At 50.4% G+C, this 57671-nt stretch carries 37 protein-coding genes and 1 tRNA gene (1 of these 38 running past the window's edge); 22 read left to right on the forward strand and 16 right to left on the reverse strand.

Features of this window, described 5'->3' with window-relative positions; all coding sequences use genetic code 11:
- Positions 1-388 precede the first annotated feature (388 nt).
- Together ACU52_RS08535 and ACU52_RS08540 are read right to left on the reverse strand one after the other, a co-directional pair.
- Complete coding sequence (locus tag ACU52_RS08535) at positions 389-1207, reverse strand: MBL fold metallo-hydrolase (protein WP_053398490.1); 819 nt, start codon at positions 1205-1207, stop codon at positions 389-391.
- A gap of 92 nt (positions 1208-1299) precedes the next feature.
- Positions 1300-1373, reverse strand: a tRNA-Asn gene (locus tag ACU52_RS08540).
- Between the two features lie 398 nt (positions 1374-1771).
- Between ACU52_RS08540 and ACU52_RS08545 the strand changes: the two genes are divergently transcribed.
- The 3 genes from ACU52_RS08545 (at position 1772) to ACU52_RS08560 (ending at position 5894) form a co-directional block, all read left to right on the forward strand.
- The gene (locus ACU52_RS08545; protein ID WP_053398491.1) at positions 1772-3454 is read left to right on the forward strand and encodes a S41 family peptidase; all 1683 of its coding nucleotides are present in this window, start codon (positions 1772-1774) and stop codon (positions 3452-3454) included.
- A gap of 986 nt (positions 3455-4440) precedes the next feature.
- On the forward strand, positions 4441-5031 hold the full coding sequence (locus ACU52_RS08555) for a hypothetical protein (protein ID WP_053398493.1): 591 nt from the start codon (positions 4441-4443) through the stop codon (positions 5029-5031).
- A gap of 5 nt (positions 5032-5036) precedes the next feature.
- On the forward strand, positions 5037-5894 hold the full coding sequence (locus ACU52_RS08560) for an agmatine deiminase family protein (protein ID WP_239684899.1): 858 nt from the start codon (positions 5037-5039) through the stop codon (positions 5892-5894).
- A gap of 184 nt (positions 5895-6078) precedes the next feature.
- Here ACU52_RS08560 and ACU52_RS08565 read toward each other — a convergent pair whose 3' ends face one another.
- Complete coding sequence (locus ACU52_RS08565; RefSeq protein WP_053398495.1) at positions 6079-9759, reverse strand: pectinesterase family protein; 3681 nt, start codon at positions 9757-9759, stop codon at positions 6079-6081.
- 293 nt (positions 9760-10052) lie between these two features.
- Positions 10053-11000 carry a hypothetical protein gene (locus tag ACU52_RS08570; RefSeq protein ID WP_053398496.1) on the reverse strand — a complete coding sequence of 316 codons (948 nt, stop codon included), beginning with the start codon at positions 10998-11000 and terminating at the stop codon, positions 10053-10055.
- 223 nt (positions 11001-11223) lie between these two features.
- On the opposite strand from ACU52_RS08570, the gene ACU52_RS08575 reads away from it, so the two are divergent.
- The 3 genes from ACU52_RS08575 (at position 11224) to phnW (ending at position 14579) form a co-directional block, all read left to right on the forward strand.
- Positions 11224-12570: a DUF5690 family protein gene (locus ACU52_RS08575; RefSeq protein WP_053398497.1), complete on the forward strand. Its 1347-nt coding sequence runs from the start codon at positions 11224-11226 to the stop codon at positions 12568-12570.
- A 48-nt stretch (positions 12571-12618) separates the two neighbouring features.
- The gene (gene phnX, locus ACU52_RS08580) at positions 12619-13410 is read left to right on the forward strand and encodes a phosphonoacetaldehyde hydrolase (protein ID WP_053398498.1); all 792 of its coding nucleotides are present in this window, start codon (positions 12619-12621) and stop codon (positions 13408-13410) included.
- Positions 13411-13490: 80 nt separating this feature from the next.
- A complete protein-coding gene (gene phnW, locus ACU52_RS08585; RefSeq protein WP_053398499.1) occupies positions 13491-14579 on the forward strand; it encodes a 2-aminoethylphosphonate--pyruvate transaminase in 1089 nt (362 codons plus the stop codon).
- Positions 14580-14899: 320 nt separating this feature from the next.
- Here phnW and ACU52_RS08590 read toward each other — a convergent pair whose 3' ends face one another.
- From ACU52_RS08590 to ACU52_RS08595, 3 genes are all read right to left on the reverse strand, one after another.
- On the reverse strand, positions 14900-16633 hold the full coding sequence (locus ACU52_RS08590; protein WP_053398500.1) for a helix-turn-helix domain-containing protein: 1734 nt from the start codon (positions 16631-16633) through the stop codon (positions 14900-14902).
- A 635-nt stretch (positions 16634-17268) separates the two neighbouring features.
- Positions 17269-17427: a helix-turn-helix domain-containing protein gene (locus tag ACU52_RS15435; RefSeq protein WP_193391578.1), complete on the reverse strand. Its 159-nt coding sequence runs from the start codon at positions 17425-17427 to the stop codon at positions 17269-17271.
- Positions 17412-18215, reverse strand: coding sequence for a helix-turn-helix domain-containing protein (locus ACU52_RS08595; RefSeq protein WP_193391579.1), 804 nt, complete (start codon positions 18213-18215; stop codon positions 17412-17414). Before ACU52_RS08595 ends, ACU52_RS15435 begins: the two co-directional genes overlap by 16 nt.
- 172 nt (positions 18216-18387) lie before the next feature.
- On the opposite strand from ACU52_RS08595, the gene ACU52_RS08600 reads away from it, so the two are divergent.
- Positions 18388-19515, forward strand: coding sequence for an aldo/keto reductase (locus ACU52_RS08600; protein WP_053398501.1), 1128 nt, complete (start codon positions 18388-18390; stop codon positions 19513-19515).
- 221 nt (positions 19516-19736) lie between these two features.
- Here ACU52_RS08600 and ACU52_RS08605 read toward each other — a convergent pair whose 3' ends face one another.
- The 4 genes from ACU52_RS08605 to ACU52_RS08620 form a co-directional block, all read right to left on the reverse strand.
- Complete coding sequence (locus ACU52_RS08605; RefSeq protein WP_053398502.1) at positions 19737-23636, reverse strand: pectinesterase family protein; 3900 nt, start codon at positions 23634-23636, stop codon at positions 19737-19739.
- A 140-nt stretch (positions 23637-23776) separates the two neighbouring features.
- On the reverse strand, positions 23777-24652 hold the full coding sequence (locus ACU52_RS08610) for a hypothetical protein (protein ID WP_125105396.1): 876 nt from the start codon (positions 24650-24652) through the stop codon (positions 23777-23779).
- A 76-nt stretch (positions 24653-24728) separates the two neighbouring features.
- Positions 24729-26594 (reverse strand): RagB/SusD family nutrient uptake outer membrane protein, encoded by a 1866-nt coding sequence (locus ACU52_RS08615; protein WP_053398504.1) that lies wholly within the window; start codon positions 26592-26594, stop codon positions 24729-24731.
- 12 nt (positions 26595-26606) lie between these two features.
- Positions 26607-29750, reverse strand: coding sequence for a SusC/RagA family TonB-linked outer membrane protein (locus ACU52_RS08620; protein WP_053398505.1), 3144 nt, complete (start codon positions 29748-29750; stop codon positions 26607-26609).
- Positions 29751-30385: 635 nt separating this feature from the next.
- On the opposite strand from ACU52_RS08620, the gene ACU52_RS08625 reads away from it, so the two are divergent.
- The 8 genes from ACU52_RS08625 to ACU52_RS08660 all read left to right on the forward strand — a co-directional run bounded on the left by ACU52_RS08625 (position 30386) and on the right by ACU52_RS08660 (position 43184).
- The gene (locus ACU52_RS08625) at positions 30386-32488 is read left to right on the forward strand and encodes a pectate lyase family protein (RefSeq protein ID WP_082335221.1); all 2103 of its coding nucleotides are present in this window, start codon (positions 30386-30388) and stop codon (positions 32486-32488) included.
- Between the two features lie 879 nt (positions 32489-33367).
- Positions 33368-33835: a ribosome assembly cofactor RimP gene (gene rimP, locus ACU52_RS08630; RefSeq protein WP_021855958.1), complete on the forward strand. Its 468-nt coding sequence runs from the start codon at positions 33368-33370 to the stop codon at positions 33833-33835.
- A 97-nt stretch (positions 33836-33932) separates the two neighbouring features.
- The gene (gene nusA / locus ACU52_RS08635; RefSeq protein WP_021855957.1) at positions 33933-35201 is read left to right on the forward strand and encodes a transcription termination factor NusA; all 1269 of its coding nucleotides are present in this window, start codon (positions 33933-33935) and stop codon (positions 35199-35201) included.
- A gap of 202 nt (positions 35202-35403) precedes the next feature.
- On the forward strand, positions 35404-38283 hold the full coding sequence (infB, locus tag ACU52_RS08640; protein WP_021855956.1) for a translation initiation factor IF-2: 2880 nt from the start codon (positions 35404-35406) through the stop codon (positions 38281-38283).
- A gap of 183 nt (positions 38284-38466) precedes the next feature.
- Positions 38467-39492: a porin gene (locus ACU52_RS08645; RefSeq protein WP_021855955.1), complete on the forward strand. Its 1026-nt coding sequence runs from the start codon at positions 38467-38469 to the stop codon at positions 39490-39492.
- Between the two features lie 110 nt (positions 39493-39602).
- Positions 39603-40745 (forward strand): CD0519/CD1768 family membrane protein, encoded by a 1143-nt coding sequence (locus ACU52_RS08650; RefSeq protein WP_193391580.1) that lies wholly within the window; start codon positions 39603-39605, stop codon positions 40743-40745.
- Positions 40746-41466: 721 nt separating this feature from the next.
- On the forward strand, positions 41467-41937 hold the full coding sequence (locus tag ACU52_RS08655; RefSeq protein ID WP_147630820.1) for a hypothetical protein: 471 nt from the start codon (positions 41467-41469) through the stop codon (positions 41935-41937).
- Positions 41938-41942: 5 nt separating this feature from the next.
- A complete protein-coding gene (locus ACU52_RS08660) occupies positions 41943-43184 on the forward strand; it encodes a leucine-rich repeat domain-containing protein (protein ID WP_147630821.1) in 1242 nt (413 codons plus the stop codon).
- Between the two features lie 155 nt (positions 43185-43339).
- Here ACU52_RS08660 and ACU52_RS08665 read toward each other — a convergent pair whose 3' ends face one another.
- The 3 genes from ACU52_RS08665 to ACU52_RS08675 form a co-directional block, all read right to left on the reverse strand.
- Positions 43340-44104, reverse strand: a complete 765-nt coding sequence (locus ACU52_RS08665; protein WP_053398509.1) for a LytR/AlgR family response regulator transcription factor — start codon at positions 44102-44104, stop codon at positions 43340-43342.
- A 34-nt stretch (positions 44105-44138) separates the two neighbouring features.
- Positions 44139-45167 (reverse strand): sensor histidine kinase, encoded by a 1029-nt coding sequence (locus ACU52_RS08670; RefSeq protein ID WP_053398510.1) that lies wholly within the window; start codon positions 45165-45167, stop codon positions 44139-44141.
- 175 nt (positions 45168-45342) lie between these two features.
- Entirely contained in the window at positions 45343-46659 is a 1317-nt protein-coding gene (locus ACU52_RS08675; protein ID WP_147630822.1) for a hypothetical protein, read from the reverse strand.
- Between the two features lie 295 nt (positions 46660-46954).
- On the opposite strand from ACU52_RS08675, the gene ACU52_RS08680 reads away from it, so the two are divergent.
- The 5 genes from ACU52_RS08680 (at position 46955) to ACU52_RS08700 (ending at position 52261) form a co-directional block, all read left to right on the forward strand.
- On the forward strand, positions 46955-47467 hold the full coding sequence (locus tag ACU52_RS08680; protein ID WP_053398512.1) for a lipocalin family protein: 513 nt from the start codon (positions 46955-46957) through the stop codon (positions 47465-47467).
- Positions 47468-47797: 330 nt separating this feature from the next.
- The gene (locus ACU52_RS08685; RefSeq protein WP_053398513.1) at positions 47798-48247 is read left to right on the forward strand and encodes a MarR family winged helix-turn-helix transcriptional regulator; all 450 of its coding nucleotides are present in this window, start codon (positions 47798-47800) and stop codon (positions 48245-48247) included.
- Positions 48228-49550: a TolC family protein gene (locus tag ACU52_RS08690; RefSeq protein ID WP_053398514.1), complete on the forward strand. Its 1323-nt coding sequence runs from the start codon at positions 48228-48230 to the stop codon at positions 49548-49550. Before ACU52_RS08685 ends, ACU52_RS08690 begins: the two co-directional genes overlap by 20 nt.
- A 39-nt stretch (positions 49551-49589) precedes the next feature.
- Complete coding sequence (locus tag ACU52_RS08695) at positions 49590-50660, forward strand: HlyD family secretion protein (protein WP_021855945.1); 1071 nt, start codon at positions 49590-49592, stop codon at positions 50658-50660.
- Complete coding sequence (locus ACU52_RS08700) at positions 50657-52261, forward strand: MFS transporter (protein ID WP_053398515.1); 1605 nt, start codon at positions 50657-50659, stop codon at positions 52259-52261. Before ACU52_RS08695 ends, ACU52_RS08700 begins: the two co-directional genes overlap by 4 nt.
- Before the next feature lie 643 nt (positions 52262-52904).
- Here ACU52_RS08700 and ACU52_RS08705 read toward each other — a convergent pair.
- Both ACU52_RS08705 and ACU52_RS08710 read right to left on the reverse strand, forming a co-directional pair.
- Complete coding sequence (locus tag ACU52_RS08705; RefSeq protein ID WP_147630823.1) at positions 52905-53921, reverse strand: helix-turn-helix transcriptional regulator; 1017 nt, start codon at positions 53919-53921, stop codon at positions 52905-52907.
- Positions 53922-53974: 53 nt separating this feature from the next.
- A complete protein-coding gene (locus ACU52_RS08710) occupies positions 53975-54310 on the reverse strand; it encodes a hypothetical protein (RefSeq protein WP_053398517.1) in 336 nt (111 codons plus the stop codon).
- Between the two features lie 218 nt (positions 54311-54528).
- Between ACU52_RS08710 and ACU52_RS08715 the strand changes: the two genes are divergently transcribed.
- Positions 54529-56940, forward strand: coding sequence for a T9SS type A sorting domain-containing protein (locus ACU52_RS08715; protein WP_082335222.1), 2412 nt, complete (start codon positions 54529-54531; stop codon positions 56938-56940).
- Positions 56941-57024: 84 nt separating this feature from the next.
- A protein-coding gene (locus tag ACU52_RS08720) for a hypothetical protein (RefSeq protein WP_147630824.1) crosses the window boundary here: on the forward strand, positions 57025-57671 show its 5' portion. The gene runs 496 nt beyond the window's last position; only the first 647 of its 1143 coding nucleotides appear in the window; the start codon lies at positions 57025-57027; the stop codon falls past the right edge of the window.

Genomic DNA, 57671 nt, shown 5'->3' on the forward strand with positions numbered 1-57671 from the left:
TTTTATATTATGTGATGACTGATTTTTACCCAAATCAGTCATTAGTATTCGGTCTGTATTTTTGCTTTATATTGAGCGGATTTTGGTTAGATTTTTCGCAGGTATAGCGGGCTATGTCAAGAATAATCTGACAAAAGGACGCCAATAGAAACAAAAAGACCGGCTGAAAGCATCAATGCACAAAATTGATAAAGTAATATGCGGTCTAATTACCGATTGGGGTTTAATTGCCGTCAGACCTCATTCTGCAGCCTGTATTGATATGTTTTGCCGACGGTGGCATAGTTGATAGCCGGTCAGTTTTGTGCTCTTTATATCGATTTTTTCAAAGTTCAGGCTGTGTTACATGGGCTATATTGTCTTCACACGCATTATTACGCATCCCGGTTCAGTCGATGTCTATAGTTTCGAGGTCGTCAGGTACAAAGATGTTGCCCTTGAAGCTCTGCGCCGCCTCGCGGGCATATTCGGTCCTGCGTGTGGCCAGCGTCTTGTCTTCGGTGTGGTATAGCAGCAGATTCTTCACGCCCAGCTCGGCTGCCACGGCTCCGGCGTCCCTGGCCGTGCTGTGAAACTTCTCGTAGGGCTTGAACACGTCGCGGTCCTTATATAGACAGAAGGCCTCGCACATAAGCCAGTCGGCACCGCGCGCAATAGGGTAGTTGGCCCTGTTGCACGGCTCGTCGCCCATGCACACCAGCGTGGCTCCTCCAGGCATTATGGCACGGAAGCCAAACTGCTTTTCCTTGTCCGACAGCACGTCGAAGCACTGCATGCTGATGTCGCCGGCCTGAAATTCGTCGCCGCTCAGCTTCTCGCACAGCATGATGCGGCTGCCGAACAGCGCGTTATAGTTCTTGTGCAGCGTCATGAGGCATATCTGCTTTAGCGTGCTTATCACTTTGTCGTTGCCGTATACGTTCAGGTTGCCCTTATATTCGCCGCCGAGAATCCTGTGCATAATCATTCTCACCACCCACACGGCGCCCAGTATGTGGTCGGTGTGAGCGTGCGTTATGAACATGTGGTGTATGTCCGTAAGGTTTATGCTCGCCTTTTCTATCTGCGACATTATGCCGTTGCCGCCTCCTGCGTCCACGAGCAGCGATGTGTCGGCTGTCTTCAGGAAGAAGCATGTGTTATAGCATCTTGTAACTCCTGCGCTGCCTGTGCCCAGCATTATTATCTTGTTGTGGCTGTTGTTCATGTGGTGTATTGTCTGCAAGGTGTAGCCGTTGCGGCTAAAAGTGATGAATTATACAAAAACAAAAAAGGAGTTACCGAAGCAACTCCTTTTTGCGCTTCAAGATGGGCTTGAACCAACGACCCCCTGATTAACAGTCAGGTGCTCTAACCAACTGAGCTATTGAAGCATGTGATGCATTTCCTTTCAAATGCGATGCAAAGGTAAGAAGATTTTTTGAAACCTCCAAACTTTTTTGGCAAAAAATTCAATTTTAGACTAAAATAAAATAATTTTTCCCCGAAAAGTGGTGTTTTCACCATATATATATGTAACTTTGCATAAGTCAATACGGCTGCTGAGACCATGCCTTAGGCTCATGCTTTTTGGCCTGTGGACGGTCGGCTGCCGGTGAGTCTGCGTGTGCTGCTTCTGCCGCTTAGGGCACGTGCGCATGCTTTTGCTGCCGGTGGAGGCGGCTGTGGGCATTGCCGGCAACAGGGCTGAGGCCTCTCGCGTTGACGCTTTGCGGCCGTATGAGGCATGAATTTGCTTTGCAACAAGAAAAAGAAACAATAAGAACATAAGATGAGAATAAGACTATTTCAGCTTGCGGTGCTGCTCATGCTGCCTTTCATGGCGGCGTCGGCCCAGGAAAGCAAGAGCCACAACTTCGACGTGGCCAAGAACATGCAGGTGTTCAACGAGATTTACAGCTATCTCGACCTGATGTATGTAGACACGCTCAACGCCGACGAGGTGGTGGGCACGGCCATCAACTCGATGCTGCGCTCGCTCGACCCCTACACCGTCTACTATCCCGAGGACAAGGTGAACGACCTTAAGACGATGATAACCGGCCGCTATGTGGGCATAGGAGCCGTGATACGCTACAACCAGAAGCTGAAGCGCGTGGTCATCGACGAGCCTTATGCAGGCAACCCGGCTGCCGAGGTGGGCCTGAAAAAGGGCGACATCATCCTGAGCATCGACGACTCTGTGATGACCGACAAGGACGTGAGCTACGTAAGTTCGCATCTGCGCGGCGACGCCGGCACGACGTTCGTGCTGAAGGTGAAGCGCCCCAGCACGGGCAAGAACATGGAGTTCAGAATAACGCGCCGCTCTGTCAACATGCCTTCAATTCCTTACTACGGCCTGCGCCCCGACAGCATAGGCTATCTCAATCTGAGCAGCTTCACCGAAGACTGCTCAAAGGATGTGCGCAAGGCGTTCATCGAGATGAAAAAGCAGGGCATGAAGGGCCTTGTGCTCGACCTGCGCGGCAACGGCGGCGGCTCTCTCTCAGAGGCTGTCAACATTGTCAACATGTTTGTGCCGAAGGACATCACGTTGGTGAAGACGCGCGGCAAGCTGAAGCGTGCCAACTATGACTATAAGACCACCGTTGAGCCTATCGACACGGTTATGCCCGTTGTGGTGCTCGTCAACGGCGAGTCGGCCAGCGCCAGCGAGATTACCAGCGGAAGCCTGCAGGACCTCGACCGCGCCGTAATCATGGGCACGCGCACCTACGGCAAGGGTCTCGTGCAGTTGCCTGTTGACATATCATACAACGGACAGCTGAAGCTGACTACAAGCAAATACTACATTCCGAGCGGACGCTGCATACAGGCAATAAACTATAAGCACGCGCGCGGCGGATATACCGAGCACATACCCGACAGTCTGACCAAGGTGTTCTATACGGCAGGCGGACGCGAGGTGCGCGACGGCGGAGGCATTAAGCCCGACATAGAGGTGCGCCCCGACTCGCTGCCCAACATTGCCTACTATCTCACCGTGAGCGGACTCGACTCTACCGAGGTGCTGCTCGACTATGAGGTCGACTATATAGCGTCTCACCCCACGATAGCCAAGCCTTCTGAGTTTGAGCTTTCTGACGCCGACTATGAGGACTTCAAGCAGAGAGTGATAAAGAGCGGATTCACCTATGACCCTGAGAGCGAGAAACTGCTCAAGTCGCTAAAAAAGGTTGTTGAGTTTGAGGGCTATTATGACGACGCCAAGGCCGAATTTGAAAATCTGGAGAAGAAGCTGAAGCACAACATAGCTAAAGACCTCGACTATCACAAGGACGTGCTAAAGCAGATAATATCCAACGACATCATTGCTGCCTACTATTATCAGGTTGGAAGCATGGAGAACAGTCTGCGCTACGACAAGCAGATGAAGGAGGCATGTCGCCTGCTCAACAGTCCTGACGAGTATAAGGCTGTATTAGTAAAAGGTGCAGTGAAGAAGAAATAAAAGTTGAGAGAATATATTTTTTCGGGAGAGGTAAAGGCCGCATGGCTTTTGCCTCTCCTTTTTTATGGAGTCTCATTAGGAGTTAAAGTAGTTAAAGTCAAATGCTTTTCTTTTTAGGCCGTTAAATTTAAATATCTTGTGTTTTTCTCGCTATTGTTCTCTTGTTGCAGCGATGTTAAGAAACTGCAAGACTAATGTTCTGCCGGATGTGCCATCCGGCAGCATTGAATATAAGGATCTGCGATCCGCAACATATACCTTTTGGTGTTCAAAATATAATAACACCCCTGACTGACAGCTCAGATGTTTTATGCCATAAGATAAAAGCCTTAAAGTAGTTAATGTCAAATGCTTTTCTTTTTAGACAGTAAAATTCAAATACCTTGTGTTTTTTCTCGCTATTCGTTTTTTTTGCAGCGATGTTAAGAAACAGCAGGGCTAATGTTCTGCCGGATGTGTCATCCGGCAGCATTGAATATAAGGATCTTTGATCCGCAACATATACCTTTTGGTATTCAAAATAAAATAACACTCCTGACAGACAGTTCAGATGTTTTATTCCACAAAACAAAAAGCCGTAATAGGTTAAGTTGTCGAATGTGAAAAATAACAGGGCCGTTTGCGTATAAAAAGTGGCCGGTTTTTGACTCGTAAACGGCCCATTAACGACTCGTAAACCGGCCACTAACAGTCTGAAACTATTACGGCTTAATTTGCTTAAAGAAAATGTTTTTAAATAGCGCTGTATAACATAACCGTAACATAATTAAAAGAAAAAGTTACGGATTTTTGGGCGTTTTCACCATGCAGATGGATTTTCGCTTTGTAAGCACGTGATTTTCCGTATATAGATGAATTCTTTTTTGAGATACGAAAGTGTTAAATGCAGTCTTAAATTTGAAACATACATCATATTTCCTTACTTTTGTTTCCTGCTTAAGAATGGAAACAGAAGAGAATAATATACTTATTTAAAAAGAATTAATATGAAAACACCACAAAAATTAAAAGAAGTTCTAGAACAGTTCACGCCAGTATACACTATAGATGGACTTACAAGACAGTTTGAAGACATTGCTCAGGTTGTTTTTAATGGGCATTTTGTTGTCAATGGTGAATATGAAATTTACCCGATAGATATTGAATTTTATTTCCATGATGAAGAAAATGGCATTATTGTTGAACCGCAGATGTATCATAAAGGAGATCTTCCGTATTTTCCTGTAGGATCTATTTATCCTCATAGTTCGGGTGTTGACATGACGTTTGAGCGTGAAGGAAAATACCGTGCTTCATTTTTGATGAGAGGATATACGTATAAATCTGTTTCCGGCGAGAAAGAGGAATATACAAATAAAACCAATAATAAGAAAAGTCCATTCAGATCCCAGTATCTGTGGGAAGATTTGTTGGGCAGTGCGTCAGTCTTCGGCAAGGGGTTGAATATTGTATGGGTAGACAACGCAGAGTTTAAAAAAGTAAATATTGCATCTTCGGCGAGGGTTAATATTAACAAAATAAGTGGTGAGAATGGAGACCGTATGTGGCATTTTACCAACCTTGATATGATAAAATAATGCAAGTGGCTTTACAACAGCAGGATTATGTGCTATTTTCTGAGGAATTAAAAAAATATTATCCACAAATATATAATGAGTTGTCGGAAATATTGTCACATCATAATGTCAGGCATGGAGTGTTAAAAGGGACAGCCGACTATTGGTGCAGGGATTATATGCCGATACAGGTAGATTATGATAAATTTGTTCAGTTTCGTTATCATCCGGATTATTTGAAGGGATATCGTGATTATGAGACGCCGACAGAAGTTTCTCTTGAATTGGCTAAAGAACTTACTTCCGCTTCAATAGAAACATCCCCAATTATTGCAGATGGTGGCAATTTTACTTTTGCAAGTATCAAGAGGGGACGAGGGTATACTCCTGTTGTTGTGATGACAGAAAAGGTGTTTTTTGAAAACTCCGAAGTGGCAGGGGAAAATCTTGTTTATCAGTTGGAAAAGTTGTTTCCAAAGCATAAGTTATTGTTTCTTCCGTGGGATAGAGGTGATGCATGCGGACATACAGACGGAATTCTACATGCCGTAGGACCAAATAAATTGCTGGTGAACCTTAAAGTTTATCCGGATAAGATAGCTGCAAGGATGCGTGAGATTCTGGAGTCATGTTTTAAGGTTATAGACTTGGAATTAAGTGACTATCATGAATATAGTTGGGCGTATATTAACATGATTCATACTAAGGATGTTATCATCGTTCCCGGTCTGGGGCGGGCTACTGATGCAGAAGCCCTTAATCATATAAAGAAATTATTTCCTCAGTATGAAGGTAGAATTTATCAAGTGCAGATTCCTTCAATTGTCAAAAAATATGGAGGGGCATTGAATTGTCTTTCTTGGTCTTTTTATAAATATTTATGATGAATCGTTTTGCCGGCTATTGTTGCAGTTCATGCTTTTATTCTTTTTGACAAAAGCGTCAAGATACAGAAAAGGCGGAAACCTTCAGCCGGATGTTGTTTACAAGCCGGCTCGGGTTTCCACCTTCTTCTGCGCTTATGAATGTTGTTTTTACTTTGTTGCTTTCAGGCAGGCGCGCCACGCCTTATTTAGCCTGTTTGCCGTGTGAAGTGGCGGTGCTGCTGAATTTGCAGCTCAGCTTTTCGCCCATCAGGCTGTTCAGATAAACCTCAAGGGCGGTGTAGCCGTCGGGGTTTGTCAGGTTGCGGTCGTCGGCATTGTCAGGGTTCAGACCGTGTTTCTTCTCCCATTTGTCCGGCATTCCGTCGCCGTCGGTGTCAGCCGGTGCTGCCTCCTGCTTGTGGCTTAGGCCGAAGCCTTCAGCATCGTTCACAGAGTCGATAATGCCGCGTTTGCCTGTCTTCGAGCCGCTGAACTTCGGGTTGCCGCTCTTCACGTCGTTTATCACGCGCTTTTCCGTGGCGTCGCGGTTTATCGTTCCCGCCTTCTTCAGCACCGTCTTATATGCCTCGCCGGCCGTCTGTATGTCGGTCAGCATGTAGCGCGACGGGCGGTATTTGCCTATGGCGCCTTCTGTTTCGTCGAGCTTATAGTAAGGCATTTCGGGCACGATGCGCTCATTCACCCTTATCTGGTCTGTTGTATATTTCTCGGCGCTCATGGCCTGCCAGTTGTCGGCTGTGGCAGCGTCGTTGCCCTCCATGATGTTTCCGCTTACATACCAGCGCGCCGGGCCCCACGACGTGGCACCCTTGCGGGCGTGGCTTGCCATGACAAACACCGAGTTGGCAGGCGACTCAGGGCCGGGCTTGTAGTAGTTGTTCATGAAGTTGCACTCATGAGCCGAGTTGCGTCCGTTATATTCTGTTATGTCGGCCGAGTTCTCGCCGCCGTAGCAAGAGTTCCAGCGTCCCCAGTTGAAGTTCACGTTGTTCACATATTCCATAAACACCACATAGTCTTCACCCCTGGCGCCGTTGAAACGCGGACTGCGCGAGTCGTTGCCTGCCAGCAGGTTGTGGTGGTAAGTGGCCGGCGAGCCGCCCCACTGCGAGCCGTATCCGCGCTTGCCCTTCTTGTGGCCGGCATCGTTGAGGCCCTCGTGCACTATGCAGTACTGAACGGTGAGATAGTGGCTGTCGGCTGTGTTCATGTTTTCCTCCATCGACCATCCGAACACGCAGTGGTCGAATATAAAGTTGGTGCAGTTCTCCGTTCCGCAGGCCTGGTCCTGCTTGCCGTCGCCGGCGCGGAAGCGTATGTTGCGCACGATGAAGTTTTCCGAACTGCCGAAGTTCACCTTGTCGCCCACGATGCTTATGCCGTCGCCCGGGGCCGTCTGTCCTGCCAGCGTCCAGTTGGCACGCTTCACGCGCAGGTTGCTGTTGAGGCGTATCTCGCCGTTCACCGCAAACACGATGGTTAGCGGCTCGCCCGGATACTGGCTGAAGGCCCATCGCAGCGTGCCTTCGTCCTCGGTGTCGGCCAGCGACGTAACCGTAACCACCTTTCCGCCGCGTCCGCCAGTGGCATATTTGCCGAAGCCTTCGGCCGTGGGGAAGGCCACGGGCGTTACGCGCATGGTCACAGCCTCTGACGTGGCACCCTGGCGCGAAACGGTCTTAACGCTGTATTCGTCTGCATTGCCGTCTGATATGGTGTATTCAGGCTCGGCCACAAAAGCCTCGAAGCGCCCGTTGCGGTATATCAGGTAGCCGGCAGCCAGTCGGTCGCTGTTCCACTCGAACGTGTTGCCGCTGCGCGTGAATACCGACGGGGCAGGGGCGCCCTGAAGTATGGCGTTGAAGTCGAAGGGCACGTCAGACGCCTTCTTGAACAGGAAGTCTGCGTTTATGTATGCCTCCACCTCGTCCTTGGTGGCCTGGCGGCCGAAGCCTACGCGCCGGCTTGTGTCAGCAGGCTGCCCGTTTTCGTCGGTGCTGTTGTATTCAAGATATGATGCCGTGTTGCCTCGTCCGCTCCAGTCGAGCCATCCTGCCTTGTTTATGTGGCTGCCCAGCGTGCAGTTTATGAACATCGTGCCGCAGTTCTCCTTCCACGGGCGTCCCAGATAGTAGGCGCCGTCGGCCACGCCCTGCTCGGCGGTTAGTCGGCAGCGGTTGAAGAACAGACCCGCATACAGGCGGCTCTGGCTCAGTTTGGGATACATGGCACGTGTCAGCGGCAGCTCAGATGTGGCGGCAGCCGTGATGTAGCCCTTGCCCCTGACGCAGCGTATCTCGCAGTCGTCAAACCACTCGAGGCCCGCGTCATAAATAAAGTCGGTGGCACCCTCTATGGTGCAGCGGCTGAAGTATCCGCGCGCTCCGCCGTTGGCCTTGTATGTGTCCTGATATCCGCTCAGTGTGCAGTTGCTGAACACGTGTGCGTCGCCGGCCGTAAACAGTGCCTCGGCCTGTCCCACGTTGCCGCTGGTGTTGCGTATGGTGATGTTCTCGGCATAGAAGCGGTCGGTGTAGACGTTGAGCGCGGCGCAGTCGTAGTAGCGCTTGCCCTTGCTCTTCGGGCCGCGGTCAACAGATGATGTCAGTATCGTGGTGTTGCGGTCTTCGCCTATTATGCTTATAAACTTGTTCTTGTCGTTGCGTCTGCCGGCATACACGTTCTCGTTGTATACACCCGGACGAACATATATTATGCCGCGTGCCCCGTCGCTGACGGCGTCGATGGCCTGCTGTATGCGCGTGTACTGCGCGCTGCCGTCCTGTGCCACAACTTTCAGTTCTACGGGGACCTTGGCGTCGGGCGCGCTTATGTGCGGCTCCTTATGTCCCCTTATGGCTGTCAGCTCGCCCACGCTGCCCACGGGGTTCTGCCTTGCATAGAGAGCCTGTTCGGCCGTAATCTTCTTTCCGTATATCATTATCTTGTGCACACGGGCCGGCTGCTGGCGTGCCAGCGGGTCGGTCTCTGCCTGAAATACGGCCTTGCCGTCGGCTGTAAGCTGCACGGGATTGTCCTGATCTTCGCCGTCCCACACACGCCAGCGCAGTGACACGTCGCTGGCGTTAATCACGTTCTCCATCATGTAGCCCTGGTCGCTGAAGGCCGAGTAGCCGTAGGCGGCCATGCCCGAGCCCATCCATACCAGCGGCTTCCACTGGCCGTTGCCAATCTTTATGTCGCACTTTATGCCACGGCCCCATGATGTAGACGACCACGACCACTGCACGCGCTCAACGTATGGTATGTGGTCTATCTCCACCCAGCCGTGCTGCGACTCGCCCTTTGTAGCGTTGTCATGTCCTGCCGTGGCCGGAGCGCTGCACATCTGCACGAATCCTGCCTCGCCGTAGACGATGTTTCCGTCCTTGTCGCGCTTTATGTTGTCCTCCAGATAGGCCGTGTGCCCCTTTGCCGTCCAGTCGTTGGCATAGCGGTTGCCCTTGCCTGTGGCGCTCTGTCCGAGGTAATACTGCCGGCTGAAGGCCGCCGTTGCACCCGCAAAGCCGTTGTAGCTCTTCTTGTTGGCAAAGGTGCAGTTGTGGAACATCACGGGATATGTAACATCGCTGCCGCCGTTGACAGGCACGTCTATTATCGTGTTGACATATCCGCCGTCGGCCTGTTCCGGACTGTCGGCTCCGGTCTTGCCGGCCCATGTCTGTCCGGGCCACATGGCATCGCTGAAGTTTATGTCGATAATCTTCTGATAATCCTTCGGCGTGCTCCATGCCGCAACCACGGCTGGCGGGTCTACGCCGTCGTTAATAGCCTTTCCGCCGGCACATACGGTCTGTGCGACGGCTACTGATACAATTGTAAGTTTCAGGGAAAAGTTCATAGTAACAATATTGCTTTTACGTTATTTCCGTTCTTATACCCCTTAAATCAGGGCGTTGATATAAAAACGCATTTGTGCCCTTTTTGTTACTATGGTTTAGTGTTAAAAGTTCATATATGTTGCTTTATGCCTTGTTTTCAGCGGCTTCTGCCGGGAAGCCGTAATCATTCTGCCCTGTAGCCGTGAGGCTCTATGCTGCTACATGTCGGGCAGTCTGCTGCCGTCTGTGCTGCCGCCGTAAGACGATGTCATGCGCAAAGTGCATTCATACAATGCTTTCAGCCATACGGCGGTCAGCCTTCATCATACCTGCTGCCGTCATGCAGCTGCATGGGTTTTCTTTCTGTGGCGGTGTTCATTGCCAGAATGCGCTTCTCCGTTATCAGGTCGTCCTCGTGCATGGTGGGCGAGGGAATGTTGCACATACGCACCACATCCTCCTGTCCGCACGTATATTCATAATATTTGCGCTCCTGCTCGCTCAGTTCCTCGCGTGTTTTGAGACATCCCTTTAGCTTCGCGAAGTCTTCGCGCGAGGTGCTGTCTGACAGCTTCACGAAGAGAATGCGCCTTGCAATGGGATTGTAGTTGTAGTCGAAGCAAGTGTAGACGCCCCTCAGAAACGGCGGTCTGTCGTACATCGGAATCTTCAGGCAGATGTTGAACAGGGCAAGCTGAGGCTCCTTGTTCTCGTTGAACATCAGGTAGATGTGGTTTATGCCGTTCATCATCGCAATACCCCAGTGTGTAGTTCCGTAGGCGTTGTTGTGTCCAACGAGCACGTAGTTGCCGTTGGCCGCCGGCGTTATGATATAAGGTTCGAGCTTCATTGCGAGCGAGCCTGACGACACGCTGTAGCTCATGTATATGCCGCTGTAGTTGGCTATCTGTCCGGCAGTGCGCTTCATGTTGCGCTCAAGTTCGGATATGAAGGGATTGGCGGTCTCGCTTTCAGGCACAACAGGTATTATGTCGTCAGAGAAGAGCACCTTCTTCATGGCCGGAATAGAGCCCAGCAGCTTCTTCTTTGAAACATTGTTGACCCATATCAGGGCGTTGTCGAGCGCAGCCTCATGGCTCTCGCCCTTCTCTATGTTCTTGAAGAAGGCCGGCAGCACGGTGGTGTAAAGGGCCGAAAGCACACTCGGTGCAAAGTCGATGCATCCTGCTATGTCCTTCATTTTCATGCCTTTCTGTCTCAGATAGGTTATGCGGTCGTATATCTCTCTAAGCTCTTTCATAATTTCACTGAATGGTAATTGCACTGCAAAGATAGGCCTTTTCGTATTAAAACATATTACATCCGTGTTACATTCGGGTTTCTTTCCGGCAACAGAAAAATTATTATCCGGTTACAATCATTTTACTGAATTGTTACGGCCTATTATTCATGATTTATTCATTTTTGCGCTGCCTGCACGATGCTAATTTTGCACCCGAAACCGAATGACTGCAAATATTGAAATGGAAAAGATTCTAAACATAATACAGCGCCTGAGAGGCAACGGCAAGGCAATGCCCGACTGGCTTTTCGTATTCTGGGCAGGAGGCACGGCACTGCTTTCATATTCGCTCGTGTATGCCCTGCGCAAGCCGTTCACGGCAGCCGAGTTCGACGGCATGCAGATAGCCGGCATGGACTACAAGATTGTGGTCAGCATGATTCAGCTCATAGGCTATGTGTGCGCCAAGATGCTCGGCATAAAGTTTATATCAGAGCTTAAGCCGCAGAACCGCCTGAAGTTTATCGTCGGTTCGGCAGCCCTGTCGGAGGTGTCGCTGCTGACGTTTGCCCTCGTGCCCGCGCCGCTCAACATCTTCGCACTCTTCTTCAACGGCCTGTCGCTGGGCTGTATGTGGGGCGTGATATTCAGTTTTCTTGAAGGGCGCCGCACCACCGACATACTGGCGAGCATCATGGGAGTGAGCATGGCCCTGAGCTCGGGCGTGGCAAAGTCGCTCGGACTCTATGCGCTCCACACGCTCCACGTCAGCGAGTTCTGGATGCCGGCCCTGATAGGGGCAGTGGCTTTCCCGCTGTTATGCCTCGCAGGATGGGTGATGACCAAGCTGCCGCGCCCCACAGCTGCCGACATAGCGTCGCGTTCGGAGCGCGTGACTCTCAACGCCAGAGAGCGCATGCAGCTGTTCCGCAGGTTTATGCCCGTGCTGCTTATGCTCTTCATAGCCAACCTTCTGCTCACAGTGCAGCGCGACATAAAGGAAGACTTCATTGTATGCATCATCGACGTTCACAGCGTTTCGTCGTGGGCCTTCGCCTATATCGACGGCATTGCCACGCTCGTCCTGCTGGGAGTGTTCGCCGTGATGTCAACAGTGAAGAGCCATCTGAAGACACTCTGCATCCTGCTGGGCGTGTCTGCCGCCGGAATGGCAGCCCTGGCGTTTGTCGGAGCAAGGCATGCTGCGCTGTCGATGCCCGCCACGGCATGGCTGTTCATGCAGACTTTCTGCATCGACATAGCATATCTGAGCTTCCAGACAATATTCTTCGAGCGCTTCATTGCCTGCTTCAAGATTCGCGGCAACGTGGGATTCTTCATCATAACCATCGACTTCATCGGCTATGTGGGCACGCTCGCCCTGCTGATGTTCAAGGAGCTGGGAGCGTCGAATGTCGACTGGGCTGTGTTCTACAACCAGATGAGCATGTTTATCGGAGTTGCGTGCTGCGTGATGTTTATCGGAGCATTGGTGTATATGCTGCAGGCAGGAAGGCCGAAGCGCAGCACCGACGAGGCCGGAGCCGGCGACGCACAGCTCTACGGCACGGTGAGCATGGCTAAATAAAAGCAAACGGAATAATACAAACAAAGAACATTAAACAGTAATAAGAATATGAACAAGATTGAATGTGTGATTATGGACTGGGCCGGAACGGCCGTTGACTACGGATGCTTCGCTCCGGTGGCAGCCTTCGTTGAGTGTTTCAAGAACATGGGACTTACCGTTACGGCGGAAGAAACCCGCGCCCACATGGGGCTGACAAAGATAGAGGAGATACGCGCTCTGTTCGCCATAGACCATGTAAGGGAAGAGTTTGCCGAAAAATACGGACGCGACTACAACGAGGACGACGTGCAGGCATGCTACAAGGGCTTTCAGGACAAGCTGATGGCTACGCTGGCCGACTATTCGGAGCCTATCGACGGAGTGGTTGAGACGGTGGCTGCGCTAAAGGCACAGGGCATAAAGCTGGGATCGACCACGGGCTACACCAAGACCATGATGGACATTGTGATAAAGGCTGCGGCAGAGAAAGGCTATACCGTTGACAACTGTGTTACGTCTGACAACATGCCCGGCGGACGTCCAAAGCCATACATGATATACAAGAACATGTGCGACCTGGATGTGGCATCGCGCCATTCGGTTGTGAAATTCGGCGACACCATTGCCGACATCAAGGAGGGAGCTAACGCCGGAGTGTGGAGCGTGGGCGTGATACTGGGCAGCAACGAGCTGGCTCTGACGCGCGACGAGGTGGCTGCCATGCCTGCCGACGAACTGAATAGACGCATGGCCTGCGTGCGCAACCGCATGTATGCAGCAGGCGCCGACTTTGTGGTGGACGACATAACTGAGCTGCCCGGACTGATAGACAGTATTAACGCACGAATGAACAGATAAGCAGACACAAGCATGACAACCGCCGCACGGCGGCCGGAACTTGCAGAGCATAGATAATAACGATAAAAAACAGTAACGACATGAGACCATACTTATTACTTACACCCGGACCACTGACAACCACAGACACCGTTAAGGAAGCCATGATGAGCGACTGGTGTACATGGGACGAAGACTATAATATAGGCATTGTTGAGGTTATACGCAAAGAGCTTGTGGAGCTGGCGTCGAGCCGCCCCGAAGAATATACGGCAGTGCTGATGCAGGGCAGCGGCAGCTTCTGCGTTGAGGCTACGCTCGGCTCGGTGATAAAGGCCGACGACCATCTGCTCGTGGCTGCCAACGGAGCCTACGGAAAGCGTATGGGCGTGATAGCCGACTATTATCATCTGAACTGCCACGTGATGCGCTTTGAGGAGACTCAGCCCGTTGACCCGAAGCAGATAGACGAATATCTGACCTGTCATCCCGAGACGACACACGTGTCGGTGGTTCACTGCGAGACCACTACCGGAGTGCTCAATCCGCTGGCCGACATTGCAGCCGTTGTAAAGAAGCACGGCAAGACGCTGATAGTGGACGCGATGAGCAGCTTTGGCGGAGTGCCCGTAGACATGGCGGCGCTGGGCATCGACTTCATGATAAGCAGTGCCAACAAGTGCATACAGGGCGTGCCGGGCTTCGGCTTCATCATTGCGCGCCGCTCGCTGCTCGAAGGATGCAAGGGCGTTGCACGCTCGCTGTCGCTCGACCTGTATGACCAGTGGCAGACGATGGAGAGCGGACACGGCAAGTGGCGCTTCACTTCTCCCACTCACGTGGTGCGCGCCTTTATGCAGGCACTGAAGGAACTGAAGGCTGAAGGTGGTGTGGAGGCACGCCATGTACGCTACGCCGAGAACCACCGCACGCTGGTGGAGGGCATGCGCAGCCTTGGCTACAAGACGCTGCTGCCCGACGAGGAGCAGTCGCCCGTGATAACGTCGTTCTATTATCCGTCGGCCGACTTCAACTTCAAGGACTTCTACACAAAGCTCAAGGCCAAGGGCTTCGTGATATATCCGGGCAAGATTTCGCAGGCCGACACGTTCCGCATAGGCAACATAGGCGACGTGCATCCTGCCGACTTCAAGCGCCTGATAGAGGCCATAAGAGAGATTCGTCTGTAAGATTAAGCATCAGTAAAGTAGAATATCGATAATTTTCAGCCCGGGCTGGTCGTGAGACTGGCTCGGGTTTGCTTGTTATGCGGCCTGCATAATCTAAGACATACCACTGGCATGCGCATGGCCTTACGCTGTAATAAGATTATTGTTTTCAGCCGTCTGGTCGTTTTCCAGCATAGTTCTGCCGGCTGTATTTTATCGAACTGCATGCCATGCATGCTAAAAATAAGACTGCAAAAGCCCCATACGGCAACGGCGATGCGCCCTGATGCTTATGGCAGACATGGCGTTTATGCCCCTTGACGGCGCAGGCGTAAGGCAGACTACTCTTTAGAATTGTTGTCGAGGGCTATCTTCTGATATATAGAAGGCGTGATGCCGGTAATCTTCTTGAATGCATTGACAAATGCGGTGTACGACTTGAAGCCCACGCTTTCGGCTATAGCCTTCATCGTGAAGTTGCCGTAGTTGACCCTGTCGGTGAGCCGCTTGCAGGCAAGGTGTATTCTGTAAGGCGTCACGTAGTCGTTGAATGTCTTCTGGAACGAGTCGTTAATAACCTGCGACACATACGACCTGTTAGACCCCACAAGGTCGGCAAGCCTGCTGAGAGAGAAGTTGCAGTCGCAAAACTCCGTGGTGTTCTCCATCACGTTGCCTATGGCGTCGGCTATGGTCTGCATCTGTCCGTCGGTCAGGTTGCTCGTCTGATATTTCATACCCTCCTCGGCAGTGCTCTCTTCCGTGTCCTTCGCGTTGCCGAGTTCCTGCCTCAGGCTGTCTATTATGTCGTTTTTCTCGCTTATTTCTGTACGGCATTTGCGCAGTCGGCTCGTCAGCAGCTCCTGCGTCTCTATGAAGTCGTGGTTGATTTTATACAGGTTGATATAGCCCTTGTGTATTCTCTTCTTCTGCTTCCATACGATGAAGAGAAACAGTATTGTGGTGAGCGCCACAACAGCCACGGCACACATTATCACCCATTGCATCCTGATGGTCTGCATCCTCTCGTGCTGGCTTGTGCGCAGGTCTTCTATCTCCTTTGTCGTCTTGTATATCTCGTAGTTGAGCAGCGAGTTTTTTACCATGTCGAACTTTCTCATGTCATAAATCGAGTCCATGATGTCGAGATAGCGCGACTTGTAGAGATTAGACATGGCTATGTCGCCCTTCTCCTGAAAAAAGTCAGAAAGGCTCTTGGTCGTCGTTACGAACGTGTGCTGAAGGTTGTATTTCTGTGCCGTCCGGTCGCACAGATGCATGTATTTAAGCGTAGAGTCTTTTACCCCCAGCTGCCTGTAGGCGCTGTAAATCTCCTGATAGGCAAAGCAGCGGAACCTAGGCTCCAGCTTCTCCTTTGCGGCATATCCGGCGAGCCATTTCAGCCTTGATATGGCAGGCTTGATGTTGCCCTCGCTTATCTGTATCAGGCTTAGCGTGTAGAGACTCATGAACGTGTCGGTCTTGTTGCTCTTGTCTCTCGTGCTTTCAGACAGCTGATAATACTTCTTGGCCTTCGGGATGTCCTTGATGTAATAGCTGTACATGCCGGTCAGGTTAACGAGTACGCTGTGCTGCATCTTCCTGTCGGGATACTTCTTGCTCAGGTCATACGCCTTGAGATAGTAGCGTATGCCCTTCTCGTAGTCGAGAAAGATGCAGTAGATGTTGCCTATGTAGTTATACAGACTTGCCGCATACGTGGGCTTGGAGCACGCCTCGCTGATCTTCACGCCGTTGATAAATTCGTCGAGGGCGTTTATGTAGTTGCCTTTGTCATAGTATAGCGTGCCGGCCTTCTTCCTTGCCAGCGCGCACATGTCCTTTTCCTTGTCGGCAGCATTGGGGTCAAACCTGTTATATACTATGGCATACAGCACGAGGGCTTCGCCGTCTTTGCCCTTTGCCGCATATCTGTCAGCAATATTCATTATGTTAGCCGTCGGTTTGACCGAAACCTTCTTCACGAGCTTAGTATATTTCGTGTCACCGGAACCAAATGCCGCGCATGTGGTGAGCAGCGCGCAGATAATAATGAATATCTTGTATTTTTTCATAGTAGCGACTCTGTTTGCCGGTTTGTATCTAAACCAAATAGCGCACAAAAGTAATAAATTTAATTTTAAATGTGGCATAATATTTTGAAAAAGACATATTGACGTTGCGTTTCCTTCATGAGTATTATATAGCCTTGCCGGCATATAATAAATCCAAATGGAGGTGCAAATCATGCATGAGACAAGGTAAAAAGTCAGGACAAAATATTTTTCCGTTATAGAAAATCAATGTATAACAGATGTTAATGCCTTGCCGTCCGAATATGCTTTTGTTTAACTTTTGTTAGCTGTAGAGCGTCAGAAACAGCCCGAAACTCATTGTTTTTCGGTCTGTAAGGCATCCTTTTGATGCATAAAATACGGCCTTTCAGCCTGCAAAAGGTGCCCTTTTAGAGCCTCAAAGGGCATCTTTCATAGCATGAGCCGTGTCCGTTTGATGTGTGTTTGTGTATAAGTTATTGTGCATCAGTATCTTATCTTTTCTGCCGTTTTTCGCCATATTTCCCGTCATTCCCGCCCTTTCGCTCCCGCCGTTGCCGTTCTGAGGGCGTCAAACGGACGGGAAATGTCATTTTTGTTTACAAACGGCTGATGGATTCAGCAGCCGTGATGCCCGTTCAGATATGCTGAATATATCAGTCGGCTGTTGCACCGGTGTTGGCGTTGTCAGCGCGATGGTCAGGCCGCCTGTTTCTCGATGCTATATATTCAGACGGTGTGCATCCCTCCATCTTCTTGAACAGTCTGCTGAAGTGCTGCGGATATTCAAAGCCCAGGGCTAGGCCACCTGGCACACCTGCTCGCCTGCCGTCAGCCTGCTTTTGGCCATGGACATCACAAAGCGGTGGATGTGTTCGCCGGCCGTGATGCCGGTCTGCTTCTTTATCAGGTCGGCAAAATAGTTGCTCGAGAGGCATAACTCTGATGCGCATGCCTGTACGGTAGGCAGTCCGTCCGTAAGCTGTCTTTCCGAGTCGTAGTAGCTGTGCATCAATTGCTCAAAGCGTGTCAGTATGTCGCTGTTCTGCTGTCTGTGCGAGCTGAACTGTCTGTTGTAGAAGCGTGAGCAGTATTGCAGCACGATGTCTATCAGGCCCACGATGATAGAGTCGCGGCAGCCGTCGTCAGGCGCCTGAAACTCCTGCTTGATGAGCTTCAGGCATGCCACGAGTATGTCGCGCTCGCCGGGGCGCATGTGCAGAGCCTCGTTCACATTGTAGGCAAAGAACGAGTAGCGGTGCATCCTGCCTTCAAGAAACGTGCCTCTTATCAGGTCGGGATGAAACAGCAGGGCCCATCCCTTCAGAGCCACTCTCTCGCCGTTGTCCTCCTTGCCGCCCGTCTGTCCAGGCGCCACGCATATCAGCGTAGACTCGTCGTAGTCGTATCTGCCGCAGCCATAGGTCAGGTCTACGAGCGTGTCCTCGCGCAGAAACAGGCCGTATATGCCGTAGCTGTTGAGGCTGTGCCTTATCGGGGGCAGGTCGTTATAGTTTATCACGCTTGCCAGCCTGTGCTCGTCTGCCTGTCCTACGTATGCGTTATAGTCGTGCACCGTGTTTACCTTCTCAATCTTTGCCATGCCCTTAACTTTTTTGGTTGTTGCAGATGCAAATATATCGCTATTTATCCTTAACGGCGAAACATAAACCATGAAAATGGTACTTATGCATGAGAATTGTATACCGCGCCAGCCCAGTCGTGGCATATCTTTGCGACAGAAACAACAACTAACCTCCAAAAGACAGAAAGATATGGACAGAAGAAAATTCTTAAAGTCGGCATCGGGCCTGGCACTCATGGCTGCCGGAGCCTTGACGGGCACGTCGAGAGTGCTTGCCGCCACAGACGCCATGGCTGCCACAGGCAAGGATAAAGGGCGCACGGGGCGGCAGCCTAAGGCCGAGCGCCGCAATCTGGGCGGCATGAGCGTGTCGCCCATAGGCCTTGGCTGCCTGCCCATGGTGGGCTATTATGGCGGCCGTTATGACCGCCGCGACATGGTGGCGCTGATACGCCGCGCCTACGAAAAGGGCGTTACGCTGTTTGACACGGCCGAGGTTTACGGCCCTTACACAAGCGAAGAGTGGGTGGGCGAGGCCCTGCAGCCCATAAGAGACAATGTTAAGATAGCCACAAAGTTCGGATTCGGTGTTGAGGAGGGTCGCCCTACGGCTCTCAACAGCAGCGTGGCCCATATGCGCCGGGCCGTTGAGGGCTCGCTGAGGCGGTTGCGCACCGACCACATCGACCTGCTGTATCAGCACCGCGTAGACCCTGCCACGCCCATAGAGGAGGTGGCCGACGCCGTGGCACAGCTGATAAAGGAGGGCAAGGTGCTGCACTTCGGACTGTCGGAGGCAAGCGCCCGCACCATCAGGCGTGCCCACAGCGTGTGTCCTGTGTCGGCAGTTCAGAGCGAGTATGCCATCTGGTGGCGCGAGCCTGAGCTTAAGATTTTCCCCACGCTCGAAGAACTCGGCATAGGCTTCGTGCCCTATTGTCCGCTCGGCCGCGGCTATCTGACATGCACGATAGGCGAGGACAGCCGCTTCGGCAGTGATGACCGCCGCCACAATCTGCCGCGCTTCACTCCGCAGGCGCTGCGCTACAACAGGCCGCTGACTGAGCTGGTAGGGCGCTGGGCGCGGCGCAAGGGCATCACGCCTGCGCAGTTCTCGCTCGTATGGATGCTGTCGCGCAGGCCATGGATTGTGCCCATACCCGGCACTACGAGTGCTGCCCATCTCGACGACTTTATTGGTGCGGCAGGCGTAAGGCTTACGCCGGACGAGGCCGACGAGTTTGACATGGAATACTCGCGTATCGACCTGATGGGCCATCGTGCCGACCCCTTCACCGAGAGTCAGATAGACAAGTGAGGCATGGTGCGGTCTGTTAGAGTATGGAAGCCGGCAGGGCATGGTGGCGGCACGAGTGGGGCAGAGGCGGCTGTTGCGCCTCATGCAGCTTCTGATAGGGGCATGACAGGCGTGTGATGGCGGCAGACAGATGGCATCATGCTGCCTTTATAGACATAAAAAAATCCCGACAGCCATGACGGCTGGCGGGATTTCTTATGATATAGGCTTATGCAAGATTCTTATTTGTTCACCTTTAATATTCTCGGGCACAGGTTGTTGCCGCTTACATACAGCAGTACGACGCCCTTAGGCAGGCTGTTGAGTTGTGTTGTGGCAGATGTTATGCGCATCTGTGCCAGCTGCTTGCCGTCGGTTGTAAACACTCTCAGCGTTGCGCCTATGGCGTTTTCGCTTACGGTCAGTGTGTTGCTGCTGCTGTTGTAGCTTATCTCAGGCTTCTCGGTAACGGCCTGTGTTATGCCTGATGTGAAGTCGTCGTCGAGCAACTCGCCCATGAGTCCGTTGAGGTAAACCTCGAGGGCGGTGTAGCCTTCGGCGTTGCGCAGGTTGCGGTCGGCAGCGTCGTTGGCGTTAAGTCCGTGCTCCTTCTCCCATTCGTCGGGCATTCCGTCGCCGTCAGTGTCGGCAGGAGCCTTCTCGTTGCCGTGGTCGAGGCCGAAGCCCTCAGCGTCGTTCACAGAGTCGATGATACCCTTCTTGTTGGCCAGCGAGCCGGTGTACTTAGGTGTACCGGTCTTAACGTCGTTGATGACGCGCTGCTCTATCACGTCGCGGTTAACAGTTCCGGCTTTCTCGAGCACAGTGTTGTATGCTTCTTCAGCTGTCTGAATGTCGGTGAGCATGTAGAGTGCAGGGTCGTATTCGCCCTCGTTGCCCAGAACAGAGTTGTACTTGTAGTAAGGAGTCTCTGTCACGATGCGCTCGTCAACACGCAACTCGTCGAATGTGAAGTGGTCTGAAGCCATTGCCGACCAGTTGTCTGCTGTGGCTGTGGCGTTGCCTTCCATTACGTTTCCGTTGATATACCATTTAGAAGGTGCCCATGACGGACCGATGTCGCGCATGTAACCTACTGATACGAACACAGAGTTAGATGGTGACTGAGGTCCTGGCTTGTAGTAGTTGTTCATGAAGTTGCACTCGTGAACAGAGTTCTTGCCGTTGTAAGAAGTGATTTCGGCTGCGTTCTCTCCGCCATAGCAAGCCTTGGCGCTGCCCCAGTTGAAGTTTACGTTGTTTACGTATTCCATGAATACGACATAGTCTTCGCCGCGTGCGCCGTTGATACGCGGGCTGCGCGAGTTGTTGCCTGCGAGCAGGTTGTGGTGGTATGTCACGGGTGATCCGCCCCACTGTGCGCCATATCCACGGTTACCCTTGTCGTGGCCTGCCTGATAGAGACCTTCGTGAACGATGCTGTACTGCACTGTCAGGAAGTGGCTGTCGGCAGTGTTCATACATTCCTCAACTGACCATCCGAATGCGCAGTGGTCGAAGATATAGTTAGAGCAGTTTTCTGTTCCGCATGCCTGATCCTGCTTGCCGTCGCCTGAGCGGAAACGGATGTTACGTATAATAAAGTTCTGTGAACCTCCAAGGTTAACCTTGTCGCCCACGATGCTTATGCCGTCGCCGGGAGCTGTCTGTCCGGCCAGCGTCCAGTCAGAGCGGCTTACGCGCAGGTTTCCGTTGAGATGAATCTCGCCGTTAACGGCAAATACGATAGTTATAGGCTCGTTGGGATACTGCTCGAAAGCCCAGCGCAGAGTGCCTTCTGTGCCGTCGTCGGCAAGAGAAGTTACGGTAACTACCTGTCCGCCGCGGCCTCCTGATGTGTATTTACCGAAGCCTTCTGCCGTCGGGAATGCAAGCATCATGGCGCCTTCCTTGGCTTCAACGGCGTCTGATGTTACGCCGTGGCGTGAGATGCTCTTCACGGTGTATGTAGCGTTGTCGTCAGCGTCCTTTGTGTAAGAAGGCTCTGCCGTCATGTCTACGAATACACCGTCCTTGTAGATGAGGTAGCCGGCAGCCTTGTCGTCGCCGTCCCATGTAAAGCCGGTTTCAGACACGTTGAAGTTTGAAGGCTCTGCAGCGCCGTTCAGGATTGCGTTATAGTCGAAAGAAACGTCAGAGAATTTAGAGAAGATGAACTCTGGGTTCATGTATGCCTCTACCTCAGCGTCGGTTGCCTGGTGGCTGAAAGATGCACGTGATGAAGTGTCAATCAGGTTTCCGCTCTTGTCAACGTTCTTGTATTCAAAGTAAGAGCAATCGTTCTCGGCTCCGCTCCATTCTGTCCATCCCTTGGTGTTGATGTGCTTGTCGAGCGTACACTGTATGAACATTGTTCCGCACTTCTCCTTCCACGGACGTCCCAGATAGTAGTCGCCTGCAGATACGCGCGGAGCCGGCACCACCTGGCAGTTGCGGAAGAACAGGCCGGCATAGAACTTGTCGGTGCTGAGTTCCGGATACAGAGTCTTTGTGAGTGTCAGTCCGGCATCGCCGGCAGCCGTGATGTAGCCGCCGCCCTTGAGACATTTAATCTCGCAGTTCTCAAACCACTCCAGACCGCTGTCGTAGATAAAGTCGGTAGTACCCTCGATGGTACATCTTGTGAAGTATCCGCGTGCGCCGATGTTTGCCTTGTATGTATCCTGGTAGCCGCTTATCAGACAGTTTTTGAAGATGTGTGCGTCGCCTGCCGTAAACAGAGCCTCGGCCTGTCCCACGTTGCCGCTGGTGTTGCGTATGGTGAGGTTCTCGGCGTAGAAGCGTGATGTATACACGTTGAGCGCAGCGCAGTCGTTGTAAGTGTTCTGCGGGTTGTTTGAGCCGCGGTCTACAGATGAAGTCAGGATGGTAGTGGCCTTGTCCTCACCGATAAGACTGATAAACTTGTTCTTGTTAGTCTTGGTGCCCGAGTAGAGGTTTTCCTCATATACGCCCGGACGGATGTATATAATACCGCGTGAGCCGTCGCTTACGGCGTTGATGGCATCCTGGATTTTTGTATAGTCGCCCGTGCCGTCCTGAGCCACGGTGTATAGTTCTATCGGAGCGTTTGCGTCGGGAGCGTTGTCGTCAGATGTATCGCCGCCGCCCTCGATGTCAGACAGTTCGCCCACGTCGCTCACAGGGTTGTCCTTTGCATACTGAGCCTGCTCGGCAGTTATCTCAGATCCGAAAATCTGTATCTTGTGTACGCGGGCAGCCTGCTGCTGGCTGTAGGGGTCTTCACGAACTCCGAATATAGGATAGCCCTCTTCGTTGGTCTGAGCCGGATCTTTCATGTTTTCTCCGTCCCATACGCGCCAGCGGATAGACACGTCGTGTGCGTCAATGATATTTTCCATGAAGTATCCCTGGTCGCTGAATGAGGTATAGCCGAACTTATGAAGTTCTGAACCCATCCATACCAGGTGCTTCCATTCACCGTCACCAATCTTTATGTCGCACTTTATTCCTCGTCCCCATGATGTAGAAGACCATGCCCACTGAATGCGTTCAACATAAGGAATGTGGTCGATTTCCATCCATCCGTGCATCGAGATTTTCTCCTGAGTTTCAGGGTCGCGTTCTGTTGAAGCATCGCGGCAGAACTGCACAAATCCGGCTTCGCCATATACAGGCTTTCCGTCTTCTCCGTATTTTATGTTGTCTTCGATATATTTAGTATGGTCCTTGACCGTCCAGTCGTTTACATATTCTGTGCCATATCCTGAAGGATTCTGGCCAAGGTAGTATTGGCGGCAGAATGCAGCCGTAGCACCTGCATAGCCGTTGTATGATTTTTTGTTAGCAAATGTGCAGTTGTGAAAAAGCACCGGATATTTTACTTCTGTGCCGCCGTTTGCAGGAACTTCGATAATGGTGTTTACATATGCTCCGTCTGCATATTCAGGGCAGTCCATTCCGGTCTCGCCTGTCCATGTCTGTCCGGGCCACATTTCGTCACTGAAGTTTATGTCGATTATTTTAGGATATGTGGACGAATTGCTCCACTCGGATACAACCGAAGATGGGTCAAGACTTCCGTCAATGGCAGCTCCCGTGTTTAGTGCCGCAGATAATAACACTGTAGCGGAAAATGCCAGTTTTGATATGAATTTCATGCTTAAAGATTTAATAGTGTTTTTAATGTTTGTAATGACTTTTATAATAAAAAACGGAACTACGTTTTTCTTTATCGCATAGATTTATAAAAGAAACCGTCTTTCACGCGAAAGGCGGTTTCTTTATCATGAAGAACTTATTATTTAACAATGAACTTCTTACCGTCCTTAATGACGATACCTTTGTAGTTCTTGTCTACTCTCTGACCTGCGAGGTTGTACATCTTGTTGCTGTTAGCATTTTCAGCTTCTATAGAAGATATGCCTGTTGTGCCTTCAGATATTGTCAGATAAACATTGGCATATGTCATGTTCTTCTGCCATTTGCCCCAGTAATATACTTTTACTGTGTATGTTCCTGTGAGATCCTTCAGCTCAGGCAGACATTCTGTTTCTGCAACATCATAGTTTGTAGCCAGGCCCCAGCTCTCAAGAAGTTTCTGTGACCATTCAGGTTCTGTAACTTCTGTTGTTGTTACGTGAACACCATTGGTGTAGGCTGTCTTGTTGTAGTTGTTGTTCTTGATACCCTTGTCCTGAGTCTTGTAAACAACATTTCCCTGAGCATCTGTTATTTCAACCTGCCAGTAGTATGCGTTGCCCAAAAGCAGATATACATCCAAAGCTTCGATGTTTACAGATTTTCCTTCAGGAATATCCATTGTGAATCCAAAGTATTCTTCAGCCTGACGCTCAGTCTGCTCTGCAACTTTCGGATAAATAACATTGTCAGCAGCATAAACAGCTGAAGCTGCCATGCTTTGTGCTGGGTCGCCTGTTACGTTGTAGCCAATGTAGAGATCTGATGCATCAGGAGTTTCCTGGCCGGCTTCTTCACGGAATGTTGCATCCTTACCGCGAATCTCTGTAATTTTTACACCATAGGCTTCCTTAACTGCGGGATCGCCAACCTCCAGAATCTTGAGGTCCAATGGGCGATAAATACCTACTTCACTCTGTGCAAATGCACCTAAGCTCATAAGAACTGTAGCACATAAAGTAAAAATCTTTTTCATCTTCTTAAAATTTAAATGTTTGAATTTTTTTTAAAGGAGCCGCTTACTTGTTCAGCGGCTCCGTCATTTGTCGCTTTTATTTTGTATAAGGGTTATATCCTGGATTCTGACCAAATTCCTCGGCATTCTGTAATTTATCAAGGAATGTATTTGGAATAGGTCTCAGTGCATGATATTCTTGCATGCAGTCGTCTCCAATCATACTTGGGTTACGTCCTACTATAGTAGAGGCGAAGTTGCCTTGTGGGCTATAAATTCGCTTCATGTCGAACCAACGCAGCCATTCTCCGCAGAGTTCGCGAGCACGTTCTGCCATAATCCACTCGATATTCATGTCTGAGGCTGTAACTTGAGCTTCGCTAAGGTCATGGTCTGGTTTAACCACACGTCTAGTACGTATTTCCTGGTTAATGATGTTAGCAGCTTCAGATGCTTGTCCTAATGCGATGTAGCATTCTGCTGCAATCAGAGGCATTTCTGCATAACGCATAACAGGCACGTCAGCATATCCAAACTGTCCGTTTGCTGCGGCAAGGAGGAATGTTCCGTTTTCATCGCGGTCCCATATGCGATATTTCATAAAGCGCGGGAATGAACTTGCGATGTACTGTGTTGAGGCTGTCGGGTCTGCCTGGTAGTTGCGGAGCGGTGCTCCTCCGTAGGCATTGACATTCTCTGTTTCAAAAACGTCATCAATGTCGATGGCTGCATAAGACTTGCTTTGCTTGAATTCGTCTGTGAGACTCTTCTTTGTGAAATACAATGCAGTATCACCTACTTCAATCTGCTTGCCAATCAGGTCAGGACGGAGATATCTGTTTGCAAGAGCTTCGGTCCATGTGAATGTTTTGCTTGAATTTTCAGGGAATGCCTCCTGGAATATAACGTCATAGCGCAGGTCCCAGTCCTCCCAAAGGTTGAGGAAGTAATAGGTAGGCATAAGCAGTGTGCCTTCTGACGGATATTCCCATGTGGTTGCAGTATTTCTGATACCGGCGTTACCTACAAGTTTCGGTGCGAAATAACGGTACAGACGGTTTGGCTTGCTGTCAGGGTTCAGACTTGAGTTAGATGAAAATGTAGTAACCCACAGGAACTCAGTGTTGTTCTTGTTGTTCTTTGCCTGCCATATCTCATCGTAAGTATTGTAAATCTGAATTCCATAAGCAGCCTTGTTGTTTATAACGTCAAGTGCTGCCTTGAGCGCCTCTTCATAGAAGTATTTCTGCTCTGCGCTTCCGGCTGTCTCATACTGAGCACGAGTCAGCAGAACGCGTGCAAGGAGAGCCTTGGCTGCTTTCTTTGTAGAGCGGCCTATGTGTCCGTTATACGGTGTCACTGGCAGCTTCTCTGCTGCAATTCTTGCATCAGGTATGATAACGTCGTCATAAATTTTCTTACGGTCTGTTCTTACTGCGGTAAATTCTGCTGTTTGTGTTTCTTCCAGACGTAACTCAATGTCTCCGAAGAATTCAACAAGCCACCAATAGCAGTATGAGCGCATGAAGCGTGCCTCACCTTCGAAATCGAGCTGCTGAGCTTCTGTGAGACCAACAACGTCATTAAGGCGGTTGATTATGGCATTGGCATCATTGATGTTGTCATAAACACGGTTCCATACGTTTGCTATCTGACCGCGGTCGCCCTGCAGGTCGACGCAGCGTGTCAGCTGCTTTCCGTATTCATAGTTAGAACCGATGTTCTGCCAGATGTCAGCGTTGCCTTCCATATACAGACAGGGATCCTCGCGTCCGTAATATTTCCAGCGGAAGTTATAGTACATCTGGTTGACAAGATCCTCCATTCCTTCAGGTGTCTTGAACACCTGGTCTGCGCCTTCGCCTGACGGGTTATATTCGTCAAGGCTGCATGATGTTAACGAAAATGCAGTAGCACCGATAAATAATGCACCGGCAATATGTTTATTAATAATATTTTTCATGTTTACTTTTTATTAGAAGTTTACATTAAGACCTATTGTTACGCTACGCTGGTTTCCTTCCGGATCATAATGTTTCTGCCATTCATTCTTAACGAAATACAACGGGTCGTTGATAGTTGCGTATATGCGCAGGTTGCTTATTCTCATGGCCTTAAGTGCCGATTTAGGCAATGTATAGCCAAGTGTTATTCTCTTCAGCTTTATGAAAGAGTTGTCGCAGTAGGCAAGTGCCTGATAGCCGACATAGTCGTAAAGGTTACGTCCTTTGTACAGTGCAGGGAGTGAACCGCTCTCATTTGTTCCGGCTGCCCAATAGTCAAAGTTAGTTGTCATGCCGCCTGTAGAAGGATCATAGTTTGCAACTTTGCTTTCAGCCCACTGTCCCCAGCGTGCGTAGAGATAGATGTTGAGGTCCCAGTTCTTGTATCTGAGATCATTGTTGAATCCGGCAAACCAGTCTGGTGATGTTGAACCAACATAACCGATGTCGTCATTCTGGTCGATAACGTAGTCGCCGTTAAGGTCGGCAACCTTTATGTCGCCCGGCTTGAACGGATTGGTCTTTTCTGCATCTTTAAAGTATTTAGCAGCCTCGTCAGCTTCAGCTGTAGTCCATATTCCAAGATACTTGAATGTGTTGTATGACTTGATAGGATGGCCAATCATAAGAGTCTGTGTCTCTTTTGCTGTACCGATCATGATGTCTGTTCCGTCAACAAGGTCAGTAATCTTCTCTCTGTTTGCAGAGAATGTAAGTGTTGAAGACCAAGAGAAGTCTTTTGTTACAATGTTACGGCTGTTTACGGTGAACTCAAAACCTGTGTTCTTTGTAGAACCGATGTTTGTGTATGTAGCGTATTTACCGTCCATACCGGCTGATGTCGGAAGTGAGCGCAGCAGGATAAGGTCTGTAGTCTTGGTGTTATACCAGTCGAATGTTACGCTCAGACGGTTGTTCAGCAGCACTGCATCGAAACCTAAATCAAATGTTGTAGATTTCTCCCATTTTGTGTCTTTGTTTGCGATAACATAATATCCGCTGCCGTTTTGGTCTGCCACACCGAGAATATATCTGTTTGCAGAGATATCCTGGAAGCCGAAGCTCCAGTTTGCGAATGTTACTCCTGACTGTGTTCCGTAAACACCAATACCGGCATTACCTGTAACACCATATGTAGCACGTATCTTTAAATCGTCCAGCCATGACTTAGTCTTTTTCATGAAGGCTTCATCAGATATACGCCATGCCAAAGCTGCTGACGGGAACCAGTCCCACTTGTTGCCGTCGGCGAGTTTTGACGAACCGTCTCTACGTAAAGATGCGGTTACGAGGTAGCGGCTCTTCCAGTCGTAAGAGATACGTCCTGCGTAAGAGAAGTTCTGTGCCTGTGTATAGAGGCTTGAGTGTATAGAGCTTCCGTCTTCTCCGTCATTGCTTCCGAGGTTCCACCACAGGTTGCCGGGTATTGTCTGTCCTTTTGATGTAGCAGACATTTCGTCTTTTATAGTCTTGTTCCATGTCGTAAGAAGAGTTACGCCAAGGTGGTGATCGTTAGGCAGTTTTGTGAAGTTGTATGTTAGGATGTTGTTCCACTCTATGTATGTACCAGAGGCTTTTGTCATTTCGGCAGTGCTTTTCTGTCCTGTCTTGTCAAGGTTTGCAGCAGACTTGCCGTCAGTGTATGTTCCCTCTGAAGAGTTTGTAATGTGTGTGTTGAGCTGTGAGCGGAAGGTGAGTCCCTCTATAGGATGAATGTCAACGTATGCGTTGGCTACGATGTTTGTGAAGTATGACTCGTTCTTATATAAGTCATCTCCGGCACCGTCGATAAGCGGGTTCACGTATCCGTCGCTTGCGAGCGGGCGCTCAACCAAAGTGTTGCCTATGTTATATGTGTCTGTTTCGGCATCATATACACCATAGGGTGAGCCGAGCTCCAGGCTGGTAGTTGTTGCCTTCTCATAAGGAGAAGATGCGTTGCGTGAGTGTGTGAGCTGGAAGTTTACACCAGCATTGATCCAGCTGTAGAGCTTATGGTCAATGTTTGCACGCAGTGTATATTTGTCTGTTCCTGAACTTCTCTTCCATTTGTTGCCGTCGTTGGCATATCCGAGAGAGAATCTGGCCTGTGTCTTTTCTGTACCTCCAGACAATGTCACGGTGTGCTTGTTGCTCCATGTCACGTCCTTCTGCAGCAGTTTCTCATAGTCAGTCCATACGCCTGCACGGAATGCTGCATAGCTCTCGAGGTCTGAGAATAGCGATGCGTCGTCGTTGGTGCTGTTCCATAATCCTGCGTTTTGTGCTGCAAGCTTGAGTGTTTCGTAATAGTTCTCCGGCGAGCGGTATTCTGCTCTGTCGGGGCGGAATGCTGCTGTTACATATCCGTCGTAAGACACCTGCATCTTGCCTGCTTCGGCCTTCTTTGTTGTAATGATGATAACACCGTTGGCACCCTGAGAACCATAGATTGCTGTAGATGATGCATCTTTCAATACGTCTATAGACTCAATATCGTTAGGGTTAAGGTCGCTCATAGAACCTCCCTGTACGCCGTCGATGATAACGAGCGGGTCGTTGCTACCGTTGATAGAGCGGTTACCGCGGATTCTCATGTCGTCGCCGTTGATGTCAAGACCTGAGATGCGTCCCTGAAGTGCAGTTGCTACGTCTGATGTAGGCGTCTGCACGATAGCGTCTGCCTTGATTGAGGCAACAGAACCGGTCAGGTCGCGCTTCTTTACTGTACCGAAACCGATTACGACAACCTCGTCAAGGTCGCTTGCCACCGGCTTCAACTGCAGGTTAAGGGTGTTTGATGTTACCTTCACTGTCGTTGTCTCATAGCCGACATAAGACACTTCGATAAAGTCTCCCTGGTTTGCTGATAATGAGAACTTACCGTCCAAGTCTGTTACGGCTGCTGCTCTGCTGCCTTTCACTCTGACAGTAACTCCGATCATAGGCTCGCCGGTTTCGTCAGTAATAGTACCTTTTACCGTGCGGCTCTGCTGAACTACCTGTACCGCCATTTCCTTAGCCTCTGCATTCTCTGCATAACCGCAGGCGGGTATGCACAGTAGGGCAGAAAGACTGAAAATGACAGAAGTTTTTGTCAAGGCTTTGCCTGAATAATGCTTCATGTTCTTTTTCATATTTTAATTCTGTTGTTAAACATTAGTGACAAAGATATACCTAAACGCCGGCATTAGACGACACGCATGATTAACGTGCCAGAACACGCCATTGTTTGTTTTTGGTGCTTTGCTTATAGTAGTTTTAATAGGCTTATGACTAAAAAGTTAATCTAAAATCACGTATGTAAAGTTTTCAAGAACTTGTCAAGGTAAAATGTTTTCTTACAGCAATCTGTTTTTAACCATTGATAAAGGTTTATGTTTTTCTTTATGGCAGGTTGTTTTCTTTTTTTGCAAATATAAATGTTTTTTTATTCTTATCTACAGAATAACATGAAAAAGACTTGGCCGTATCAAAAAAGATAGTTTTTTACTCAAAATTTAGCGTATAGTGCTGCTGAAATCAAGAAAAGACTGACTTGTAATCATGATAAATTGGTTAAACATATCTATGCTTTGGCTTTATGTCCTTTAACGAGTGCTGTCTGACATTTAGTTATATTGAACACCTTATTTCATTTGTAAAATGATTTTTGTGTATAGCATTTTGATATCTTGGCGGGGTGTTAGGCGATAAATGGTTATATTTGCTCTTGATTTTAATCAAGTCTTGCGAAACGCTTTACCTTAATAATTATAAAGAAAAACAAACGATGAGAAAACTTTTACTTTCACTTTTATTTGCTGTTGCGGGCGCTCCCGCATGCGTCATGGCTCAGCATGGGCTTGTGGGCTTTGCCAACTATGCCGACCTCGGACTGCGCGGAACCACCGGAGGGGCTGGCGGAAAGATTGTGCATGTAACTAACCGCGCCGACTTTGAAAAGTATGCAGGTGCAGAGGAACCTTATATAATAATACTGGATGCCGACCTGAAGGGCTTTTACGACTACAGCACCGACCCTAAGCAGAAGCACGACGTGGTGTCGGTGGCAAGCAACAAGACCATCATAGGAGGAGGCAGCGGCGCAAGGCTCGACAGTCTGGGACTTGACATCAAGGACCGGCAGAACATCATTATACGCAACCTGAAGATATCGAAGGCCGACCCAGACGCCATTGCCTTCAGAAACAGCCACCACGTGTGGATTGACCACTGCGACCTTTCGAGCCAGAAGGAGGAGAACGGCGCCAATGACGGCCTGCTTGACTTCACCTACGGCTCGAGCTATCTGACGGTGTCGTGGTGTAAGTTTCACGACCACGACAAGTCGTCTATATGCAGCTCGGGCACGCGTAACATTGCCGACTACGGCCGACAGCGCGTGACGTATCATCACAACGCGTTCATCAACTGCACGCAGCGCAATCCGCGCATAGGCTACGGCCTGGGCCACATCTTCAACGACTATAACGAGCGCAACACGTCTTATGCCATAGGCATGTTTGCGCGTGCCATGGTGAATGTGGAGAACTGCTACTTCAAGGACGTGAAGACGCCGTTCAGCCAGATGTACGCCACGAGCGAAGACGATGCCTACTGGGGATTCCTGAAGAGCGAGGGCAACGTATTTGAGGGCAGCAGGGGCGAGGGTAACAGCAGCGGATTCGACGTGAGCCGCTACTATCAGTATGACTTCGCGATGGACGATGCGCAGAGCGTTCCGGGCCTGGTGGCTCAGATGGGCTGCGTGGACGGTATAGAGAGCGACATCATTCCCTTTCCGGGCGACGGCGCAATAGGCGTTGTCAGAGGCACGCAGATAGCCTGCGGCGACATAGAGGGCGCCACGGGTTATATATATAAGGTGGGCACTTCGCCCGATGCGCTCCAGCAGTGCGACCCTGCGGCGCTCGAGCTGCAGCCCGCCACGACATACTATTGGCAGGTTACGGTAGACGGAGGAGAATATTCGGGCAAGACTTCGGGCGTGTTCCGCTTCACCACAGCACCGGCCGAGGCCACATATCCTACGCCCTTTGACGGCGAGCAGCACGCTTCGCTGCGTGAGGTTGACGGCTCCACGTCGCCCTGCGTGCCGCTGAGCCTGCGCTGGCGCGAAGGCTTCGATGCTGAGGGCTACACCGTGTATATGGGCACCGACAGCAGTCTTGACGACGCCGAGGCCAATTATGTCGAGACGGAGGAATGGCAGCCCGGCAGCCTGCGCTACGGTCAGACATATTATTGGCGCGTGGATGCCACCGCCGCCGACGGCTCTGTGGCTACGGGCGACGTGTGGAGCTTTACATCGGACATAAGCCATGCACATGAAGGGCGCAACGAGGTGGAGCATGCCGTAAGGGGAGCGCTGTGCTTCCCTGAGCTCGACAACCAGCCTTCATGGATACTTGCCTCTAACGACTCGTGCAACGTGGGCGACCAGGGCCCCGGCTACATGAGCTTTGTGTGGGCCGGCGATGCTGCCGAATACGACATCACTACGGCCTACTTCGACGAGGCCTCGGGGCAGGGATGGTTTGGCCTGTACGTTGGCGAAGAGCTGAAAGACCAGTGGACGGCAAAGGCTAACAACAACAAGATGGCCACACGTGTTACCAGAAACGTGCCTCTCGATGCCGGCGACGAGCTGAGGATAGAGTTCTACACCAACGGCAACATGCGCTGCCGCACCGACTATATCGACATAGCGCCGTCGTCAGGCTCGTCGGGCATCGAGAGCATAGAAGGCCCGGCACAGCAGCAAGTGCGCATCTACTCGCTCGACGGCCGCTATCTCGGCAGCGACATCGGCAGGCTCGGCAAGGGCATATACATCATTAACAACCGCAAGGTGGTTATATCAGGCAGATAACTGTCTGCAGCGGCAGCAGTGCCGCGGCTCTCTGCTTCGCATCTCGGTCCCGCAGGGACAGGGCACGGGGCGGTCGGAGCAACGGCTATGCCAAACATCATGACATGGATTGTGAAACCATGTTTTTAACATTCTAGCAAATTTTGTTAACACTTCGTCTCGGCTTAAAATAGAGACGGAGTGTTAATGTTTTTAACCTTTCGCTCCGTTTTTCGGCTCTTTCCGTCCGTTTTCATGCCTTCTTCATCGCCGTTTGCCGCCTTTCATGTTGCAAAAGGTATCGTTTCGTATCGCAAAACATGGCCTTTTATGCCCCGAAACATGCCCTTTTGTAAGCCGAAAAGCCTTGTTTTGGCAGTCGTTTTGCAGTCGTTGAATTGCCGGTTGAATGTAACAGTCTGACATACAGCATGATATAAAAATGTCGGTTTTTACGCTTTTCTCTGCCAAACGCTTGCCGCTCTTGCAATATTTTCGTTTTAACTATTCTTAATTAACATAATTAACGATATTTTACTTGCATCAGTCCCTGTTTCCGTCCCTGCCCCTGCTGTTCTTCGCCGCATTGCTCTGCATGCTCATGAGGCAGCCTTTTCGCAGGTCGGCCGGCGCCGCCTTGTGGCTTGCTTAGGGCGTGTCGCATAGCCGTCTTTGCCGCCCCCGTTTCATGGTTGCCCGTGCTTATCCGCCGGCATGCTTATGCCGTAGGTAAGAGAGGCCGAAAGTTGCCATAAAGTCGCTTTCTCTATAAATATTGTATTACAAACTGCATAAAAACCGCAAAATATTTGCTAACCTGCGATTTTATTGTTAATTTTGCAGCGTTCAGTGGAATGAGGGGCTTTACGAAGTCCCTCATTTTATTTTAAATACCCGTTTATGATAGACAAAAACGTAGTAAAAAATTTAGTTGACGAGTGGCTTAAGGACAAGGAGTATTTCCTGGTAGACATCGAAATCAGCCAAGACGACAAGATTGTAGTTGAAATTGACCATGCCGACGGTGTGTGGATTGAAGACTGTGTGCAGCTCAGCCGCTTCATTGAGGACCATTTGAGCCGCGATGAAGAAGACTATGAGCTCGAGGTGGGCAGCGCCGGGCTGGGACAGCCCTTCAAGGTGCCGCAGCAGTATGTCAACTTTGTCGGAAAGGAAGTTGAGGTTCTCGACGCCGACGGCAAGAAGTTCCGCGGCGTGCTCAAGGCCGTTGACGGGCGCAACTTTACCGTAACGGTGAGAGAGAAGGTTAAGAAGGAAGGCTCAAAGCGCCCCGTGCTGACAGACGTAGACCACGATTTCAGCATGGACAGCGTTAAGTACACCAAGTATCTCATAAGCTTCAAGTAGGAGCAGCGCGCCCCGTGGCGCCGATATGTGCATGAGCCTAAGGCGGCACTGCCGCCCTGACAGATGATAATAATAAAATAAAAATATACAGACAGCTATGGTAGCAAGAAAGAAAGAGGAAGAAACCGTGAGCATGGTTGACACCTTCAAAGAGTTTAAAGATACCAAGAATATCGACCGTACCACTCTGATGAGTGTGCTGGAAGAGAGTTTCCGCAACGTTATCGCGAAGATTTTTGGCAGCGATGAGAACTTTGACGTTATTGTCAACCCCGATAAAGGCGACTTCGAGATTTACCGCAACCGTATTGTTGTGGCCGACGGCGAGGTGAAAGACCAGAACAAGGAGATAGCCCTCAGCGACGCAATAAAGATTGAGCCCGACTATGAGGTGGGCGAGGAAGTGAGCGAGAAGGTTGACTTCAGCAAGTTTGGCCGCCGCGCCATCCTTAACCTCCGCCAGACACTGGCATCAAAGGTGCTCGAGCTTGAACACGACAGCCTCTACAACAAGTATAAAGACCGCGTGGGCCAGGTTATCGCCGGCGAGGTATATCAGGTGTGGAAGCGCGAAGTGCTGCTCGTTGACGACGAGAACAACGAGCTCATCCTGCCCAAGTCGGAGCAGATACCTCACGATGTTTACCGCAAGGGCGAGACCGTGCGCGCCGTGATCAAGGAGGTGAACAACGAGAACAACAACCCGAAGATCATACTTTCGCGCACAAGCAACATGTTCCTTGAGCGCCTGCTCGAGGCTGAGGTGCCCGAAATAGCCGACGGACTCATTACCATAAAGCGCATTGCCCGCATGCCGGGAGAGCGCGCCAAGATAGCCGTTGAAAGCTATGACGACCGTATAGATCCGGTTGGAGCCTGCGTAGGTGTTAAGGGTAGCCGCGTTCACGGCATCGTACGCGAGCTGTGCAACGAGAACATCGACGTTGTTAACTACACCGCAAACATCAAGCTCTTCATCCAGCGTGCGCTCAGTCCGGCAAAGATTTCGAGCATCAACGTTGACGAGGAGAACAAGAAGGCAGAGGTTTATCTCCGTCCCGAAGAGGTGTCTCTGGCCATCGGCCGCGGCGGTATGAACATCAAGCTTGCCAGCATGCTTACCGAATATACTATCGACGTATTCCGCGAGCTCGACGAGAGCGAGGTAGACGAGGACATCTATCTCGACGAGTTCTCTGACGAGATCGACCAGTGGATCATCGACTCTATCAAGGGCATTGGTCTCGACACCGCCAAGGCTGTGCTCAACGCTCCGCGCGACATGCTCGTAGAGAAAGCCGACCTCGAGGAAGAGACCGTTGACAACGTGCTGAAGATACTCAGAGCCGAGTTTGAAGGAAATTAAGTAATTCATAGTTCATAATGCATAATTCATAATCAGGCCTCCGGGCTTTTGGGTTGGCATTATGAGGCTTTGGCCGCCGGACGGGCGCCAGTGGCGTCCGCCGGGTACAGATGCCAATTATGAATTATACACACTGGTGATATTTTACGAATTATGAATTATTAAACAAATTTCGGCAACAGCCAATTACTTAATTAAGAAAATGAGCATAAGATTAAATAAAGCAATACGAGAATTGAATATAGGACTCCAGACCGCAGTTGAGTTCCTGAGAAAAAGAAGTGACCTTGGAGAGGTCAAGGAAGAACTGAGCTTCAAGCTCAGCGACAGTCAGTATAACGCACTTGTTGAGGCTTTCAAGTCGGACAAGGAGGTGAGAAGCCAGGCCGAGAAGCTGTTGCTCAAGCATCCGAAGGAGAAGAAACGCCAGTCGGACGGCAACAAGGAGCGCCGGGCGGACAACGCTGTGAGAAGCGTAAAGCCGCAGAAATATACACCCCTTGGAAAGATTGACCTCGACAGCCTGGGCAAGAAGCCTGCCGCCAAACCGGCGGCGCCGGCCGAAAAGCCGCAGGAGGCTGCCGTTGCAGAACAGCCTAAGCCCGAGGTGAAAGAGTCTGCTGCCGCTACGGTGCAGGCCAAGAGCCAGGAGCCTAAGCCCGAACAGCCGGTTGCGGCGGCTGAAAAGAAGCCGGCAGAGCCAGCACAGCCCGCAGGCAATACTACAGCTGTTGTCGAAGAGAAGAAGACTGAGCCTGAAAAGGTTCAGCCCGAAGCAAAACCCGAGGCCAAGGCCGCAGAGCCGCAGGCACAGCAGCCGGCAGCACCCGAAAAGCCGGCAGAGCCGGAGCCCGTAAAGGAAGAGAGCAAAATCTTCACACTGAAGAGCGAGAAGAAGCTCGCACCGAAGGTGAACGTGCTCGGAAAGATTGACCTCGACTCGCTCAACCAGAGCACCCGCCCGAAGAAGAAGACCAAGGAGGAGCGCCGCAAGGAGCGCGAGGAGAAGGCCATGCAGGCTCATCCCGACGGAAAGAAGAAACGTTCGCGCATAACAAAGGAGCGCGTAAACATAGACCAGGCCGTTAAGCAGAACAACAACGGCGGTGGCGACAGCCATGCAGACAAGGGCAACGCCAAGAAGAAGAACCGCAAGCGCAACCACAAGCCGCTCGAGGTTAACGAGGAAGACGTTGCACGTCAGGTAAAGGAAACTCTGGCACGACTCACCAGCAAGGGCCAGAACAAGAAGGGAGCCAAGTACCGCAAGGAGAAGCGCGAGGCCGCTCAGGAGCATCTGAAGGAGCAGCGCGCCGAGGCAAAGGCAGAGAGCAAGACGCTGAAGCTTACGGAGTTTGTAACCGTGAGCGAGCTTGCGAGCATGATGAACGTATCTGTAAACCAGGTAATCGGTACATGTATGAGCGTAGGCATCATGGTTTCTATCAACCAGCGACTCGATGCCGAGACCATCAACCTTGTTGCCGACGAGTTCGGTTTCAAGACAGAGTATGTAAGTGCGGAAGTTTCTGAAGCCATAACCGAGGAGGAGGACGACGAGAACGATCTCGTGCCGCGCGCTCCTATCGTAACAGTGATGGGACACGTAGATCACGGTAAGACATCGCTCCTCGACCACATACGCAACACCAACGTGATTGCCGGTGAGGCAGGAGGCATCACGCAGCACATCGGAGCGTATAACGTTACGCTTGCCGACGGCCGCAAGATAACCTTCCTCGACACCCCGGGACACGAGGCCTTCACCGCCATGCGTGCCCGCGGAGCTCAGGTAACCGACATCGCCATCATCATCATATCTGCCGACGACAGCGTCATGCCTACCACACGCGAGGCCATCGCTCACGCTCAGGCAGCCAACGTTCCGATGGTGTTTGCCATAAACAAGATAGACAAGCCGGGAGCCAACCCGGACAAGATACGCGAAGACCTGGCCAACATGAACCTGCTCGTAGAGGAGTGGGGCGGTAAGTACCAGTGTCAGGAGATAAGTGCCAAGAAGGGCATCGGCGTTGACGACCTTCTGGAGAAGGTGCTTCTCGAGGCAGAGATGCTCGACCTCAAGGCCAATCCTAACCGCAAGGCTACGGGCAGCATCATCGAGTCGTCGCTCGACAAGGGCCGCGGATATGTGTCTACGGTGCTTGTAAGCAACGGAACACTGCGCGTAGGCGACAACGTGATAGCCGGAACAAGCTACGGCCGCATCAAGGCCATGTTCAACGAGCGTAACCAGCGCATCGAGAAGGCATCTCCCGCAGAGCCTGCCATCATTCTCGGTCTTAACGGAGCGCCTACAGCCGGCGACACCTTCCATGTGCTTGAGACCGAGCAGGAGGCACGCGAGATAGCCAACAAGCGTCTGCAGCTGCAGCGCGAGCAGGGCTTGCGCACACAGAAGCGACTCACCCTCAGCGACATCAGCCACCGCATTGCCCTCGGTTCGTTCAAGGAGCTTAACATCATCGTCAAGGGTGACACCGACGGTAGTATCGAGGCTCTTAGCGACTCGTTCATCAAGCTCTCTACAGAGAAGATCAAGGTGGACGTAATCTACAAGGCCGTAGGTCAGATTTCAGAGAGCGACGTTACGCTTGCCGATGCTTCTGACGCCCTCATCGTGGGCTTCCAGGTTCGTCCTTCGGCAGCAGCCCGCAAGCTTGCCGACCAGGAAGGCGTTGAAATCAACACCTATTCGGTTATCTATGATGCCATAGAAGACGTCAAGTCGGCTATGGAGGGTATGCTCGAGAAGGTCAAGAAGGAGGTTGTTACCGGTCAGGTTGAGGTTCGTGAGGTTTACCACATCTCTAAGGTCGGAACCGTTGCCGGAGCTTATGTTACCGAAGGCAAGGTTCACCGCACCGACAAGGCGCGCGTCGTGCGCGACGGTATCGTGGTTCATACCGGCGAGATCAATGCCCTGAAGCGCTTCAAGGACGACGTCAAGGAGGTTGGCGTCAACTTCGAGTGCGGTATCAGTCTGGTCAACTTCAACGACATTCAGGTGGGCGATATCCTCGAGACCTTCATGGAGATTGAGGTTAAGCAGAAGCTATAACATAACGAGTGATTTTTCTTTCACAAATAGATTCTTCATTATGCGCCGTTCCTTTTAAGGGGCGGCGCTTTTTTGTGCCGTGAAATTTTATTCATATTTAATTCACTATTATTTTGCGCCATACACTATTTATACTATATTTGCACTCGTTTAATGCGATTAACCTAAATTCTGATATAATAAATGAAAAAGCTTATCGGTGCCGTTTTGTTCGGTGCGTGTGTCCTGACCGCCAATGCGCAGGACGAAATACTGAGGCTGAAGATGCTTACAAGGGTCGACTACCAGAGAGAATACATCAACGGTGAGGCCATACACGACAACTCCGGCTTTAAGGGAAAATATCTTATGTTTGCCATAGACGGAAAGATAGACGAGCATTTCTCTTATGCCTATCGCCAGCGTCTTAACGTGGGTCATTCAGACATGAGCTTCTTTGATGCTACTGACTGGGCCCGCGTAGTATATACTCCCGACGGCCAGTGGGAGTTCTCGGCAGGTAAGGATGTCGTCGCTGTGGGCGGATATGAGTATGACAAGAACCCCGTGGACGTCTACGCAGCATCTGAATACTGGAACAACATATCGCCCTTCCAGCTCGCGGCCACTGTCAGCTACACCACGCCAGGCAGGCACAGCAAGTTTATAGCGCAGTGCAGCCAGAGCATCTACCGCTCCAATGCTCCCGACATGTATTCGTATAACCTTATGTGGATAGGCAACCACGGCTGCCTGGGCACGATGTATTCGGCCAACCTTGTTGAATATATGCCCGGCAAGTATATCAGCTATCTTGCTCTCGGCCATAAGCTAACGCTCGGCAAGCTGTGCATCGAGGCCGACTTTATGAACCGCGCCTCGTCGGGGCACACATTCCTGTTTAAAGACTGCTCTATAATGGCAGAGCTTGCCTATCGCCCGATAGAGAAGCTTAATCTGCTCGGCAAGGTTACTTACGATGTAAACCATACGGGCAAGGATGCCGACTATTCGGTGTACGACGGCACGGAGCTTACATCAGTTGGCGGCGGCGTTGAGTTTTATCCGCGCGACAACATCCGCCTGCACGCCATGTATGCCCATACGTTCGGCACCAACGGCAACCCCGAAGGCACCATGAAGCCCGGACGCGACTATATGAGCGTAGGCCTTACGTGGAACGTCAACCTGCTTAGCCTGAAGAATCCCTGGAAGAAAGACGACAACTAAAGACCGTTCTTTCTGACTGTTATACTGTCGTCCGGCTGTCCTGACACAGCGGCATGCGGCCGGACGCCTTGCAGAACAAAAGATATAACTTAACCTTAATAACTGCTATGATGAAGACAATGTTAAAGAGAGTCTGGCAGGCCATACCGAGCGGAATAGTCTGTCTGTGCGTAATTTTTGCGCTTTTCGGTTACATCGGTTCAATCATGGGCGTGCCCAATATGCTTAACACCATAATGAAGACCGCCCACGACCTTCTGCTCAACACCGTGTTTTATCTCATGGGCATCTGCGTCATCACGGGCGCCATAGGCCGCCTGTTTGTAGAGTTCGGCGTGGTGAGCCTGCTCGAGAAGCTGCTCCGCCCGCTCATGCGTCCGCTTTTCAATCTGCCCGGAGTGGCATCGCTCGGAGCCGTAATGACCTTCCTGTCGGACAATCCGGCCATCATCTCGCTGTCGCAGGACAAGCGCTTCAGCAGTTATTTCAAGAAATATCAGTTTATCTCGCTCACCAACTTCGGAACGGCCTTCGGTATGGGTCTGCTCGTCATGGTGTTCATGGTGGGGCAGGGCTTCTACATCGAGCCTCTGATAGGCCTCTTCGGAGCCTTTGTCGGCTGCATCGTGTCCACTCGCCTCATGCAGCGCAAGATTCTGAAGGCATATCCGCAGTATGCCGAAGAGCAGGTGTGCGACCCGCATGAGGTGGAGGAAGAGGAGCAGAAGGAAGAGCAGAAGAGCCTGTTCCTGCGCACGCTCAACTCGCTTCTCGACGGCGGACGCACTGGTGTAGACATCGGCATAGCCATCATTCCCGGTGTGCTCATTATATCTACGCTCGTCATGATGCTAACGTTCGGCGCCGGAGCCAACGGCTACGACGGCTCGCCGTATCAGGGCGTAGAGCTTCTGCCGTGGCTCGCCAACAAGATCGACTTCCTGTTTGCGTGGCTTTTCGGCTTCAACGACCCGCATCAGGTGGCATTCCCCATAACAGCTCTCGGCGCAGTTGGCGCGTCGCTCGGTCTTATACCCGGCTTTATGAGCGCCGGATGGGTAGACGGCAACGCCATAGCCGTGTTCACAGCCATCGGAATGTGCTGGAGCGGATACCTCAGCACACATACAGCCATGCTCGATTCTCTCGGCTATCGCGAGCTGACGTCCAAGGCCATTGTTTCGCATACCATCGGCGGCATTGCAGCCGGCATGGTGGCGCATTGGACTTATGTGCTGGTGATGCTGATATAAAAAAGTTTTGATAAAAACTCGTCACTCGTCACATCTCCATGTATCATTCTGATTATCAGCAGTATAAGGTGTGACGAGTTGAAAGTCCCACTCATCACGCGTGACGAGTGGGATTTTTAACTCGTCACGCTCTATGGCGTTGACATACAGACGGTTATGTCTGTTTGTGACGAGTGATGAGTTTTTAAGAAAAATATTTGTGCGCGTTTAATAGTCTGTCCTTTCCTGAGTTTGGTTGATTTCAGGCGGTCTTTTTCCTTATAAAAGTTGACTCCGGTTATACTTTATAACTGTTATTGGTTGACGCTACTTATTATAAACCACAAGCCTTTGTTTATACTTTCAGCCTGAAGACACGCCTTTCGCATTATAAAATGCCGTCTTTTACATCATAAAAGGCCACCTTTTGCATTGCGAAAGGTCACATATTGCAGCCTTATTTGCCGTCTTTTACCTGTCGTTATAGTTTATCCTCAATAGCTTTCGTCAGGCATGTTATTTTAGTTGCCGCAATTATGTTGCCCCCGTCCATGCGTTTTCTGCCGTTGCCTGTTTGATGACGAGCGGCAATCCGGCCGGGCCAAAATGCTCTTGGCTTAAACCATGTCATGCCATTTTGTGCCTTATGCCCCATATTCCTAGTTCGGTGTCTTAAAATCCCAGTTCATCGTTTATTTGTTTTATTTATGCTTGTGTATGGCTAACTTTGTGAAAAAAAGCAATGAGAAGAATATTAACCTACACAATCACGCTTATGATGCTGTGCATCACGGCAGGTAAGCTCTCGGCGGCTCCGCGCGAGCTGCGCATCACTGACGGCAGCAACAGTATAACATTGGCTTTCGACAGCGAGCCCACGGTTACGTTCTCAGAGACGGCACTTGTGGTTACGGCAGGCGAAAGCACGCTGGAATATCCGCTGACATCTACAGTGACCTTCGATTTTGTCGATGCCTCAGGCGTCAAGTCAGTAACCGCACCCGACGTGCGCTTCTCGTTCAGCTCTTCGGCAATAAGCGTCGAAGGACTTGCAACCGGCGAGGCCGTGGCCGTCTACACCTATGGCGGACAGATGGTTGCCCGTGCCGTTGCCGACAACGGCGGCAGCTGCACCATCGATGCCGGCACGCTGCCCAGACAGCCCCTTATAGTAAAGACAAGTAAAACCGCATATAAAATAATATTAAGATGAACACCATGAACAGAATAATGTCAGCATTCCTGTTGACGGCGGCTGTATGCATGCCTGCCATGTCACAGACAGTTACGGTATTCCAGAAGAACGGCGAAACCGTGAAATATAAAGTGAGCGATGTAGAGAAGATTGTCTTCGAGGGAGAGAAGCCCGATGACGAGACCAACCTTCTGAGCGAGAAGTATGTTCCGTGTGAGGCCTTCCGCAACTGGATAGACCAGAACCTGGGCGACGGCAGCGGATATTATTCGCTCGACCAGGCTGCCGCTTACGACGGCACGATAGACATAACGGGCAAGACCGACATAACCGACATAACGGGCATTGAACACTTCACGTCGCTTACGCGCCTTGTCAGCGAGAACGTAACCTTCCCCGACTTTGACGTTGCGGCGCTTAAGAACCTTACATATCTTAAGATTGTGAACAACTCAAAATGCACCACGCTCGACCTTTCGCAGCTTGTCAAGCTTGAGACAGTCAGTCTGTCGCACGACGCCCTGACAACTCTCAAACTGGGCAACAACAGCGTGCTGAAGACTCTTATCTGCGACACCAACATGCTTCAGGATATAGACCTCACGGGATGCACCTCGCTCGAGTCGTTCGTGGCTTCGTGCAACAACCTCTCAAACCTCGTGCTGCCCGACTCACCGCTTAAGACGCTCGCTATACACACCAACAGCAACATAAGGTCGATAGACGTAACCAAGGTGAAGCCTACGCTCGAGCTGCTTAACGTCAATGCCTGCGGACTGACAGAGTTCGACCCGACAAACTGTCCTAAGCTCGACTGGCTTGAGTGCGGACAGAACAATCTGAAGACTCTCGACCTTTCAGGCTGTCCGCTGCTTACAAGCGTGCGCTTCGACAACACTTCCATAACCGAGGTAAATCTCTCTGAGTGTGTCAAGCTGCAGGGCGTATATTGCGAGTATGCCAAGCTGAGCAGGCTCGACCTTTCGAACAATCCCGACGTTAACGAGGTCAACGCCATGGGCAACGGCCTGACAGAGATAAATGTGAAGGGCTGCACCAACATGGGCTACATGAACCTGAGCGAGAATAAATTTAAGCAGGTGGACATAAGCGACTGCAAGAACATCTGGCTGTTCTATTGCAACCGCTGCACGACGAGTCCTGAAATCAAGGTGTGGAAGGAGTTCGACATTGCGAATGCCGCAACCAACGGATTCTACTGCGACAACGGCAAGTTTGTCTATGAGTTCAGCTCAGAGCAATAGGCCGACGGCACAGGCGGCCATCAGATACGGCAATCGTGATTAAGTGACAGATATAACAGCACTTTAGAAATGTTTGGATTTTGATTAGTAAAGACGAATCATGGGCTTCGTGTCAGAAAGGTCCCGGGCGGCAACACTGTCCGGGGCTTTTGGCGTTATCGGCCCAGCCACGCCAGAAAGTCGGCGCGGCGGGCGGCACTTACGCACACCTCGCGCTCGTTGCCAATACATTCAATCTTCACCTTCAGCTTGCCCTTGAACCATCTCGACACCTTCGTCACAGCCTCTATCGAGGTTATCACGTCTCTCGACACGCGGAAGAAGCGCTGCGGGTCGAGCTGGTCGTCAATCTCGTTGAGGCTTCTGAACGATGTTATGTGCTCCTTGCCGTTGGTGCATACGGCATATACATACTTGTCTTCGCTCAGGAAGAAGGCCACGGTGCCGATGTCTACCGACTCAAAGCGGTCGTTGATGGATATGAGCAGGCGGCTTATGTAGTTCTTGCGCTGAAGCGAGGCTTCGAGCCTTGTGAGGGTTTCGGCGGCTAGCCGCTGCACGCGGCGCTCTATCTTCTCAAACTTTATGAAGGCCCTCTCGAGCGCGCCCGCCTCAAGCGGCTTCAGCAGATAGTCGATGCTGTTGAGCTTGAAGGCGTCGAGCGTATATTCGTCGAAAGCCGTGATGAATATTACGGGAAACTCCGCCGGTATCTTTCTGAATATGCTCAGCGACAGGCCGTCGTCGAGCTCTATGTCGCACAGGGCAAGTCCGATGTCTGGATTAAGCTCAAACAGCCTGCACGCCTCTTCCACGGTTGATGCCGTGAACGCCAGGTGCCATTCGGGCCGCAGCCTCTCGCACATGGTCTTTATGCGCCGCAGGCTCAGAGAGTCGTTTTCTATTATAACATAATTCATCAGCGTCTGTGTTTTAATTATATTCTTTAATGGGCTACAGTGCCGGTATCGTTACCGAGAACATGTTGCCGCATCTGCTTACGTCTGTCTTCTTGCCGCTGGCGGCATACATGCTGCTCAGATATTTCAGTCCCATCCCCGTGCTTCTGCCTGTTTCGGTGCTTTTGGGGTGGCAGGGGTTGCTCACGGTTATGGCATCCTCCTTGATGCTTATAGTTATTGTCATAGGCATCGTGGCCGATATCACGTTGTGCTTCAGCACGTTTTCTATGAGCAGCTGTATCGAGAACGGCACTATCATCATGTCGGTGTCTCTGTCGCCCGTAACCTTTACTTCGAGGTTGTCGCCATAGTGTTGCGACACAATCTTAAGATAGCAGAACACCGTTTCAAGCTCGTCTTTCACCGTTACCTTCATCACGTTCTTGCGGCGGAGCATGCCGCGGTAGTAGGCCGTGAGGTTCTCTATGAACTCGAGCGACTGCTTCTTCTCGTCGACTTCTATCATAGAGCAGAGCATGTCGAGCGAGTTGAACAGAAAGTGAGGATTGACATACGACTGCAGCAGCTGCAGCTTGTGGGCGGCATTCTCCTTCAGCAGCAGGCTCTCGCGTATCAGCGCACGCTGCCTCTGCAGGCTCACAGCCCAGAACTCTATGCCCATCCATATCATTATTCCGTTGAACACCGTGCCGCCCCAGTTGATTTCAAGTCCGGTGGTGAGCAGGAACAGTATGTTTACGATGATCACAATGCATGAGGCCATCAGCAGGTCGAGCGTTATCTTCTTCCACAGAACAGCAATGTTGCGCGTAAGCCATACCGACCACAGGGCGGCTATGGCTATTATCAGGAACGGAACAAAGTTGAACGGCAGCGAATATATGAACGAACCCCAGTCGCCGTTGAATGTCGGCGAGCCGAAGCGCATCCAGCAGTATGTGGCCTGAAAGAAAACCGAATAGAAGAATATTATCAGTATCAGGCCCAGGGCGTTATAAATCAGTCTTTTATGCTTTTTGCCCATAGTTATTGCAAAGTTAATTATTTTCTTCGATTTCATTGGTGTAAACGTTAAATTTATTTTAACTAAAAACGGTCATTAGTATTGTTTTTCGTTGCTGTCATGCAGGCGCTTATGCTTTATGCACCAGACATGACAAAAGGCTCTGCAATGCTTGTTGCAGAGCCTTCGCCGTGTGCAAGGTCAGCCTGCGGTTGTCCTTGCGCATAGGGTGTCAGCGTATCATCAGTTTCTTTCCGTTGCAGATATATACGCCCTTAGGCAGGCGGGCTATGTCTGCAGGCGTGGCGTTGCTAATTATCAGGGTGCCGCTTATTGTGTAGACATTGCCGCTGATTTCGTCCGTTGTCGTAACCTTGTCAACAGATGTTGTGCCTGCGGTGAATATTCCCACTTCGTCGCCCTCTTCAAGTCCGGTCAGACTGAAGTAGTTGGAGTATTCCACCGTGCGCGGCCGTCCGTTTACGGTTACGCCCTCAATGCTGCAGTCGTCGTTTACGGCCATTATTGCCATCGACGGCTCGTCGGCCGGAACGGTGACAGTGTTGGCTCCTGCTTCAAGCTCCAGCACGTCATAATAGCTTTCGCTCACGCGGTAGACGATTACGTTGTCAGGGTTGTCGATGTTTACGTTTACTGTTATTTCGGGCTTTCTGACGGCCTGTTCCACTATTATTTTTGTGTCGTGTTTCACCACGAAGCTGTAGCCAGGGCCGAACCACGCTGGGGTCTTGCCGTCTATCGTAACTGTTAGTGGCGTGCCGCTTTGTTCGTCCTCCCAGCATGCCGGATTGTAATATAGGCTTACGTTGTCGCCGCAGCGTACGGTCAGTTCGTTGCTGAAGTCGCCTGCCGACTGGCCGTTCACCTGTATGTCGGTGAAGAAGCGCCCTATGTCTTCAGCTTGTTCAAAGGTCAGCGTGCAGTCCTTTTCGGGAAACTCTGCTATTATCACAATCTTGCTTCCGTCCTTGGGCATGACGCTGTAGCCGTAGTTATATGTCTGCTCAACGCCGTCGAGCGTAACGCTGTAAAGGTCTTGTCCGTAGTTCACCGATCCTATTATGAGCGGCAGCTCGCTCTGCGGCATGCTCATCTCATTGACTCCTTCGCTGAGGCTGATGTTCTTGTAGTTGCAGTCGAGCACGCTTACCTCCGAAGGCTTGTCCACCTCGATGGTGAATGCCACTTCGCCTTCTTTTTCAGATGTGATGGTCAGGGTCTCTTCCGTCTTCTCGTCGGTTAGTAGTATGGTGGCAGTGTTAGAGCTGATGGCAATGCTCTCTCCGGCAGAGTTCACCACCGACTTTAGCGTGCAGCCTTTTGCCGCACTGATTTCGATGTTTGTCCACGGGCTGACTTCAAGTTCGTTGTCGCCCTCTTTCAGTCCTTCAAGCGGTTCGCCGAAGATGGCAACGCTGACACGTTCGGGGTTGTCAACGTTCAGCGTCAGTTTTATTTTACCCTCGTCCTGGCCGTATGCTGTTATGCCTGCAATAAAAGTGACGAGCAATAGTAGGAGTTTTTTCATAATACTAATATTTTGATGATTACGTTACGAAGTTACATAATATAATATGCTGCGGCAATGGATTTGCGGCAAACTGGGCAAAGCGTTTACCGAACTGGTATTTCCTTGGATTAAAGTTGGTATTCTAATTGGGAGTGATAGTATTATGATGCAGATGTTTTTTATTATGCGGCCATAAGTTTTCGTGCATTTTTATCTAAATCCGTTTAAATCTTGTCATTTTGACGTTTATTTGTTATATTTGCTGTCAAATTAATCGTCAGACTTAGATTAGCTGACCATAAAACCTTTGCCTATGAAAAAGATAATGCTATTTTTGCTTTCGCTTATGTGTCTGGGCGGATGTGCCGACGAGCCGGTTACTGTTGACAACACCACCGTTAGACAGCTCGACCTCAAGCGGTTTATGGGCCGCTGGTATGAGATAGCGCGCTACGACCATAAGTTTGAGCGCGGAATGACAAACGTGACGGCTACATACACCCTGCTCGACAACGGCAGGATAGAGGTGGTGAACGAAGGCCTGAAGGACGGAAAGCGCAAGACGGCCAACGGCAAGGGCAAGCTGCCTGATGCGTCTGAGCCGGGCAAGCTGAAGGTGGCTTTCTTTCTGTGGTTCTATGCCGACTATTACGTGCTCGACATTGCGCCCGACTACAGTTATGCGCTCGTGGGCAGCAGTTCAGACAAATATCTCTGGATAATGAGCCGCACAAAGGCCCTGCCGCAGTCGGTGCTGACCGGTCTTCTCGACAACTTGCGTCGTCGCGGCTACGACACCACTAAGCTTATCTGGGTAAGACAGTGAGCATGGGCTTAATCATAATCACCGCTTTTTGAGCTATAAGCCGTCAGAAGCAAAAGAAGAAATATTTTGGATAACGCCGCAGCAAGATAAAAATCCGTTTTGTAGTTTTGTCCATTGAGGCTTTTGGGCGTGTCCTGCTGTTTCTTCTTTTGCTTTCTTTTTGTTTATTTTAGTTGCCTTTCCGTGGCTATTAGTTCCTTTAGTATTTCCTTTTAGGCATGGTTGCACATAATATGCCGTGCTTGAATGAAAGCAATCAAATTAGTCAAATATTTGACTATCTCGATAAAAAGATGTACTTTTGCAGCCGAAAAGAAAAAGAAGAATTTTATGGAGGATAACAACGGACATTTTTCATCGCGCGACTGCATCATCCAACTTATAAGTACGCGTATGGCATCACGTCAGGCCATGCAGCGCCTTTTGCGTGATTCGGGCGCAGGCATCACTTTCGAGATGCTTCAGATAATGAGCTGTCTGTGGACAGAACAGGGCATATCGCAGCAGACGCTGGCGGTGAGGACGTCGAAGGATAAGGCCTGTCTTACTAATCTTATGCTGAATCTTGAGAAGAAAGGCTATGTCTGCAGGCGTGAAGACCCTAAGGACAAGCGCAACAAGCTGGTTTATCTTACTGATGAGGGCGAGGCCTTCAGACGGTGGATATCTCCCAAGCTGTCGGCATATTATACGCGGCTTGACGAGATACTGGGCAAAGATGTTATCAAGCAGACGGAGAAACTATTAAAAGACCTGCAGCATGCAATCGAGACATATTAGAACTTTTATCGTTGCGCTCCTGACATCGTCGGCGGCACTGCCGGCATGTGCGCAGACAGCGTGCGACACGTTGTATCTCAGTGTTGAGGAGCTTTTGTCAAAAGTGTCGCGCAGTCATCTTCAGGTGGCTGCCGACCGCCTGAAGGAGCAGATGGCTGCCGAGCGCGCCAAGACGGCACGCATGTCGAGGCTGCCTTCGGTCAGCGTGGGGCTGCGTGCCGGATATTTGGGCCAGCCGATAGTGTGGGAGAACGGACTGAGCCACGCCACCAGGCCCGACTCGCCCGACTGGCAGCAGAACTATACGGTAGACGTAAGTCAGCCAGTATATCAGGGCGGCAGGATAAAATACTCCATACGCAAGGCCGACCTTGAGCAGGAACTTGCGCGGCTGCAGACTGCTGCCGACGAGGGCGACATAAGGCTTGCCATGCTCAGCCGCTACCTTGAACTCTTCAGCATGTATAAGCAGCACATGGTGCTTGACAGAAAGATTGCTGAGTCGGAGCGTAGGCTGAAGGACATACGCCGCCTGAAGGCCGAGGGCGTAATAACCAACAACGACGTGCTGCGCAGCGAACTGCAGCTCACCGACGACCGGCTGGCACTGCAGGAGACAGACAACGACATACGCATAGCCTCGCAGCAGATAGACATCCTTCTCGGGCTCGACGAGCGCCTGCTGCTCATGCCCGACACGGCTTTGCTGGCAGACGAGCGTCATGTGGACAGCTATGAATACTATGTTGAGCGCGCATCGCTTGCCGACCCTTCGGTGCTTGCGCTGCACAAACAGACCGAGATAGCCGAAAACAACGTGTGCATAAAGCAGTCGGCATTGCGCCCCTCTGTATCTCTCACGGCGTCTAACACGCTGGCGCGTCCCGTTTCGCGCACTATGGCCGACATGTATAACAACGCATGGAACGTGGGCGTGTCGGTGTCTTATCCGCTGTCGGCACTCTATACCGACCGCCATCAGCTGCGCGAGGCACGGCAGAACGTTCAGCTCATGCATAACGCCGAGGAGCAGAAACAGCAGCAGATACGCATGGCCGTGCAGTCGGCCCTGCTGCGCCACCGTGAGGCCATCAGCCGTGTAGAGGCCCTGAAGCTTTCGGTGAGGCAGGCATCAGAGAACTACCGCATAATGTATAACAGGTATATGAACCAGCTTGCAATACTGACAGACCTGCTCGACGCCGACAACCTAAGGCTTAACGCCGAGCTGCAGCTTACCACGGCACGCACGCAGGTGGCATACACCTACTATGAACTGCAGCGCGCTGTCGGCGAACTGTAGTAAGGACAACATTTTATTAAAGTAACCTACATAAACGACATGTCTATAATCCATCTGAAATATAAGCGCCTGAAGCAACGGCGCCGCCGCAATATCATTCTTAACATAGTGTGTGTCATCATAGCCGGCTCTGGACTGGCCTGGACTGCAAACTATTTCTGGCGATACATCAGCTACGAAATAACCAACGACGCGTTTGTTGACCAGTATATAGCCCCGATAAACGTCCGTGTGGGCGGATATATCCAGGAAGTGCGCTTCCGCGAGCATCAGTTTGTGCATCAGGGCGACACCCTTGTTGTGCTCGACAACCGCGAATATCTGATAAAGCAGAAGGAGGCACAGGCCGCCCTGCTCAACGCCCGCGGTTCGCGCGGGGTGCTGGCTTCGGGCATACAGACGTCGCACACGCGCATAGCTGAGCAGGATGCCAACCTTGCCGAGGCAAAGGCAAAGCTGTGGCAGGCGCAGCAGGACTATAAGCGATACGAGCGCCTGCTGCATGAAGAGTCGGTGCCCGAGCAGCAGTTTGAGCAGGCAAAGGCCAACTATGAGGCTGCCAAGGCACGCTATGACGCTCTGCTGCGGCAGAAGGAGGCTGCCAGTTCGCAGTATGACGAGACAAGCAAGAAGCAGGTGGGCGTTGAGGCTGGCATACTCAGTGCTGAGGCGGCTCTCGACATGGCCAACCTCAACCTGTCGTACACCGTGGTAACGGCGCCATACAGCGGCTACATGGGCCGCCGCACGCTCGAGCCGGGCCAGTATGTCAGCGCCGGACAGACGCTCTCGTACATCGTCAGGCAGTCGGGCAAGTGGATAACGGCCAACTATCGTGAGACTCAGATAGCCAACATCTATATAGGCCAGCCTGTGCGCATAAAGGTCGACGGCGTGCCCGGCCGCGTGTTCCACGGCCATGTTACGGCCATATCAGAGGCCACGGGCTCTAAATATTCGCTTGTGCCTACCGACAATTCGGCAGGAAACTTCGTGAAGGTGCAGCAGCGCATACCCGTGCGCATCGACATCGACGACGCCGGCGAGGAGAGCATGAGGCTGCTGCGTGCAGGCATGATGGTTGAAACAGAAGCACTCAGACGCAAATGAAAACAGCCAAGGAGCTCGACATACCCGTCAGGTCGTGGGTGCCCGACCGTCTGGCCGTGGCAGCCGTGTTTATTATCATGCTGCCCATAGCCATGCTCAACGGCACCTATACCGGAAGCATGGTGGAGGTGTCTAATACGCTGGGCGTATACACCGAGGACATCACCATAGGCTATTATGCCGCGTCGGCCGGCATGGCTGTGGCCTATCCCATAGTGCCCAAGATTCTTAACGCGCTGCCGGCAAAGACGCTTCTGCTTGTCGACCTCGTGCTGCAGTTCTTCTTGAGCTGGTTTTGCGCCCGTCAGGTCAACATCGACCTCCTGATAACCGCAAGTTTCATCATCGGCTTCCTTAAGGGCTTTCTCATGCTGTGGATAATACGCCGCATAAAGTTCATATTCAGTCCGAAAGACGTGCGCAGCGAGTTCTATGCCTATTTCTATCCGCTCGTGTTCGGCGGCGGCCAGCTCTCGATGGTCATCACGGCCCTGCTGGCCTATCATTACGACTGGAAGTATATGTACTACTTCATGATGCTCCTTCTGGCCGTGGCCATATTGTCGGTCATCATGTTCTTCCGCATCGACCGTCAGGCACGCCCCATACCCTGGAAAGAGCTTCATCCGCGCGAGATGCTCATAATATCCACCGGCCTGCTCATGCTCATCTATGTGATAACCTACGGCAAGACGCTCGACTGGATGGCCTCTCCGCGCATACGCATCTACATCGTCATAGCCCCTCTGCTCGTGGCACTGTTCCTTTGGGAGCAGTTTCATTCGCCCCGTCCGTTCGTAAGCCTTAAGCCCCTGTTCCAGTGGAAAGCCATTCTCGGATATTTCTATATGATGCTCGTGATGTTCTTCAGCACGTCCACGAGCCTGCTGACAAGTTATATGACCACAATATTGCATGTCGACAACACCCGCACCTACACCATATACATCTGGCTTCTGCCGGGCTATGTCCTCGGCGCGTTCATCTGTTTCTGGTGGTTCCGCTGGCAGCGGTGGCGTTTCCGTTTCTTCATTGCCGGCGGCATGTCGTGTTTTGCCCTTTTCTTCGGCATGCTCTATTTCGGCATATCGCCCGACAGCACCTACGAGATGCTCTATCTGCCGATGTTCCTGCGAGGCCTGGGCATGCTTGCGCTGATAATAGCCTTCGCGCTTTTTGCCGTAGAAGACCTTCAACCCAAGTATCTTCTATCCAACGCCTTCTTCCTCATAACGTTCCGCTCGGTGCTTACGCCGGTCATAGCCTCGGCATTCTACAGCAACACGCTCTATCGCCTGCAGCAGCGCTATATGGTTGAGCTGTCGGAGACCATGTCGGCAGCCGACCCTCTTGCCGCGTCGCGCTGGCAGTCGGCCTTCAGCAGTGCGCTGGCGCAGGGACACGGAGCCGACGAGGCGGTGCAGATGGCCACTAACACGCTCAACACCATTCTGCAGCAGCAGGGCACTCTGCTCGCGCTGAAGCATATCCTGGGTTGGCTCTTTGCCGTGACGCTGGCAATAGCCATAATATCACGCTTCATTCCGTTCCACAAGACCGTGCGCGTACCGGTGGTAAGGACAGGCGAGGATATGGTCTGACGCTGTGTATGTTATGCCAGTATAGTCTGTCAAGTCCTCATGGCGATAGACATATTTGTAAATAAAAGTGAAAAATTCCGGACGTTTGACGCTCTCAGAATGGCGGTGCCCGTCGCAGATGCGTGGTTTAGCGTGAAAATGGCCGAAAATCGTGCTTTTTGATAAGTTGTTGATTATTAGTGATTTATGCTGTTTGTGAAGTGAAACAACAACAGTTAAAAAATATTACCGGGCCACTTTTGCATCAAAAGTGGCCCGTTTACGATATCATACTTATGCTTTTGCAGCCTGAAAGTGCAGCTTTTGGATATAAAAATCAGCCATTTCTGGGTTTTTTAATGCTTTAGATGTAAACGTATGTTAATTAACTTGCGCTGTTGATACGGCCAAATTAACATCTGTTATACATTATTTCCCTAGATTGAAAAAATATTTTGTCATGACTTTTTACTGCCGATTTTGTAAGTCATAAATTTCCATTTATGCAGTTAATCGTAGATTTCCATTCTCAGTGTAACACGGTATACAGCGTATTTCTGATACTCCGTCTGATTTACTCAATAATTCAATACCTATGTCAGCACATACTTTCAGGTCTAAACTATCATTGACAACCTTTTTAAGGTAAGATTACTAAAGTGTCTTAAACCTGTGGCTTCCAGTCGTTTACCAGATTAAATAGTTCTTCAACACTTTCTATGTTCATTTTCTTACGCAGTCTGTAGCGTGCTTTCTGAAGACTTTCGGTTGATATTCCTAAGGCTGTTGCCGTTTCTTTTACAGGTATCTTCATGCGCATAAACCCGAGAATAAGGATGTCGTTATGTGTAAGTTGCGGATATGTCTTTTTGATATATTCCACAAAGTCTGTATTTATAGTGGCTTCGAGCATGTCAAGGCGTGTCATGGCTGTCTGCCGTGCTGTGGCTTCACCGACAATCTGTGCCACGGTTTCAGCGTTCTTGTTTTTTGTCTTCTCCAGTTCATTTATGGTCTGGTTCATCTTCAGCGAAATCAGCTCGTTTTCCAGTTTCTTGTATTCCACTTCTGTTTCAAGCCGCTTGTGCTCTTCCTCTTCTGTCTTCAGCCGCATCTTATTTTGTCTGTACAGCAGCAATATTATTATGCATGCGGCTATGGCCGTTAAGGCGAGTCCGCTGAACAGCAGTATTCTTATGATGTGCGTCTTTTCAGCTTCTCGTATTATCCTGTTATATTTATATTGTTCTTTTATAACGGCGATGCGCTGTGCAGTTTCTCCGTTTTTAATCACGCCCGCAAGGCTGTCGTATTTGTCTCGGTTGCGTATGTATTCTGTCAGATTTCCGTTGATGCTGTCAGAGCGCATAATTATTTTCAGGGCATTGGCTTCGTTTTCCATTTCGCCGTATCTCGACGAGTATTCCATGCTCATCTTTGCATATATCCGCGAACTGTCCGTCTGTCCCTCTTTTTCCAGCAGCATTGAGTGTACATAGTAGGTCTGAGACAGATATCTGTCGTCTTTCAGCGGATTGCTCTCGAGCCTTTTTATAGTTTCCCATGCTTTGGCGGTTTGTCCTGTTACATAGAACATTTCGGCCATGTTGGCCATGTCCATATACAGCCATGTCTTTTTGCCCGGAAAGTCTTTCTTGTCCAGCTCAAGGAGATTTTTCATGCACGTAAGAGCTGTTTTGTAATCGTTGTCGAGGGTAAAGGCATAATACGCCATCATTCTCCAATAATATTGTGAGCTGTAGTTACCTTTTTTTTAACGTGATAATACTTTGTAGACTTCAGCAATTTATATCCTTCGCGTTTCTGTCCTATTATTCCGCATATAATTCCGAGATGCGAGTTTGCCTCAAACACCCCGACGTTGTCTCCTTCTTCTTTGAATGCAGCCGCAGCACGGTGAAACTGCCGGTATGCCACAGGGAGGTTCTGATTTTCCCATTCAATCATTGCCTGGTCAAATATCGACCGTCCGTTTTCGTGTTTGGTTTCGCAGGACAACAGGACGGTGAGCGTAAGCAGAAAAGTGATATATCGTATAAAGATTTTCATTTATTTATGGTTAATATGGAATATTGCTCTGATTACAAAATTAGCAATTTTTTTATTTTAAGAAACATGTCTGTCCTTATTTGTCCGTCCTATTAAATATTATTTAACATAATTGTCCGGTTTATTGTCCGTATTATCCCTGTTGTGGTATAAATGAATTAAGCTAAATTTGGCCACAACATTATTTTGAAGTAAAAACACACTAAAAGTTTTGCATTATGAAAAAAAGAGATTTGTACGTTGCTTTATTGGGGCTTTCGTTAGCAAGTCCTGTTACAGCTCAGGTGTATGTAACCGAAGGGCAGTTCTTTTCTACAGGAGTAAATAATGATGGTGAGGTGCTGATAATGGAAAATCAGTGCTCTCCTTATAATATTTGGAAACCTAAAAACGACATCAATGACATTACAGAAATTGGTGGTGTTTCTGCAGGAAATGGTATAGGAGGTGAAGCTAAATGGACAGAAGATGGAAAGTTCGTAACTGGTACAACTCCATGGGATAATATTGTCATACAAAAAGGATGGAATTGTTCGGCGTTTGAAGAACCGGCAGATGCTCCGCAGCCACATCATGTGAGCAATGTGTTTTTCATAGCTAACAGTTTGCTTGTCACCACAGCCAGTACGGCAGACGGAAGTGATATGCGCATACGCTGGACAATGAATAATGGTGACCGTTGGAGAGCGGGTAATATTATCGTATCTGGTCTTCCTGTTGAAAGTGTTGAGGGTGTTATGCTCGACGGATGTAGATTTACTTCGTTAATAGGTTATATGTGTGGCCGTAATGCATCTATGTATTATATTGGATCAAATGGAAATGACATACATGCAATAACGCCTGTATTAAATGGATTTGATGGTGAAGTGGACACATATTGGGCAGTTGATTTTGTGGTTACTTCAAACACTTATGATCCTGCTAAATATGGACTTTTAAGCGTCGAGGCTAAAGATGGTGAGTGCAGCGTTTGGTATACAGCCGACGGAGGCGACACTTACAGCAAGGCCGACGGAACTTATGCAGATGCTGCCGCAACCGACTTCTGCTATACAGGTACTGAGGCAGATGCCGTTATGTGGCTGGTAAACAGTAAAGGTGCTATACAGAAGTCTGTTGATTTTGGCGTTACATGGACAACGGTTTGTGAGATAGAAGGTTCTTTCAATCGTATCCACTTCTCTGGCAGCGATAACGGCGTAGCCGTGGCCGATGACGCAGTGTATGTAACCACTGACGGAGGCGAGACATGGACAAGGTGTGAAGTCGGATCTGACGACGTGGAGCTGAATCCGCTGGCCGGAACAGTGTGGAACGATGCTTGCTGGAGAGAGAACACTCTGTATGTGTTCGGAACTAACGGCATGGCATACAGCTCGCAGAACTATGGAAAAGAATGGAAAAAGGAGAATATAGACGATGCTGAAGGCCATGACCTTAACCGAGCCACTCTTTCGGCAGACGGAAAATATATTCTCGTAGGCGCTAACGATTTCCGCGTTTTCCGTCTTGGCTTTGAAGACTCACGCTTTGGATATGTAGCTGGAAAATATGAAGTTGAAACAGACACCTGGACTCCAATGGAGTGTAGTGGGGTTTTCTCGCAGGATGTTAATAGTTGCTCATATAACGTATCTGGAGACGGCCATGTACTGGTAGGTAATTCTTATCAGATGATAGGCGAAGGAGGCGATGCGCAGAGTCGTGCTCAGGCGGCTGCATGGGTTGATGGCAGTCTGGTTACTCTGCCAGTTTTGGATGAAGAAAGCAATCGTGCTACTCAAAGCTATGCTACAAGTTATGACGGAAGTGTAATTGCAGGATGGAACGACTTTGTAGGTCCTTGGAACGGATGCTATTGGACACGCAACGACGACGGAAGCTACACGCAGCACATGCTGCTCAAGGCTGGTGTAGATGTAAAAGATGTTGACTTTTATAATTTTGATGACACTAAGCGTTATTGCTTCGGTCCTGCCCATGCCGTGTCGCCTGACGGAAAGTGGATAGGAGGTGCTGGCACGTCGCTAAATTATACTTTGAACGCATGGCTCTATAACATAGAGACAGGAGAGTTTAAAGATCTTGGAATAGACGGCGGTACGGTTGTAAGAGTGAACAATGAAGGAACAATGGCTGTCGGCTATGGTGCAACAGGACTTAGTGCCTTTATATGGACAGAGAAAGATGGATATAAAGATCTTAATGATTATGCCGCAGAACTCGGACTCGACTATACAAACAGCGAATTCTCGATGATAAGTTGCGTAGATGCATCTCCAAACTGGCGCTATCTGTGCGGTTGGGGTATGGCCGGCATGGGTAAATATGCCTATATGATGGATACAAAGGGCGAGTCTACCGGCATAGGTCAGGAGATTATCGAACAGTGCAAGGCAGAGATTTATCCTAATCCGGTGTCAGACATCCTGTATGTGGCGCTGCCTTATGAAGGACTTAAGACAACCGTTACGTTGTTCGACCTTCAGGGACGTGCCGTGAAGACGCTGAAAACGGAAAACACAACCAATGAGATTGATGTTACAGACGTAAGGCCCGGCATGTATATCCTCGACGTTGAGGCTAAGGGCCTGCACAAAGGCTTCAAGGTGATGGTTAAGCATTAAATTATATAGTGTAAGGCGGAGAGAAGGCCTTAGCGGCTTTCTTTCTGTCTTATTCATAAATGTAGATGTTATAATTTGTATGCTATGAGAAAGATATTATTATTGGCTGCCGTAATGATTTCGCTCTGTCTGCCGGCACAGAATATTACAGGGCTGGTTGACGTAAAAAGAGTTTCTGAATCCTTCAGGACATTGCCCATATGCAGCCCTCGTACAGATATGATGAGTGTCAAGGCTCAGGCAGACAAGCCGGCAAAGGCGCCTGCAGGAGATGTTGAGACTTTTTATCTTGAATATTACGACAGAGTTTACGGCTTTGAGAATTTATGCGTGAGGTCGCACGTGAAGTCTGACTTCATATTTGGCAACGACGGCAAGGTGTATATCCCCAACATGTTTTTCATGTCTCAGCTTCCGGGATATATCGAGGGTACGCTTTCAGACAACACAATAACAGTAAGCGGGGCGCACAATGCAGGCACAGTAGGCGAAAACACCTATTATGTGTCTCAGGTTGACCCTGAGACAGGAAGTCCTAAAAATGAGGCTTTCACGCTGACAAAAGATCCTGCCACTGGCATTTGGAAAACAGACGGGAACACGCTGCTGGGACTTTATGTAGATGAACTTATCCCTGAAAATCTTTATTCTTATTGCGCCATGCTTAATTATCTTCCTGCCGGCGCGTTTCCTGCCTCAGTGCAGTGCAGACTGACAGCGGTGGATAATTA

Source organism: Xylanibacter rarus, assembly GCF_001275135.1.
GTDB classification, from domain to species: Bacteria; Bacteroidota; Bacteroidia; order Bacteroidales; family Bacteroidaceae; genus Prevotella; species Prevotella rara.

Coding starts and splice junctions, on each gene's coding strand:
- ACU52_RS08650 (WP_193391580.1), top strand. CDS start 39,603: ATGAAGACAATGTTAAAGAGAGTCTGGCAGGCCATACCGAGCGGAATA.
- nusA (WP_021855957.1), top strand. CDS start 33,933: ATGGTAGCAAGAAAGAAAGAGGAAGAAACCGTGAGCATGGTTGACACC.
- phnW (WP_053398499.1), top strand. CDS start 13,491: ATGAGACCATACTTATTACTTACACCCGGACCACTGACAACCACAGAC.
- ACU52_RS08605 (WP_053398502.1), bottom strand. CDS start 23,636: ATGAAATTCATATCAAAACTGGCATTTTCCGCTACAGTGTTATTATCT.
- ACU52_RS08655 (WP_147630820.1), top strand. CDS start 41,467: ATGAGAAGAATATTAACCTACACAATCACGCTTATGATGCTGTGCATC.
- ACU52_RS08615 (WP_053398504.1), bottom strand. CDS start 26,594: ATGAAAAATATTATTAATAAACATATTGCCGGTGCATTATTTATCGGT.
- ACU52_RS08575 (WP_053398497.1), top strand. CDS start 11,224: ATGGAAAAGATTCTAAACATAATACAGCGCCTGAGAGGCAACGGCAAG.
- phnX (WP_053398498.1), top strand. CDS start 12,619: ATGAACAAGATTGAATGTGTGATTATGGACTGGGCCGGAACGGCCGTT.
- infB (WP_021855956.1), top strand. CDS start 35,404: ATGAGCATAAGATTAAATAAAGCAATACGAGAATTGAATATAGGACTC.
- ACU52_RS08680 (WP_053398512.1), top strand. CDS start 46,955: ATGAAAAAGATAATGCTATTTTTGCTTTCGCTTATGTGTCTGGGCGGA.
- ACU52_RS08610 (WP_125105396.1), bottom strand. CDS start 24,652: ATGAAAAAGATTTTTACTTTATGTGCTACAGTTCTTATGAGCTTAGGT.
- ACU52_RS08685 (WP_053398513.1), top strand. CDS start 47,798: ATGGAGGATAACAACGGACATTTTTCATCGCGCGACTGCATCATCCAA.
- ACU52_RS08555 (WP_053398493.1), top strand. CDS start 4,441: ATGAAAACACCACAAAAATTAAAAGAAGTTCTAGAACAGTTCACGCCA.
- ACU52_RS08600 (WP_053398501.1), top strand. CDS start 18,388: ATGGACAGAAGAAAATTCTTAAAGTCGGCATCGGGCCTGGCACTCATG.
- ACU52_RS08625 (WP_082335221.1), top strand. CDS start 30,386: ATGAGAAAACTTTTACTTTCACTTTTATTTGCTGTTGCGGGCGCTCCC.
- ACU52_RS08675 (WP_147630822.1), bottom strand. CDS start 46,659: ATGAAAAAACTCCTACTATTGCTCGTCACTTTTATTGCAGGCATAACA.
- ACU52_RS08695 (WP_021855945.1), top strand. CDS start 49,590: ATGTCTATAATCCATCTGAAATATAAGCGCCTGAAGCAACGGCGCCGC.
- ACU52_RS08535 (WP_053398490.1), bottom strand. CDS start 1,207: ATGAACAACAGCCACAACAAGATAATAATGCTGGGCACAGGCAGCGCA.
- rimP (WP_021855958.1), top strand. CDS start 33,368: ATGATAGACAAAAACGTAGTAAAAAATTTAGTTGACGAGTGGCTTAAG.
- ACU52_RS08570 (WP_053398496.1), bottom strand. CDS start 11,000: ATGAAAGAGCTTAGAGAGATATACGACCGCATAACCTATCTGAGACAG.
- ACU52_RS08545 (WP_053398491.1), top strand. CDS start 1,772: ATGAGAATAAGACTATTTCAGCTTGCGGTGCTGCTCATGCTGCCTTTC.
- ACU52_RS08620 (WP_053398505.1), bottom strand. CDS start 29,750: ATGAAAAAGAACATGAAGCATTATTCAGGCAAAGCCTTGACAAAAACT.
- ACU52_RS08710 (WP_053398517.1), bottom strand. CDS start 54,310: ATGAAAATCTTTATACGATATATCACTTTTCTGCTTACGCTCACCGTC.
- ACU52_RS08715 (WP_082335222.1), top strand. CDS start 54,529: ATGAAAAAAAGAGATTTGTACGTTGCTTTATTGGGGCTTTCGTTAGCA.
- ACU52_RS08595 (WP_193391579.1), bottom strand. CDS start 18,215: ATGGCAAAGATTGAGAAGGTAAACACGGTGCACGACTATAACGCATAC.
- ACU52_RS08705 (WP_147630823.1), bottom strand. CDS start 53,921: ATGAAAAATCTCCTTGAGCTGGACAAGAAAGACTTTCCGGGCAAAAAG.
- ACU52_RS08565 (WP_053398495.1), bottom strand. CDS start 9,759: ATGAACTTTTCCCTGAAACTTACAATTGTATCAGTAGCCGTCGCACAG.
- ACU52_RS08645 (WP_021855955.1), top strand. CDS start 38,467: ATGAAAAAGCTTATCGGTGCCGTTTTGTTCGGTGCGTGTGTCCTGACC.
- ACU52_RS08665 (WP_053398509.1), bottom strand. CDS start 44,104: ATGAATTATGTTATAATAGAAAACGACTCTCTGAGCCTGCGGCGCATA.
- ACU52_RS08660 (WP_147630821.1), top strand. CDS start 41,943: ATGAACAGAATAATGTCAGCATTCCTGTTGACGGCGGCTGTATGCATG.
- ACU52_RS08670 (WP_053398510.1), bottom strand. CDS start 45,167: ATGAAATCGAAGAAAATAATTAACTTTGCAATAACTATGGGCAAAAAG.
- ACU52_RS08690 (WP_053398514.1), top strand. CDS start 48,228: ATGCAATCGAGACATATTAGAACTTTTATCGTTGCGCTCCTGACATCG.
- ACU52_RS08700 (WP_053398515.1), top strand. CDS start 50,657: ATGAAAACAGCCAAGGAGCTCGACATACCCGTCAGGTCGTGGGTGCCC.
- ACU52_RS08590 (WP_053398500.1), bottom strand. CDS start 16,633: ATGAAAAAATACAAGATATTCATTATTATCTGCGCGCTGCTCACCACA.